The sequence below is a fragment of the Escherichia sp. HH41S genome (genome assembly GCF_009820115.1).
GTDB classification, from domain to species: Bacteria; Pseudomonadota; Gammaproteobacteria; order Enterobacterales; family Enterobacteriaceae; genus Escherichia; species Escherichia coli_F.
Window position 1 is genome coordinate 1 of sequence record NZ_VNXE01000041.1, and the last position, 56901, is coordinate 56901.

The following is a 56901-nucleotide window of genomic DNA, read 5'->3' on the forward strand; positions in this document are numbered from 1 at the left end:
TCCATCTGAGCAGCACCGGTGATCATGTTTTTAACATAGTCGGCGTGCCCCGGGCAGTCTACGTGTGCGTAGTGACGGGTCGGGGTGTCATATTCAACGTGAGAAGTGTTGATGGTGATACCACGAGCTTTTTCTTCCGGCGCGTTATCGATCTGGTCGAATGCACGAGCAGCACCGCCGTAGGTTTTAGCCAGTACGGTGGTGATTGCAGCGGTCAGAGTAGTTTTACCGTGGTCAACGTGGCCGATAGTACCAACGTTAACGTGCGGTTTTGTACGTTCAAATTTTTCTTTAGACACGGCTATATTCCTTACTATAGTGCTCTCCCCTTCAGGAGAGAGCACGGGACTTTGGTATTAACCCTTAGGCTTATTTACCACGGGCTTCAATTACGGCCTGAGCAACGTTACTCGGCGCTTCATCATACTTCAGGAATTCCATGGTGTATGATGCACGACCTTTGGTCAGAGAACGCAGCTGAGTTGCATATCCGAACATTTCAGACAGCGGTACTTCAGCGTGGATCTTAACGCCAGTAACTTCAGATTCCTGACCTTTGAGCATACCACGACGACGGCTCAAGTCACCGATAACGTCACCGGTGTTCTCTTCCGGAGTTTCTACTTCAACCTTCATGATCGGCTCAAGCAGAACTGGTTTCGCTTTCTTAAAGCCTTCTTTAAAGGCGATAGAAGCAGCCAGTTTAAACGCCAGTTCAGAGGAGTCAACGTCATGGTAAGAACCGAAGTGCAGACGAATACCCATGTCTACTACCGGGTAGCCTGCCAGCGGACCTGCTTTCAGCTGTTCCTGGATACCTTTATCAACGGCCGGGATGTATTCGCCAGGGATTACACCACCTTTAATGTCGTTGATGAACTCGTAGCCTTTCGGGTTTGAACCCGGCTCCAGCGGGTACATGTCGATAACAACATGACCATACTGACCACGACCACCAGACTGTTTCGCGTGTTTACCTTCAACATCGGTAACTTTCTGGCGGATAGTTTCACGGTAAGCAACCTGCGGTTTACCTACGTTCGCTTCAACGTTGAATTCACGCTTCATACGGTCAACGATGATGTCGAGGTGCAGTTCGCCCATACCCGCGATGATGGTCTGGTTAGATTCTTCGTCAGTCCATACACGGAAAGACGGGTCTTCTTTAGCCAGACGGCCCAGAGCCAGACCCATTTTTTCCTGGTCAGCTTTGGTTTTCGGTTCAACTGCGATGGAGATTACCGGCTCAGGGAATTCCATACGTTCCAGAATGATCGGCGCATCCGGGTCACACAGGGTGTCACCAGTGGTTACGTCTTTCAGACCGATAGCAGCAGCGATGTCGCCCGCGCGAACTTCTTTGATCTCTTCACGTTTGTTAGCGTGCATCTGAACGATACGACCGAAACGCTCACGTGCAGCTTTCACGGAGTTCAGTACGGTATCACCAGAGTTAACCACACCGGAGTAAACACGGAAGAAGGTCAGGTTACCAACAAACGGGTCGGTAGCGATTTTGAACGCCAGAGCAGAGAACGGCTCGTCATCACTTGCGTGACGTTCAGCCGGAGTATCTTTACCGTCGTCCAGGATACCGTTGATCGCAGGTACGTCAACCGGGGATGGCAGGTAATCAATTACCGCATCCAGCATCGCCTGAACACCTTTGTTCTTGAACGCAGAACCACAGGTTACCAGGATGATTTCGTTGTTCAGAACGCGCTGACGCAGAGCACCTTTAATCTCTTCTTCAGTCAGTTCTTCACCACCCAGGTATTTTTCCATCAGCTCTTCAGAAGCTTCAGCTGCGGATTCGATCAGGTTCTGGTGCCATTCGTTAGCCAGTTCAACCATGTCTGCCGGGATATCTTCGTATTCGAAGGTTACGCCCTGGTCAGCATCGTTCCAGTTGATAGCTTTCATTTTCACCAGGTCAACAACACCGGTGAAATGTTCTTCAGCACCAATCGCCAGCTGCAGCGGAACCGGGTTCGCGCCCAGACGGGTTTTGATCTGGTTAACAACTTTCAGGAAGTTCGCACCCATGCGGTCCATTTTGTTAACGAACGCAATGCGCGGAACTTTATATTTGTTTGCCTGACGCCATACGGTTTCAGACTGCGGCTGAACACCACCAACTGCGCAGTAAACCATTACCGCACCATCGAGAACACGCATGGAACGTTCTACTTCGATTGTGAAGTCAACGTGCCCCGGGGTGTCGATGATGTTGATGCGATGCGGCTCATACTGCTTAGCCATACCAGACCAGAATGCAGTAGTCGCAGCGGAAGTGATGGTAATACCACGTTCCTGCTCCTGCTCCATCCAGTCCATGGTTGCAGCGCCGTCATGAACTTCACCGATTTTATGGTTTACACCGGTGTAGAACAGAATACGTTCGGTAGTAGTGGTTTTACCGGCGTCGATGTGCGCACTGATACCGATGTTACGGTAGCGTGCGATGGGTGTTGTACGAGCCATTTGTTTCCTCGTTTATCTTTTAGGCGTTCAATTTAAGTAGCCCAAAGCGGGCTGCTTACTGGAAGCGCCCGCCTGGTGACTAAAACTCCGAAGGGATTACCAACGGTAGTGTGCGAACGCCTTGTTGGCTTCGGCCATACGGTGAACGTCTTCACGTTTCTTAACTGCAGTACCTTTGTTTTCTGCAGCATCAGAAAGTTCGTTCGCCAGGCGCAGAGCCATGGATTTATCACCGCGTTTACGAGCAGCTTCAACGATCCAACGCATTGCCAGAGCATTACGACGAACCGGACGGACTTCAACTGGTACCTGATAAGTAGAACCACCAACGCGGCGAGACTTAACTTCTACAGTCGGGCGCACGTTTTCGAGAGCTACTTCGAATGCTTCCAGTTCAGATTTACCAGAACGCTGAGCCAGGGTCTCCAGCGCGCTGTATACGATAGATTCGGCAGTAGATTTTTTACCATCTACCATCAGGATATTTACAAATTTAGCCAGCAGTTCTGATCCGAACTTCGGATCCGGCAGAATTTTACGCTGACCAATGACGCGACGACGTGGCATGGAAATACTCCGTTGTTAATTCAGGATTGTCCAAAACTCTACGAGTTTAGTTTGACATTTAAGTTAAAACGTTTGGCCTTACTTAACGGAGAACCATTAAGCCTTAGGACGCTTCACGCCATACTTGGAACGAGCCTGCTTACGGTCTTTAACGCCGGAGCAGTCAAGCGCACCACGTACGGTGTGGTAACGAACACCCGGGAGGTCTTTAACACGACCGCCACGGATCAGGATCACGGAGTGCTCCTGCAGGTTGTGACCTTCACCACCGATGTAGGAAGTCACTTCGAAACCGTTAGTCAGACGAACACGGCATACTTTACGCAGCGCGGAGTTCGGTTTTTTAGGAGTGGTAGTATATACACGAGTACATACGCCACGTTTTTGCGGGCATGCTTCCAGCGCAGGCACGTTGCTTTTCGCAACTTTGCGAGCACGTGGTTTGCGTACCAGCTGGTTAACTGTTGCCATTAAATAGCTCCTGGTTTTAGCTTTTGCTTCGTAAACACGTAATAAAACGTCCTCACACAATATGAGGACGCCGAATTTTAGGGCGATGCCGAAAAGGTGTCAAGAAATATACAACGATCCCGCCATCACCAGGCCATCTGGCTGGAGTGCTTAACCGTAAGTCTGACGAAATCAGTATAGTCAATGGGAATGATGTCGTTCGAAATTTGACCAGTCAAACCGCGGGCAATAAGGTCTTCGTTCAGGGCATAGACCTTAATGGGGGCATTACGCAGACTTTCAAGGTAGCGGTTACCGTCAACTGCGGCAGTTACACCATCTTGCAATAATAGCAGTTCGTCGCCTTCACTGAGTAGACGCAACAGCGCAGCAAAATCCGTCAGCCAGGGTGAACGATGTAATGTGTGCAGCATAAACGCCTCAAAACCTCAAAATAACATCGTAGTTGGCGAGTTCGCGGCGTAAGGCATCTGCTTCGAGCGGCGTGGCTTCGACAACAAAGGGGGTCTGCGGATCTAACCCGCGTTCGCGCAGTGAAGCCGCACAAACCCAGCACTGTTCAATGTCGTACAGACCCAACAATTTAAAAGTGGCAATGTAATCACGCGCCAGCACTGCATCGGGCTTTTGTCCTGGCAACAGCTGAAAAACGCCATCAGCAATAAAGAAGACAGCCAGATCGTCAGTTAATGCGGAAGTTGCCAGTAAAGCATCTAAACCTTCCCGGCCTGCAGCGGTACCATGAGGCGCAGTAGAAAAAACAAACGCAATTCGTTTCATCAGAACTGTACCACCCTGTCACAGGTCAGCGAGGCTTCCGCCAGCGCGCCAAGTCCACTTAAGGTAAATCCCGGCTGAAGGTTTGACGAGGCCAATCGCAGCCTTCCTGCTTCAGTTTCATCGACGATACCGCGGCGTAACGCTGCCGCTACGCAGATATTCAGCGCCACACCATGTTGCGCATTCAGTTGTTGCCAGCCGCGCACAAGGTCAAATTCGTCGCTTGCCGGTGAGGTCAATTGGTTAGCGTTATAGACCCCTTCCCGATAGAAAAAGACGCTGCTTAACTCATGGCCTTCAGCTATCAGCGCCTGCGCAAACTGAAAAGCACTACTCGCCTGTTGCGTACCGTATGCTGGTCCGGTCACCACGATGGCAAAACGCATTACTTATCTTGCCCCTGGAAATCACCGCTCTTGAACTGGCGGATGTAGAGATAGACAGTATGTTTGGAGATGTTCAGACGGTCAGCAACCTGGTTGATCGCATCTTTAATATCGAAGATCCCTTTCTCGTAGAGATTCAGCACGATCTGACGATTTTTGGCGTTATTAGAAACATTGCGATCGGCATTCACTTCTTCGATGGTGAACTCCAGCGTTTGGGTAACCAGATCTTCAACAGAAGAGGCAAAGTTGACGCTTGAACCGACATCCGGGGTTTCTGGCGGCACAAAAGTGCTCATAATCTGCGAGAAGGGAACATCAAGATTCATATTGATGCACAGCAGACCAATTACACGCTGTTCGCGGTTACGAATCGCGATAGTCAGGGACTTCATTAATACGCCGCTTTTGGCGCGAGTAAAGTAGCATTTAGAAACGCTGCTATCCGCTCCCGTCATATCGTGCAGCATACGTAGCGCCAGGTCGGTAATTGGCGAACCAATCTTCCGGCCTGTATGTTCACCGTTAGCAATGCGTATGGCTGAACATTTTAGATCCTGCAAAGAGTGCAAAACGATTTCACAGTGGGAGCCAATAAGCATCGCTAACCCGTCCACCACCGCTTCGTAGGATTTCAGAATATCAAAATCGGTCTGGTCGAAAGGACGTTGATCCAGTAAATCCAACTCACTGGTTTCGTTGGTTAAAAGCGACCTGGACATGAAAAAAAACACTCCTTTTCAGGAGCCTGTCGTTAACTTTTCAGGGCAGGCTCATTAATGATGCGGGTAACTAAATTAATACAGCGGAGGTTCCGCTTTCCAGCACTAATTATATCCGGCCTGTAATAAAAAAACCGCCGCCTGGTCAGGCGGCGGTTCTTAATGCTTATTTTTTAGCAGAATCTGCGGCTTTCGCATCAGCTTCCGGCTTTGCATCAGCCTTCGGCGCTGGTTTCACATCCAGCAGCTCTACGTCAAACACCAGGGTAGAATTCGGTGGGATCCCCGGAACACCCGCTTTGCCGTAAGCCAGTTCTGGTGGAATAACCAGTTTGATCTTACCGCCTTTCTTGATGTTCTTCAGACCTTCTGTCCAACCCGGAATAACACCGTCCAGACGGAAAGAGAGCGGTTCACCACGGGTGTAAGAGTTGTCGAACTCTTTACCGTCGATCAGCGTACCCTTGTAGTTCACGACAACAGTATCGCTGTCTTTCGGTGCTTCGCCTTTACCGGCTTCTACTACCTGATAAACCAGACCAGTTGAAGAGGTTTTCACACCTTTCTCTTTGGCAAATTTCTCGCGGTACTCTTTACCTTTCGCTTCGTTATCTGCCGCGTCTTTTTCCATCTTCGCCTGAGCAGAAGACTTCACGCGAGCTTCGAATGCTTGCAGTGTCTGTTCGATCTCTTGGTCGGAGAGTTTGCTCTTATCAGCAAATGCATCCTGAACACCCGCGATCAGCTGATCTTTATCCAGTTTGATGCCCAGTTTTTCTTGTTCTTTAAGAGAGTTTTCCATGTAACGACCCAGCGAAGCACCCAGTGCATAAGCTGATTTCTGATCGTCATTTTTGAACGCTGCTTTGCTGTCAGCAGTTGTAGCAGGTTTTGCAGCTTCAGCAGCAAAAGTGATCGGTGCATGCAGGGCAACGGCCATTGTGGTCGCCAGCAGCGTTACTTTAAACAGTGATTTCATCCATATCTCCAGGATCGGGGCATCTCACCCCAGGGTTAACTATTATCAGAAGGGTACTATAAAGCGTTGTCGAACAAATCTACATACAGACACGCCCTATTATCATCTATTTTCAGACTCTTTTTGTTTAAATTAGTTTCGATGACCGCGAAATGAGTGCTGTCTCGGGCAGCAAAGTTAAGTAGAATCCGCGGCGACCATTCGACAAAAGAGGTGAATCATGCAGGATTTATCATTGGAAGCACGCCTGGCAGAGCTGGAGAGCCGACTGGCTTTTCAGGAAATCACCATTGAAGAACTGAACGTCACGGTGACCGCTCATGAAATGGAGATGGCGAAACTGCGCGATCATCTGCGTCTGCTGACCGAGAAGCTAAAAGCCAGCCAGCCGTCGAACATCGCGTCGCAGGCTGAAGAAACGCCACCGCCACATTATTGAGGCGTAAAAAAAGCGGGGATTCCCCGCTTTTTTGTCACTTTTTCGGTATTAGTGGCAACCGCAGCCGCCGTTACCTTTACCGCCACAGCAGCCTTCACCACCGTGCTCATGACCGTGATCGTGGCCATGACCACCGCAGCAACCGTCGTGGTCGTGATCGTGGTGATGATCGTGCGCGCCGTGAACGTGACCATGGGCCAGCTCTTCTTCAGTTGCTTCGCGAATCGCCACAACTTCAACGTTGAATTTCAGGTTCTGACCAGCCAGCATGTGGTTACCGTCAACCACAACGTGATCGTCTTCAACCGCAGTGATTTCAACCGGTACCGGACCCTGGTCGGTTTCAGCCAGGAAGCGCATACCTACCTGCAGTTCATCAACGCCCATAAATACATCTTTAGGAACGCGCTGCACCAGGTTTTCGTCGTATTGACCATAAGCGTCGTTCGCACCAACAGCGACATCAAATTTGTCGCCAACTTCATGACCTTCCAGCGCCGTTTCCAGGCCAGAGATCAGGGAACCGTGACCATGCAGGTAGTCCAGCGGCGCACTCACCGGAGACTCATCAACCAACACACCGTCTTCTGTACGTACCTGATAGGCCAGGCTGACCACCAGGTCTTTTGCTACTTTCATGATATCTCCTGAGCATGGGAAGAATAGTGGCGCAGATTGTAGCGGAATTCTGCAGCCGTGTACTCACTAGCTTAAAAAATCTCGGCGCATATCGCTAGTCCGGATGAAAAATCCCGATCACTTGCTCATCTTTGCGAACATGATCGCGGGCTTCTTTGTCTGCTTCTCGCATCTGATGTCCGCACTTAACGCATTCAACAATATCAATATTATTTTCGCGCCACATCGCCATTGAATCCTGCGCCTGACAGGCCGGGCATTTTGCTCCCGCAATAAAACGTTTTCGGATTGCCATCGTTATCCTCTACTCAAATTCATCCCAGCCATCCAGCTGGCGTCGTTCTTGTTGCATTTCACGCTGGAAAATCTCTTCCAGTTCGCGTCGGGCTTCCCTGGCGCGAGAAATTTGTACGGTATCGGCATGCATCGGTATGAGCTCCCGCAACATTCGCATATCCAGGCGACGAAAATGCAGTTGTGCCCGCTGTGCCTGATGCGGATGCATGCCAAGCGTGACCAGCGTTTTGCGCCCCAGCTCTAACGCACTGGAGAATGTCTCACGAGAAAACTGCGTCACCCCTGCCTGTAATAACTCATGCGCTTCCACACGTCCGCGCGCTCGCGCAAGAATATGCAAATGCGGGAAGTGTTGCTGGCAAATCTCCACCAGCTTCATGGTGTCTTCCGGTTCGTTACAGGTAATGACGATAGACTCAGCGGCCTCTGCACCCGCAGAACGTAAAAGATCTACCTGCGTGGCGTCGCCGTAATAAACTTTGTAGCCATATTTGCGCATCAGGTTAACGGCGCTGATATCCCGCTCCAGCACGGTAATGCGCATTTTATTTGCCATCAACAAACGACCAATCACCTGACCAAAACGTCCGAAGCCCACGACTATGACCTGGGGTTTATCATCGTTGACCCACGGTTTTTCGTCTTCTTCTTCCGGTCCGTTAAACTGGCGGGATAGCCATTTATCCACCAGCTTCATCAGCAGCGGCGTGGTCATCATGGAAAGCGTCACCGTCACCAGCAATAGCGCCATCTGGTCGCCCTGGAATAAGCGTTGTGAAGAAGCGGTAGAAAAGAGGACAAAGGCAAACTCGCCGCCCTGACTCAACACGCCAGCAAACTGCATCCGCTCTGAGCTACGCACGCCATACAGCCGCGCCAGTAAATACAGCACGAGAATTTTCACCGCCACCAGCACAACCACGCTTATCACTACCCACAACAGATGGGTATAAAGCACTCCGAGGTTGAGCGACATGCCGACAGAGATAAAAAACAGTCCGAGCAGCAAGCCTTTGAACGGATCGATAGCCGTTTCCAGCTCATGGCGATATTCACTTTCCGCCAGCAGCACGCCCGCAATAAACGTACCGAGCGCCATCGACAACCCCAGCGCATCCATAAACAATGCGGAACCCAACACCAGCAGCAGTGTCGCAGCGGTGAACACTTCCCGCACACCAGAAGCTGCAATAAAACGGAATACCGGACGCAGTAAATAGCGCCCACCAATCAGCATGCCAACAAACGCCAGCACCTTCATGCCGATCTTCATCCAGTCAAAATGTTCATCTGCCGATCCCGCCAGCAGCGGTACTAACGCTAGCGCCGGGATCACCGCCAGATCCTGAAACAGCAAAACCGAAAAACCTAGCTGTCCAGATTCGCTGCGATTCATCCCTTTCTCACGCATCAATTGCAACGCCATTGCAGTTGAAGACATCGCAAGGCCAATGCCACCGACCACCGCCGCCTGCCAGGCGAAATCCGTCAGCATCAATAATCCCGCCAGCAACGCCGCGCTTAACAGCACCTGTGCCGCGCCTACGCCAAAAATCGAGCGGCGCAGTTGCCAAAGCTTGGAAGGATTCAACTCCAGCCCGATGATAAACATCAGGAATACCACGCCGAGTTCCGAAAAGTGGAGGATCTCATCGACGTCGCTAATAAACCCCAGCCCCCACGGGCCAATTGCAATCCCTGCCAGCAAATATCCCAACACTGCACCAATACCCAGCCGCGATGCCAGCGGCACCGCAGCCACCGCCGCGAAGAGAAACAGCACTCCCGCGAGTAAAAAATCGGAACCTTCCATCAGCGGCCTCCCGGAGACAGCGGATTTGCCAGCCAGTCACCGTAGGCTCTGGCGTGACTTGCCAGCTCCTGTGCGCTTTGCCGTCTCGCCCAGTAAATAATGATGGGACTTAACCAATGCATCCGGCACATGCCCGCCGCCAGCTCAAAGGGGCGCAGAACATCGCTCATCGGGTAGCGATTCAATGCGTCATAACGGTAAGCACTTTCCGGCTCGCCGGTGGTAATCACGCTACGCCAGTACTTTCCCGCCAGTTGGTTTCCTCCCGGCCCGCTGGCAAAACCACGGCTTAATACCCGGTCCAGCCACTCTTTCAGTAGCGCCGGGCAGCTATAGGTATAAAGAGGGTGCTGAAAGACAATCACCTCGTGCTCGCGCAGTAATGCCTGCTCACGGGGGATATCAATAAAAAAATCGGGATAGTGCGCATAAAGGTCGTGCACGGTAACATTGCTGAGCTGCGTGGCCGGTTTAAGCAGCACCCGGTTTGCCACCGAGTCCTGAGATTCCGGATGGGCATACAGCAGCAAAACTTTCGCTGGCTGAGACATCATCCCCCTCCCGGTATGGTTTTTGTGTATAGTCGCTGTTTTGGGCTACCATTGCGCCCGGTGCGGCAGCTCGCCCATACATTACATTATCATAATGATAAGTTAACATAGTCTGAACATACGGCGCCTTATGATTGTTTTCTCCTCGTTACAAATTCGTCGCGGCGTGCGCGTCCTGCTGGATAATGCCACCGCCACCATCAACCCCGGGCAGAAAGTCGGCCTGGTGGGTAAAAACGGCTGTGGTAAATCTACCCTGCTGGCATTGCTGAAAAATGAAATCAGCGCCGACGGCGGCAGCTACACCTTTCCAGGAAGCTGGCAACTGGCGTGGGTGAATCAGGAAACACCAGCGCTACCGCAAGCGGCGCTGGAATATGTCATTGACGGCGACCGTGAATATCGTCAACTGGAAGCGCAGCTACACGACGCCAACGAACGTAACGACGGGCACGCCATTGCGACCATTCATGGCAAGCTGGATGCTATTGACGCATGGAGCATTCGCTCCCGCGCCGCCAGCCTGCTGCACGGCCTCGGTTTCAGCAATGAACAACTGGAGCGCCCGGTAAGTGATTTCTCCGGTGGCTGGCGTATGCGTCTTAACCTCGCCCAGGCGCTGATTTGCCGTTCAGACTTGCTGCTGCTCGACGAACCAACTAACCACCTCGATCTCGATGCTGTTATCTGGCTGGAAAAATGGCTGAAGAGCTATCAGGGCACGCTGATCCTGATCTCCCACGACCGAGACTTCCTCGATCCGATCGTTGATAAAATTATTCATATCGAACAACAAAACATGTTCGAGTACACCGGCAACTACAGCTCGTTTGAAGTACAGCGCGCCACCCGTCTGGCGCAGCAACAGGCGATGTATGAAAGCCAGCAAGAGCGCGTGGCACATCTGCAAAGTTATATCGACCGTTTCCGTGCCAAAGCCACCAAAGCGAAGCAGGCCCAGAGCCGTATTAAGATGCTCGAGCGTATGGAGCTGATTGCCCCCGCGCACGTCGACAACCCGTTCCGCTTTAGCTTCCGCGCGCCGGAAAGCCTGCCTAATCCGTTGTTGAAAATGGAAAAGGTCAGCGCAGGTTATGGCGATCGCATTATTCTCGACTCGATTAAACTGAATCTGGTGCCGGGTTCGCGCATTGGTCTGTTAGGCCGCAATGGCGCGGGTAAATCGACATTAATCAAACTGTTAGCCGGAGAACTTGCGCCTGTCAGCGGTGAAATTGGCCTGGCGAAAGGGATCAAACTCGGTTACTTCGCCCAGCATCAACTTGAATACCTGCGCGCCGACGAATCGCCTATTCAACATCTGGCACGTTTAGCACCGCAGGAACTAGAACAAAAACTGCGTGATTACCTCGGCGGCTTTGGTTTCCAGGGCGATAAAGTGACGGAAGAAACGCGCCGTTTCTCCGGTGGGGAAAAAGCCCGCCTGGTGCTGGCATTAATCGTCTGGCAGCGTCCGAATCTACTGCTGCTCGACGAACCGACTAACCACCTTGACCTCGACATGCGCCAGGCACTGACTGAAGCGTTAATCGAGTTTGAAGGCGCATTGGTTGTCGTTTCGCACGACCGCCATTTGTTGCGTTCCACCACTGACGATCTCTATCTGGTTCACGATCGTAAAGTCGAACCGTTCGACGGCGATCTGGAAGATTATCAACAGTGGTTGAGCGACGTTCAAAAGCAGGAAAACCAGACCGACGACGCGCCAAAAGAGAACGCGAACAGCGCCCAGGCACGTAAAGACCAGAAGCGTCGGGAAGCGGAGCTGCGTGCGCAAACCCAGCCACTGCGTAAAGAAATCGCCCGTCTGGAAAAAGAGATGGAGAAGCTGAACGCGCAACTGGCGCAGGCGGAAGAGAAACTCGGCGACAGCGAACTGTACGATCAAAGCCGTAAAGCGGAGTTGACCGCCTGCCTGCAACAGCAAGCCAGCGCCAAATCCGGCCTGGAAGAGTGCGAAATGGCGTGGCTGGAAGCCCAGGAGCAGCTTGAGCAGATGCTGCTGGAAGGCCAAAGCAACTGATGGCGCAGATAACGACGACCGATGCCAATGAATTCAGCAGCAGTGCTGAATTCACCCCTATGCGCGGCTTTAGCAATTGTCATCTGCAAACCATGCTGCCGCGTCTGTTTCGTCGCAAGGTGAAATTCACCCCGCACTGGCAGCGACTGGAGTTGCCCGACGGCGATTTTGTCGATCTCGCATGGAGTGAAGACCCTGCCCAGTCGAAACAGAAACCGCGTTTAGTGGTGTTTCACGGGCTGGAGGGCAGCCTCAATAGCCCTTACGCCCACGGTCTGGTCGAGGCGGCGCAAAAACGCGGCTGGCTGGGCGTGGTGATGCATTTTCGCGGATGCAGCGGTGAACCAAACCGTATGCACCGCATTTACCATTCGGGCGAAACCGAAGACGCCAGCTGGTTTTTACGCTGGCTGCAGCGCGAATTTGGACATGCGCCAACGGCTGCCGTCGGCTATTCGCTCGGCGGTAATATGCTCGCCTGTTTGCTGGCAAAAGAAGGTAATAACCTCCCGATTGATGCAGCGGTAATTGTCTCCGCGCCATTTATGCTGGAAGCCTGTAGTTATCATATGGAAAAGGGCTTTTCCCGCGTTTATCAGCGTTACTTGCTGAACCTGTTAAAAGCCAATGCTGCGCGCAAACTGGCAGCCTATCCCGGTACGCTGCCGATTAATCTCGCACAGTTAAAATCGGTACGTCGCATCCGTGAATTTGACGATCTGATCACCGCCAGAATTCACGGCTACGCTGACGCTATCGACTATTATCGTCAGTGTAGCGCCATGCCGATGCTGAACCAGATCGCCAAACCGACACTGATTATTCACGCCAAAGACGATCCGTTTATGGATCATCAGGTGATCCCGAAACCGGAAAATCTCCCCCCGCAGGTGGAGTATCAACTGACTGAACATGGTGGTCATGTTGGCTTTCTTGGCGGTACATTATTTCATCCGCAAATGTGGCTGGAGTCACGCATTCCTGACTGGTTAACAACGTATCTGGAGGCGAAATCATGTTGATTCCGTGGCAAGAACTCTCCCCCGAAACGCTGGAAAATTTAATTGAAAGTTTTGTGTTACGCGAAGGCACCGATTATGGTGAACATGAGCGTACACTTGAACAGAAAGTCGCCGACGTCAAACGCCAGCTACAGTGCGGAGAAGCGGTGCTGGTATGGTCGGAGCTGCACGAAACGGTCAATATCATGCCGCGCAGTCAGTTTCGCGAATAACCTGCAGCCGTCGGCGGACGAGATAATAATGATAGCTAAGTCATGGAGTTACTATGTCTGCCAAACATCCGGTCATTGCGGTAACAGGATCCAGCGGCGCGGGGACCACCACCACCAGTCTCGCGTTTCGTAAAATATTCGCGCAGTTAAATCTGCATGCAGCTGAGGTGGAAGGCGACAGTTTTCACCGTTACACGCGCCCGGAAATGGACATGGCGATCCGCAAGGCGCGTGATGCCGGGCGGCATATCAGCTACTTTGGCCCCGAAGCTAACGACTTCGGCCTGCTGGAACAAACCTTCATTGAATACGGTCAGAGCGGCAAAGGAAAATCACGCAAATATCTGCATACGTACGACGAAGCCGTACCGTGGAATCAGGTGCCGGGAACATTCACCCCATGGCAACCTTTACCGGAACCCACTGATGTACTGTTTTATGAAGGGCTACACGGTGGCGTCGTCACGCCACATCATAACGTTGCGCAGCATGTGGATTTACTGGTTGGCGTGGTGCCTATCGTTAACCTTGAGTGGATTCAAAAACTGATCCGCGACACCAGCGAGCGCGGGCACTCACGAGAAGCAGTGATGGACTCAGTAGTGCGCTCAATGGAAGACTATATCAACTACATCACACCGCAGTTTTCCCGCACCCATCTTAACTTCCAGCGCGTCCCCACCGTTGACACCTCAAACCCGTTCGCGGCAAAAGCTATCCCGTCGCTGGATGAAAGCTTTGTGGTGATCCATTTTCGTAATCTGGAAGGGATCGATTTCCCCTGGCTGCTGGCGATGTTGCAGGGCTCATTCATTTCCCACATCAATACATTAGTGGTGCCGGGCGGTAAAATGGGTCTGGCAATGGAGTTAATTATGCTGCCACTGGTGCAACGATTGATGGAAGGAAAGAAAATCGAGTAACTCTGCTAATATGCCGGATAAACAATTATCCGGCATCGTACTCCTGACATCAAATCACGCGGCAACCACTTCATACGAGTGAGTAATATTCACCGCTTTTTCCAGCATCAACGCCACTGAACAATATTTCTCGGCAGAGAGATCTACCGCACGCGAAACCGCTGCGTCTTTCAGGTCGCGACCGGTGACGATAAAATGCAGATTAATGTGCGTAAACAGGCGTGGTGCCTCTTCGCGGCGTTCAGAGGTCAATTTTACTTCACAATCGACCACATCCTGACGCCCCTTTTGCAGGATAGAAACCACATCGATGGCGCTACAGCCCCCCGCCGCCATCAACACCATTTCCATCGGACTTGGCGCTTTATCGCCTGAGTTGCCGTCCATTAAAATCTGGTGACCAGAGGCGGATTCGCCCAGAAAAGTTAACCCTTCGACCCACTTCACTCGCGCTTGCATTTTTGCTACTCCACTGCGTCAATTTTCCTGACAGAGTACGCGTACTAACCAAATCGCGCAACGGAAGGCGACCTGGGTCATGCTGAAGCGAGACACCAGGAGACACAAAGCGAAAGCTATGCTAAAACAGTCAGGATGCTACAGTAATACATTGATGTACTGCATGTATGCAAAGGACGTCACATTACCGTGCAGTACAGTTGATAGCCCCTTCCCAGGTAGCGGGAAGCATATTTCGGCAATCCAGAGACAGCGGCGTTATCTGGCTCTGGAGAAAGCTTATAACAGAGGATAACCGCGCATGGTGCTTGGCAAACCGCAAACAGACCCGACTCTCGAATGGTTCTTGTCTCATTGCCACATTCATAAGTACCCATCCAAGAGCACGCTTATTCACCAGGGTGAAAAAGCGGAAACGCTGTACTACATCGTTAAAGGCTCTGTGGCAGTGCTGATCAAAGACGAAGAGGGTAAAGAAATGATCCTCTCCTATCTGAATCAGGGTGATTTTATTGGCGAACTGGGCCTGTTTGAAGAGGGCCAGGAACGTAGCGCATGGGTACGTGCGAAAACCGCCTGTGAAGTGGCTGAAATTTCGTACAAAAAATTTCGCCAATTGATTCAGGTAAACCCGGACATTCTGATGCGTCTGTCTGCACAGATGGCGCGTCGTCTGCAAGTCACTTCAGAGAAAGTGGGCAACCTGGCGTTCCTCGACGTGACGGGCCGCATTGCACAGACTCTGCTGAACCTGGCAAAACAACCGGATGCCATGACTCACCCGGACGGTATGCAAATCAAAATTACCCGTCAGGAAATCGGTCAGATTGTCGGCTGTTCTCGTGAAACCGTGGGACGCATTCTGAAGATGCTGGAAGATCAGAACCTGATCTCCGCACACGGTAAAACCATCGTCGTTTACGGCACTCGTTAATCCCGTCGGAGTGGCGCGTTACTGAGTAGCGCGCCATTTTGTTTCCCCCGATGTGGCGCAGACTGATTTATCACCCCGATATCAACTATGCACTACGACAAACGCTAGTGCTATGTTTGCCCGTGGCCGTTGGGTTAATGCTTGGCGAATTACGATTCGGTCTGCTCTTCTCCCTCGTTCCTGCTTGTTGCAATATTGCGGGCCTTGATACGCCTCATAAACGTTTTTTCAAACGCTTAATCATTGGTGCGTCGCTGTTTGCCACCTGTAGCTTGCTGACACAGCTGTTACTGGCAAAAGATGTTCCCTTGCCCTTTTTGCTGACTGGACTAACGCTGGTACTTGGCGTCACTGCTGAGCTGGGGCCATTGCACGCAAAATTGCTTCCCGCATCGCTGCTCGCCGCCATTTTTACCCTCAGTCTGGCGGGATACATGCCAGTCTGGGAACCGTTGCTCATCTATGCGTTGGGCACTCTCTGGTACGGATTGTTTAACTGGTTTTGGTTCTGGATCTGGCGCGAACAACCGCTGCGCGAGTCACTAAGTCTGCTGTACCGTGAACTGGCAGATTATTGCGAAGCTAAATACAGCCTGCTTACCCAGCACACCGACCCTGAAAAAGCGCTGCCGCCGCTGCTGGTGCGCCAGCAAAAAGCGGTCGATTTAATTACCCAGTGCTATCAGCAAATGCATATGCTTTCCGCGCAAAATAATACCGATTACAAGCGGATGCTGCGTATTTTCCAGGAGGCGCTGGATTTGCAGGAACATATTTCGGTCAGTTTGCATCAGCCGGAAGAGGTGCAAAAGCTGGTCGAGCGTAGCCATGCAGAAGAAGTTATCCGCTGGAATGCGCAAACTGTCGCCACTCGCCTGCGCGTGCTGGCTGATGACATTCTTTACCATCGCCTGCCGACGCGCTTTACGATGGAAAAACAAATTGGCGCACTGGAAAAAATCGCCCGCCAGCATCCGGATAATCCTGTTGGGCAATTCTGCTATTGGCACTTCAGCCGCATCGCTCGTGTACTACGCACCCAAAAACCGCTCTATGCCCGTGATTTACTGGCCGATAAACAGCGGCGAATGCCGTTACTGCCGGCGCTAAAAAGTTATCTGTCACTGAAATCTCCAGCGCTACGCAATGCTGGACGACTCAGTGTGATGTTAAGCGTTGCCAGCCTGATGGGCACCGCGCTGCATCTGCCGAAGTCGTACTGGATCCTGATGACAGTATTGCTGGTGACGCAAAATGGCTATGGCGCAACCCGTCTGAGGATTGTGAATCGCTCCGTGGGAACCGTGGTCGGGTTAATCATTGCGGGCGTGGCGCTGCACTTTAAAATTCCCGAAGGTTACACCCTGACCTTGATGCTGATTACCACCCTCGCCAGCTACCTGATATTGCGCAAAAACTACGGCTGGGCGACGGTCGGTTTTACCATTACCGCAGTATATACCCTGCAACTGTTGTGGCTGAACGGTGAGCAGTACATCCTTCCGCGTCTTATCGACACCATTATTGGTTGTTTGATTGCTTTCGGCGGAACAGTCTGGCTGTGGCCGCAGTGGCAGAGCGGGTTATTGCGTAAAAACGCCCATGACGCTTTAGAAGCCTATCAGGAAGCGATTCGTTTGATTCTGAGTGAAGATCCGCAACCAACGCCACTGGCCTGGCAGCGAATGCGGGTGAATCAGGCGCATAACACTCTGTATAACTCATTGAATCAGGCGATGCAGGAACCGGCATTCAACAGCCATTATCTGGCAGATATGAAACTGTGGGTAACGCACAGTCAGTTTATTGTTGAGCATATCAATGCCATGACCACGCTGGCACGGGAACACCGGGCATTACCACCTGAACTGGCGCAAGAATATTTGCAGTCTTGTGAAATCGCCATTCAGCGTTGTCAGCAGCGACTGGAATATGACGAACCGGGGAGTTCTGGCGATGCCAATATCATGGATGCGCCGGAGATGCAGCCGCACGAAGGCGCGGCAGGTACGCTGGAGCAGCATTTACAGCGGGTTATTGGTCATCTGAACACCATGCACACCATTTCGTCGATGGCATGGCGTCAGCGACCACATCATGGGATTTGGCTGAGTCGCAAGTTGCGGGATTCGAAGGCGTAATACAGGCTACCTTCGGATACAGCGTTCACGCCGCATCCGACATCTTTTGCCTGATGCGACGCTGACGTGTCTTATTTACGCCCCAACCACCTTCGCCACTGCGTGGGCGAAACGTTGCATCCCTTCATCGATATCCGCATCGTCCACCACCAGCGATGGCGCAAAACGCATCACATCAGGCCCGGCATTCAGCACCATTACGCCTTCCTCGGCACCCGCATACAGGAAATCACGCGCCCGACCTTTGTACTGTGGTTTCAGCTCTGCGCCAATCAACAGCCCCATACCGCGAATATCGCTAAACACATCGTACTGCTGATCGATCTTCTGCAAATGGTCCACAAAACGCTGGCGTTTCGCGTGAATGCCTTCCAGCACTTCAGGGGTATTGATGATATCAAACGCCGCGCCAGCTACTGCACAGGCCAGTGGATTGCCGCCGTAGGTGGAACCGTGAGAACCAGGATGAAACGCAGAAGCAATCTCCGCCGTAGTCAGCATGGCGCTAATCGGGAAGCCGCCGCCTAACGCTTTGGCGGAGGTCAGAATATCCGGCGTCACGCCGTAATGCATGTAAGCAAACAGATCGCCGGTCCGCCCCATCCCGCACTGCACTTCATCAAACACCAATAATGCCTGATGCTCATCACAGAGTTCGCGCAAGCCCTGCAAAAACTCTGGCATCGCAGCCGTCACGCCGCCCTCGCCCTGAATCGGTTCAACCACCACCGCACAGGTATGATCATCCATCACCGCTTTCACTGCGTGGAGATCATTAAAGGGAACGTGGATGATGTCTGCCGGTTTTGGCCCAAAGCCGTCGGAATATTTTGGCTGCCCGCCCACCGAGACGGTAAACAGCGAACGACCATGAAAAGCGTTATGGAAGGCGATAATTTTGGTTTTGAACGGGCTATGACGCACACAGGCGTAATGGCGTGCCAGTTTAAAGGCTGTTTCGTTAGCTTCCGTGCCGGAGTTCATAAACACCACGCGTTCGGCAAACGTTGCCTCAATCAGTTTACGACCAAGACGCAGCGCCGGTTCATTGGTAAAAACGTTACTGATATGCCACAGAGTTTCGCCCTGGGTTTTTAACGCGTTCACCAGCGCAGGATGGCAATGGCCCAACGCCGTAACTGCAATGCCACCCGCGAAATCGACATACTCCTTGCCTTGCTGATCCCAGATTCTGCTGCCCAGACCTTTTACCGGAATAAACTCTGCCGGAGCATAAATCGGCAGGATCACTTCATCGAAAGTCGCGCGTGTAATTGCTGTTTGTTCAATTGCCATCTCATGATCACCCTGTTACGCATAACTCAATGTGAAATTATAATCACAAAATATGCATAAAAAATCACTGAATGGCAATCAGAAATCAGCGTTCCAGGAAATTAGCCAGCAGTTGATGCCCTTGTTCGCTGAGAATACTTTCTGGATGGAACTGCACACCTTCCAGATCCCACTGGCGATGACGAATCCCCATAATCTCGCGGGTTTCGCTCCAGGCCGTCACTTCAAAGCACTCCGGTAATGAGTCAGGCTCCACCACCAGCGAATGGTAGCGTGTCACGGTGAGTGGATTTGCCAGCCCCTTAAAAACGCCCTCACCGTTATGTGTGATCGGCGAGGTTTTGCCGTGCATGACCTTTGCTGCGCGCACAACTTTGCCACCAAAAGCCTGCGCCATTGCCTGATGACCGAGGCAGACGCCAAGAATCGGCAAACTCCCGGCGTAGTGGCGAATAACGTCCAGGGAGATCCCTGCGTCGTCCGGCGTACAGGGTCCAGGTGAGATAACAATTTTCTGCGGTTTGAGTGTGTCGATATCCGCCAGCGTTAACGCATCGTTGCGCTTAACCAACACGTCGGCCCCCAGTTCACAAAAATACTGGTAGAGGTTCCAGGTGAAAGAATCGTAGTTATCAATAAGCAGGATCATGGCGGCTCCGGTACGAAAGAACCGCGCTATTTTACTCAGATTCCCCGGCTTCGCTTACCACTTTGCTAAATATCGTCTGCAGCGCAGTGAGATCACCCATTGCCCCACTCTGATTTGCCTGATTCCAGGCCTCTTTTTCGATACCCTGCCAGCTCAGTTGATAACCAGCATGAATCGCCAGTTGCTCGAAGAAGATCCGCTGTGCCAGACCACTTCCCGCCCGGAAGGGATGCAGGACGTTGATTTCACAATAGTAGTGTGCCAGCCGCTCGACGAACTTCGTTTTCTCCAGGCCAACCAGATACCCTTCTTCCTCCAGATCCTGCATCAGGGCATTGCCCTCTTTTTCGATATAAGCAAAGTGGCAGAAAGGCGTATCGCCCTGATAAATATCAACTTCACGCAGTTGCCCCGCCCAGTCGAAAATATCCTGATACAGCTGGCGATGGATAGTGCGCAAATGCGGTAAACCGCGCACCAGCGGACCAAGCTCAATGGTCGCAGCACGCAGCGCCGTCATTTCGTAAGCGGCCTGTTCCAGCCGCTGTTGCTGGCGGATGTTCAGCCGGTTACGCATGATATCAAGGCCAGGATAAAGATACGGATCGCGCCCTTCGCCGAATTTATCGCTCATAGTGCCTCCTCAGCTCTTCAAGGCGCGCTAAAGCCTCTGCGGCAGTAAGAGTAACTAAAGGCATCTCGACGCCTTCAAGACGGCGACTGGCCTGGAAATTACGATTACGCTGAAGCTCCCAGAGACGGGACTTTTGCTTATCGGTGAGTTTCTTCACTTGATGCCTCCCTGAACGTGTCCATTTGCCACAAGTATAAGCGGCAAATCCGGGTTACGCCGGGAGAGCAGAAGCGCGGGCAAGATTGCCCGCGCGAGAAATCATTACGGCAGGACTTTAGCGGAGAGGATAACTACCGGTTTTGACGGCACATTCTGGTACGGACCAACGTCATGAGTCGGCACCTGGGAAATCTTATCGGCAACGTCCATGCCTTTCACCACTTTACCAAATACCGCGTAACCGAAATCACGCTGACCATGGTCGAGGAAGGCGTTATCGGCAACGTTGATAAAGAACTGGCTGGTGGCGCTGTCTTTGTCAGCGGTACGCGCCATCGCGATGGTGCCACGCGTGTTGCGCAGGCCGTTATCGGCTTCATTTTTGATTGGCGGGTTTGGTTTTTTCTGCTGCATCTGCTCGGTGAAACCGCCGCCCTGAATCATAAAGCCAGGAATGACGCGGTGAAAGGTTGTGTTGTTATAAAAACCGCTGTTCACATAATCGACAAAGTTTTGCACAGATACTGGCGCTTTTTGTTTATCCAGCTCCAGTTCGATGTTACCAGCTGAGGTTGTCAACAATACGTGCGGGTCCCCTTTCGCTGCCATTGCTGCGGGAGAAAGAGCAGAAAGAGCGAAAACAGCAGCCATCGCCGCCAGGGTCGATTTGAACATGAGATTTCCTTAACAAACAGAGCAGAAAAAAAGCAAGTGAAGAGATTCTAAATAGCCTTCAAGAACAAGGCCATCCCTTTACCTAATTTTACGTATCTGAAATATATGTAACCTGACGATCACTTTTTATTCCGTGATCAAAATCACCCTCAAAATGCAATTTAGCAACCGATTGCAATAAAACATTTAAACAGATCACAAAATCACCTAAAATCGCCCGCTCGCGGCATATCCCGCTATGCCATTTTATTTTTGAACGCAGGCCAATCATGACTAACAGCAATCGCATCAAGCTCACATGGATTAGCTTTCTCTCCTACGCACTGACGGGTGCGTTGGTTATTGTCACCGGGATGGTGATGGGAAATATCGCCGATTATTTCAATCTGCCTGTTTCCAGTATGAGTAACACCTTCACCTTCCTCAATGCTGGCATTTTAATCTCTATCTTCCTCAATGCCTGGCTGATGGAAATCGTCCCGTTGAAAACGCAGTTACGTTTTGGCTTTCTCCTGATGGTGCTGGCGGTTGCCGGTTTGATGTTCAGCCATAGCCTGGCGCTTTTCTCGGCAGCGATGTTCATTCTCGGGGTGGTCAGCGGCATCACCATGTCGATTGGTACATTCCTGATAACACAAATGTATGAAGGGCGTCAGCGCGGTTCTCGCCTGTTATTTACCGACTCCTTCTTCAGTATGGCAGGGATGATTTTCCCAATGATCGCCGCGTTTCTGCTGGCGCGCAGCATTGAGTGGTACTGGGTTTATGCCTGCATCGGGCTGGTTTACGTCGCTATTTTTATTCTGACCTTCGGCTGTGAGTTTCCGGCACTGGGCAAACATGCGCCAAAAACGGATGCTCCAGTAGCGAAAGAAAAATGGGGCATCGGCGTACTGTTTCTCTCAATTGCAGCGCTGTGCTACATCCTCGGTCAGTTAGGTTTTATCTCCTGGGTACCAGAGTATGCCAAAGGCCTGGGCATGAGCCTGAACGACGCAGGTACGCTGGTGAGTAACTTCTGGATGTCATATATGGTCGGCATGTGGGCGTTCAGCTTTATTCTTCGCTTCTTTGATTTGCAACGTATTCTGACCGTACTGGCCGGTCTGGCTGCGATTCTGATGTACGTCTTTAACACCGGAACACCGGCACATATGGCGTGGTCAATTCTCGCCCTGGGCTTCTTCTCCAGCGCGATCTATACCACCATCATCACCCTGGGTTCACAGCAAACCAAAGTACCGTCACCAAAACTGGTTAACTTTGTCCTGACCTGCGGGACCATCGGTACCATGCTGACCTTTGTCGTTACCGGCCCGATTGTTGAACATAGCGGTCCAAAGGCGGCGCTGCTGACGGCAAACGGTCTGTACGCTGTCGTCTTTGTAATGTGCTTCCTGTTAGGTTTCGTCAGCCGTCACCGTCAGCATAACACCCTGACCTCTCATTAATTGCTCATGCCGGGCGGCGCTATCGTCGTCCGGCCTTTTCCTCACTTACCCCGCTACGTACGTCTATTTCTATAAACCCTTTCATTTTGTCTATTTTTTGCACACGAATGAAATGTCAGACAATTCCGTGACTTAAGAAAATTTATACAAATCAGCAATATACCTCTTAAGGAGTATATAAAGGTGAATTTGATTTACATCAATAAGCGGGGTTGCTGAATCGTTAAGGTAGGCGGTAATAGAAAAGAAATCGAGGCAAAAATGAGCAAAGTCAGACTCGCAATTATCGGTAACGGTATGGTCGGCCATCGCTTTATCGAAGATCTTCTTGATAAATCTGATGCGGCCAACTTTGATATTACCGTTTTCTGTGAAGAACCGCGCATCGCTTATGACCGCGTACACCTCTCGTCTTACTTCTCTCACCACACCGCCGAAGAGCTGTCGCTGGTGCGCGAAGGCTTTTACGAAAAACACGGTATTAAAGTTCTGGTCGGCGAACGCGCTATCACCATCAACCGTCAGGAGAAGGTGATTCACTCCAGCGCCGGGCGCACCGTTTTTTATGACAAGCTGATCATGGCGACCGGTTCCTACCCGTGGATCCCGCCAATTAAAGGTTCTGATACTCAGGACTGCTTTGTCTATCGCACCATTGAAGACCTCAACGCCATTGAATCCTGCGCCCGTCGCAGCAAACGCGGTGCCGTTGTTGGTGGCGGCCTGTTAGGTCTGGAAGCCGCTGGCGCGCTGAAAAACTTAGGCATTGAAACCCACGTTATCGAATTTGCCCCTATGCTGATGGCGGAACAGCTTGATCAGATGGGCGGCGAGCAATTGCGTCGCAAAATCGAAAGCATGGGTGTACGCGTTCACACCAGCAAAAACACTCTTGAGATTGTGCAGGAAGGTGTCGAAGCGCGTAAAACCATGCGTTTTGCCGACGGCAGCGAACTGGAAGTCGACTTTATCGTCTTCTCTACCGGTATCCGTCCGCGCGATAAGCTGGCAACCCAGTGTGGTCTGGACGTTGCTCCGCGTGGGGGTATCGTCATAAATGATTCCTGCCAGACTTCCGATCCAGATATCTACGCCATCGGTGAATGCGCAAGCTGGAACAACCGTGTATTTGGTCTGGTAGCACCTGGCTACAAAATGGCGCAGGTCGCCGTTGACCATATTCTCGGTAGCGAAAACGCCTTTGAAGGTGCTGACCTTAGCGCCAAGCTGAAACTGCTGGGCGTAGACGTAGGCGGTATTGGTGATGCTCACGGTCGCACGCCTGGCGCACGTAGCTACGTTTACCTCGACGAAAGTAAAGAGATCTACAAACGCCTGATTGTCAGCGAAGACAACAAAACCCTGCTCGGTGCAGTACTGGTGGGTGATACCAGCGACTACGGTAACCTGCTGCAACTGGTGCTGAACGCAATCGAGCTGCCGGAAAACCCGGATTCTCTGATTCTGCCGGTGCACTCAGGTAGCGGCAAGCCGTCTATTGGTGTTGATAAACTGCCGGACAGCGCGCAAATCTGCTCCTGCTTTGACGTCACCAAAGGCGATCTGATTGCTGCCATCAACAAAGGCTGCCACACCGTTGCGGCGCTGAAAGCCGAAACCAAAGCGGGTACTGGCTGCGGTGGCTGTATCCCGCTGGTCACTCAGGTACTGAACGCGGAACTGGCAAAACAGGGTATCGAAGTTAACAATAACCTGTGCGAACACTTTGCTTATTCACGTCAGGAACTGTTCCATTTGATCCGCGTTGAAGGCATTAAAACCTTCGAAGAACTGCTGGCGAAACACGGTAAAGGCTACGGTTGTGAGGTTTGTAAACCGACCGTCGGTTCACTGCTGGCCTCCTGCTGGAACGAATACATTCTGAAGCCGGAACATACTCCGCTACAGGATTCTAACGACAACTTCCTCGCGAACATCCAGAAAGACGGCACCTACTCGGTGATCCCGCGTTCTCCAGGTGGTGAAATCACCCCAGAAGGGCTGATGGCAGTGGGTCGTATCGCGCGTGAATTTAATCTCTACACCAAAATCACCGGCTCCCAGCGTCTGGCGATGTTTGGCGCACAGAAAGACGATCTGCCGGAGATCTGGCGTCAGCTGATTGAAGCAGGTTTCGAAACCGGTCATGCCTATGCGAAAGCACTGCGTATGGCGAAAACCTGCGTGGGTAGCACCTGGTGCCGCTACGGCGTTGGCGACAGCGTCGGCCTCGGCGTGGAACTGGAAAACCGCTACAAAGGCATCCGTACGCCGCACAAAATGAAGTTCGGTGTCTCCGGCTGTACCCGTGAATGTTCAGAAGCTCAGGGTAAAGATGTGGGTATTATCGCCACTGAAAAAGGCTGGAACCTGTATGTGTGCGGTAACGGCGGCATGAAACCGCGTCATGCGGATCTGCTGGCAGCGGATATCGATCGCGAAACGCTGATCAAATATCTTGACCGCTTCATGATGTTCTACATCCGTACTGCCGACAAACTGACGCGTACCGCACCGTGGTTAGAAAACCTCGAAGGCGGCATTGATTACCTGAAAGCGGTGATCATTGACGACAAGCTGGGGCTGAACGCACATCTGGAAGAAGAGATGGCGCGCCTGCGTGAAGCGGTAGTGTGTGAGTGGACTGAAACGGTCAATACGCCGTCTGCGCAGACTCGCTTCAAACACTTCATCAACAGCGATAAGCGTGACCCGAACGTGCAGATGGTGCCAGAGCGCGAACAGCACCGTCCGGCAACGCCGTATGAACGTATCCCGGTAACTCTGGTGGAGGACAACGCATGAGCCAGTGGAAAGACATCTGCAAAATTGATGACATCCTGCCTGAAACCGGCGTCTGCGCGCTGTTAGGTGACGAGCAGGTAGCGATTTTCCGCCCGTATCACAGCGACCAGGTGTTTGCGATCAGCAACATCGATCCGTTCTTCGAATCCAGCGTGCTGTCACGCGGGCTGATTGCGGAACACCAGGGCGAGCTGTGGGTCGCCAGTCCGCTGAAAAAACAGCGTTTTCGCTTAAGCGACGGTTTATGCATGGAAGATGAACAGTTTTCCGTCAAGCATTACGAGGCACGAGTGAAAGACGGCGTGGTACAGCTACGCGGTTAATTGTTTTAACGGGAGGCGCAATGCCTCCCCTTTTTGCATTGTCCTGTAATGACCTTAAGTATATTGCAGGACATTTTTTAAACTTTTTGTTTTATTTTTTGTTTTTATTTTTTAAAGGATAATCAAATGTTTACAGACACTATTAATAAGTGTGCGGCTAACGCTGCGCGCATTGCACGCCTGTCGGCAAATAACCCGCTCGGCTTCTGGGTAAGCTCCGCGATGGCGGGCGCGTATGTGGGGCTGGGAATCATCCTGATTTTCACGCTCGGTAATTTGCTCGATCCGTCCGTACGTCCGCTGGTGATGGGCGCGACCTTTGGTATCGCTTTAACGCTGGTCATTATCGCCGGTTCTGAACTGTTCACCGGACACACCATGTTCCTCACCTTTGGGGTGAAAGCGGGCACCATTAGCCACGGGCAAATGTGGGCAATCCTGCCGCAAACCTGGCTGGGTAACCTGGTCGGTTCCGTCTTTGTTGCCATGCTTTATAGCTGGGGCGGTGGTAGCCTTTTGCCAGTAGATACCAGTATTGTTCACTCCGTCGCGCTGGCTAAAACCACCGCACCGGCAATGGTACTGTTCTTCAAAGGCGCATTGTGTAACTGGCTGGTTTGTCTGGCAATCTGGATGGCACTGCGTACTGAAGGCGCGGCGAAATTTATCGCAATCTGGTGGTGTCTGCTGGCGTTTATTGCGTCCGGTTACGAGCACTCCATCGCTAACATGACGCTGTTCGCGCTCTCATGGTTCGGCAACCACAGCGAAGCCTACACGCTGGCGGGTATTGGTCATAACCTGCTGTGGGTGACGCTGGGTAATACTTTATCGGGTGCCGTATTCATGGGATTGGGTTATTGGTATGCTACGCCGAAAGCTAATCGTCCGGTTGCGGACAAATTTAATCAAACTGAAACGGCTGCCGGTTAATTATTAAGGGGTTTTTACGTGGATCATTTGCCTATATTTTGCCAATTACGCGACCGCGACTGTTTGATCGTCGGCGGTGGTGATGTCGCGGAACGCAAAGCAAGGTTGCTGTTAGACGCAGGTGCTCGCTTAACGGTGAATGCATTAGCGTTTATTCCACAGTTCACCGCATGGGCAGATGCAGGCATGTTAACCCTCGTCGAAGGGCCATTTGATGAAAGCCTTCTCGACACCTGCTGGCTGGCAATTGCGGCGACGGATGATGACGCGCTTAACCAGCGTGTCAGCGAAGCCGCCGAATCTCGTCGTATCTTCTGTAACGTGGTCGATGCGCCGAAAGCCGCCAGCTTTATTATGCCGTCGATTATTGACCGCTCCCCGCTCATGGTAGCGGTCTCCTCTGGCGGTACCTCTCCGGTCCTGGCGCGACTGTTACGCGAAAAACTTGAATCACTGCTGCCGCTGCATCTCGGCCAGGTGGCAAAATATGCAGGGCAGTTACGCGGTCGGGTCAAACAACAGTTCGCCACGATGAGTGAACGTCGCCGTTTCTGGGAAAAACTGTTCGTTAATGATCGCCTGGCGCAGTCGCTGGCGAACAACGATCAGAAAGCCATTACCGAAACGACCGAACAGTTAATCAATGAACCGCTCGATCATCGCGGTGAAGTGGTGCTGGTTGGCGCAGGTCCTGGCGATGCCGGTCTGCTGACGCTGAAAGGTCTGCAACAAATTCAGCAGGCTGATGTGGTGGTCTACGACCGTCTGGTTTCAGACGATATTATGAATCTGGTACGCCGCGATGCGGATCGTGTCTTCGTCGGTAAACGCGCGGGATATCACTGCGTACCGCAGGAAGAGATTAACCAGATCCTGCTGCGGGAAGCGCAAAAAGGTAAACGCGTGGTGCGTCTGAAAGGCGGCGATCCGTTTATTTTTGGCCGTGGTGGCGAAGAGCTTGAAACACTGTGCAATGCGGGTATTCCGTTCTCAGTAGTTCCGGGTATTACCGCAGCGTCTGGTTGCTCTGCCTATTCGGGCATTCCGCTCACGCATCGCGATTATGCTCAGAGCGTACGCTTAATTACCGGACACTTAAAAACCGGTGGCGAGCTGGACTGGGAAAACCTGGCAGCCGAAAAACAGACGCTGGTGTTCTATATGGGGCTTAATCAGGCCGCGACCATTCAGCAAAAACTGATTGAACACGGAATGCCTTGCGAAATGCCGGTGGCGATTGTCGAAAACGGTACGGCGGTAACGCAACGCGTGATTGACGGTACACTCTCGCAGCTGGGCGAGCTGGCGCAGCAAATGAACAGTCCCTCATTAATTATTATTGGTCGGGTCGTTGGCCTGCGCGATAAATTGAACTGGTTCTCTAACCATTAATTTTACCCGGGCCAGATAATTCTGGCCCTCTTTATCACTCTTTTTATATAGTCAGCAAATAAATCATAACCTCTTAGTAAATATCATTTGCTAATGGGTTATCTTCACCGTTACAGCGACTTACAAAATTAAGTCATTCACTCACTGACGCCGATTAAATATTCCTGTATCGTTCTTAATGAGCAGTCTGCTTATATTCATATAATCAATGAATATTAATTAATATATAATACATAGGGAATGTAAATGAACAAATTTATTAAAGTTGCACTGGTTGGTGCGGTACTGGCTACGTTAACTGCATGTACTGGTCATATTGAAAACCGTGATAAGAACTGCTCTTACGACTACCTGCTGCACCCGGCAATTTCTATTTCTAAAATCATTGGCGGTTGCGGTCCTACTGCACAGTAAGTCTCTGACAGAAATCGGCTAACACCGATTTAATGAGCTAACGCCCTCTGAATTTTCCGAGGGCGTATTTTTCTCCATCCTCTGCGAAAACATCGTTCCCAGAATTAAACGCTGGCAATACTCTCGCGCAAAATCCGCAATACCGTCTCATCACCGCTGCGATTCGGGTTAATGCGAATTGCACAATGTTCTAATTGCGGATTCGCCTGACGAAACGTTCCGGAAAGGCGATAAAAGAGCGGCGGGATTTCATATTTTGACTCTGCGCCGACCGGGTAAGGCAACGCGCCGCGCTTTTGCGCCTCTTCAAGCACTCTGGCGGCAATCGGTTGATGAAACTCCACAATCAACACCTTCGACTGCGCATTGGCAATAACGGCGCTTTTAACTTCCGCCACCGCGCCACCGTTAAGTAAAGCCAGCAACCGCTCAGATACCCCCGCCTGCACCGCGTGCATCACTGGCGCAAACACCAAACCACGCAAGACTTCCAGCGCCTGTGCGCCCTGGATCTGACTGCCGCCGGAATAGAGCGTGGCGCGGATCCGGTTAATAACATCGGCATCACCTACCACTGCGCCAACACCCTCTGGTCCAAACAGCTTGAAACAGGAGAATGTCGAAACATTCGCGCCGCATTCGCAGCCAATTCGAGCCACCTTCATCACCGCATAATTGTCATCGGTTAACGCAGGAACGCCAGCCGAACGCAATGTTGCCAGCACATCTGCCAGCACATAGCTGTCCTGCGGCTGTTGGCGCGTATGCTGCACCAGCGCGGCATCAGGTTGTTGCTCTTTAATGGCCTGTTTAAGCGCCGACAGGTCGTTGAAATCAGCAGTAATAAGCGTCAGCCCCATCTGCTCAATAATGACCTGAGTCGTCGGGTAAACAGGCGCGTCATGCACCAGAAGACGCTGCCCCGATTTGAGCAAAGCTGCCAGCCCGACGCGAATTGCTCCAGTACCCGCGCCCTGCACCAGCGCCGCCGCTGGCGCATGAAACGCATCAGCCAGCACCTGCTCCACACGCTGAGTAATGCGCGGTTGATTCAGGCCCGGCGTTAAGCCTAAATCCCCGCATGTAAGAAACTCGCTGCCGGGAAAATGGCGGCAAATCGTATCCACCAACGCAAACTGCTTTTGCTGCGCTTCAATAAGCGTCAGGCTTTGCAAAGGAAACATCTTCATAGGTGCCTTCCTTAAGCCGGAACGAACAGACCAAGCCAGTAAAGAACATTCAGCAGGATGCCGGTGATCATTACTGCTACGACCGGTGCCGCCATTTTCTGTACCGGACGGCCCAGGGATTCGTTGAGGAAGTAAATGGCAACCGCGATGGAGAATCCGGTATAGCCCGCCATTTTAATTGCTGCGAAAATCGAACCGACCAACAGAGCCACTTCCATCAGCATATTCATGGCGTTACGGATGTTATCCGACGCATTACGTACCGATGGGTAGCGTCCCAGCCATTTGCCGATCGAACGAAGTAACAGGACTTCTGCCGAAATAACCACTGCGCCTAATACCGCCGCAACCATCGGATTCGGCGAGAGATAGCCCATCGCATAAACAAAGGTAAAGCCCGCAACTGCATATACGCCGGTGGCTAAGGCCGTGGTGGCAATCAACGGCACAAAGCCAAGCCCGCGCATAAATTCCGCCAGCGCCGCCTGGTTGATCAGCGTTTGCGATTGCTCCGGTGTAACGCCTGCGGAATATGCTTTCTCCAGGGTGAAGATCGACACTTCACTACCAGCAAAAATCTTCATGCTGGCAACGGCGGCAATCAGCGCCCCTACGATGGCGATATACGGTAAGTTTTTGATAATCCGCGACGTGCGTTCTTCAAACACCGAAAGCCCGCTGGCATCAATATCATTTTCATCACGATGACGCAGGTCGTGAGTTATCGCGATCCCCAGCAGCATCACCATGCCAATAAAGATTTCGATGGATTCCGGATTGAGATGCGGGAAATAGCGCACTACCACCACACGGGTCATCAACACTACCACGGCGGCGATCAGACTTTGCTTCCAGCCAAACTGGTAGAAAATCGCCACCAACGGGAACAGTGCAAAAGCTGAAACCACTGGCGAGCTTAATTCCCCCAGACTACCTAATACATCCACCGGTAGCGCGGTCAGCAGCTGGTTTACCGGCAGCAGGCAGGTGAGGATCAGTACGCCCCAGAGTGCACCAAGGCCAAACGCCATCAGGCTGTTTATCGCCAGGACACCGAGGATATCGGTAGGAAGAAAGAGTAACCATGCGTTGAGCAACCCGGTTTTCAGGGTAAAAGAGATCCCCACCGAGGCCACAAAACCAATGCTCAGACCAAAAGCGATACTCCCCGCCTCACGACGGTTCATATAGCCTTCAATCAGTTGCGGCAGGATCGGGCGGATACCGTCATGAAAAACGGCTGCCGAGCGATGCGCCAGAAGCGATGTCATACCCGTCAGGCACGCCACCACGATAATCTGAATATACAGATCCATAGTCGTGCCTTTTATTTCAGATGGTTAATCAGCATCGGAATCGCGTGTTCGACATGCTCAACGGAAAGCCCAAACGCCACTTTCCCTTCGGCGATCATTTTGGCGATATGTTCGTCTTTCGCTTTAATGCCTGGTTTGGCAATGGTGCAACTTTTGTTATAGCCAATCACCGCGATGGCAATCGACAATGCCGCGCCCGCACCGGTATTACACGCGCCGATGTAGTAATCCAGTTGCCCGGATTTCACCTTCATCGCCGCTTCCATGTCGTTATGAATGAAAACTTCAAAACAGCCAGGAGCCGTCGCTTCAATGGTTTTTTTAATCTGCTCACGCTGTAAGCCTGCAACACCAATCTTTTTCATGAGTCTGTCCTTATTGGAAAAATTGAGAGGGAGTTTCACGTAACATCACATCCACATCGGCCTGACTGAATCCTGACTGGCGCAATTGCGGAATAAAGGTGGTTAATAAATAGTCATAGCCATAACCACCGTTGGCTTTTAAATGGGAGCGGCGCGTAATATCCATCGACAGCATGACGCGATTCAGCAAACCACGGTCACGTAGCGCGTGGAGCATCGCAATGCGCTTTTCGTCCGGGTAGTAACTGTTCTTGCCGATGGTGTCGAACTGCACATACGCGCCGAGATCGATCATCTTCAAAATGTTGTCGAGGTTGTCTTTCAGATCGCAGTGACCAACGGTGACGCGCGAAAGATCAACTCCGTGGGCTTGCAACAGAGCCAATTGCTCCAGCCCCATCGTGCTGAACGACGTATGCGTGGAGATCGGGCGTCCGGTCTGGTTATGTGCCAGCGCGGCGGCAATAAAAACTTTCTCTTCCAGCGGCGTAATCTTTCCTTTGCTGGAGCCGATCTCCGCGATGATCCCGGCTTTCAGCTCCGTGCCATCGATACCCTGTTCAATTTCATCGACCATCTCCTGCGCCAGTTCCTGCACGCTGCGGGTCGCCACATGTTGCGGGAAAAACGCGTCCTGGTAATAACCGGTGCAGGCCACCACGTTGATCCCCGTCTCGTGCATTACATCGAGCATAAATTGTGCATTGCGCCCCATGTAACGGTTGGTCATCTCAATCACATTACGCACACCCAGTGCCATCAGGTCGTTCATCTCCTGGCAAATGAACGCATACTGATCAAGGCGGCAGTCCACGTTGTTTTTAAAGCCGGAGAGATCAATATGCAGATGCTCATGGGCGAGGGTTAAGCCCGTCGGATCAAAACTCATAGGGTGTCTCCTGCAAACCGGAGGGAGGAAAGAAAAGAGCGACCATTTTGTGGCGGTGGCGCACGGAAAAATTCACACACGGTAGCCCCCACATCAGAAAGCGTGGTGCGCACACCGAGTTGCGTGTGGACCAGCCCTTGCTGATAAACCAGCACTGGCACTACTTCACGGGTATGGTGGCTGTGACCAATGGTCGGATCGTTACCGTGATCCGCCATCACGACCAGGCAATCATCTGGCTGCATCGCCTCAACAAGCCGGACAAGGTTACGGTCAACGACCTGCAAACGTTCAGCATAACGTGCGACGTCTTCTGCGTGACCAGCGAGGTCGGTTTCCTGGATATTGGTGCAAATAAACGCCGTCGGATGCGTGTTAAATTCGTCGAGGGTGATATCCATAATCCGCTGGCTATCCACCAGGTTTTGCCAGCTCACGCCATAAGGATTGCTGACGATATCTGCCACCTTACCCACCAGCACCGTGGGCACGCCCACTTGATGCAGTTGGTGCGGCACCTGCACTTTTTCATCGACGCCGTAGCCCATATGTACGACCTGGAAGCCATTGTCATAAGCGCCAGAACGCGGCGCATTGATGCCAATAAAGCGCCCTTCTTTACTTTCAGCCGCATCGAGAATGCGCTGACTGTCAGTTAACAGGCCGCCAAATGTAATGACCCGACCGACCTGGACCTGCTCACGCACGATACGACCAATTTTGATTGCGTCGTCAAAAGAGATCACAGAGAGATTGGCGGTGATGTTATAGACCTGGCCTAAATCCGCCTCGAGATTATCGCCAATCGCAACCGCCTGATTGACCCACAGAAATTGCAACTCTTCGCCACGGCGCTCAACCCGCCAGCCAGCGGTGACTAATGCCTGTTCAACACGGTCAATCACATCGCGAAAGGGCATCCGCAGCGGCGGTAACGGGCGCGTGCCTAAAATTTCCTGATGCCCCATAAAGGTGTCGCCACCTTCATGTTGCAACTCTGCCACGCCCCAGGTTGCGGAGTCTGACGGCTGCATATCGTCTGGCGCATAACCTAATGCGTTGATTAGCCCCATTTTCTCCAGCGTTGGTAGCTGCAAATGCGGCAACTGGCTCAGGATGTGACCACAGGTATTCGCCCCGGCATCCTGCGGACGCACCAACGTGACATCTTTCATTGCCCCTACGCCAAAGCTATCAATCACTAACACCACAAATCGCGCCATTACGCCTCCAGAGAGCTTCCAAGACTGTCATAACGACCAACGATTTCCGGTTCGCCACGGTGAATACCGGACACCAGCACCACATCGCTACGGGTGACAAAAATCTGCGTGCGAAAACAGAGCACCACTGCACTGCTCACCGGATACTCGCCTGCCAGCGGCAGGGTGTAGTCGATACTGCTGTCATCTACGGCTTTGAGATATGTTTCAGTAATGCTTTGATTTTCTGGCGTAAATACCAGTGCGTTATGCGCATGCCCACGACGGTAATAGCCACCGCCATAGCAATAACTGTCGCCACGGAAGTGATGGGAAATTTCGCTCAGCCAAAGCATGGCGATACGTTCAGGTTGGTCGCCCTGCTGGTTTGCCGGAATCGTCCCCGTCAGCGCATGGCCGGGTTCGGCATGAGTCACACCGTATTCCGCCAGTAATGGCAGCGAAGTGCAGCTGGTCGCTGAAGGCGCGTTTAATTGCTCAAGTACAACTCCAGACTTCAGAAGTTGGTTACGAGCATTGACCAGCGTCTGGAGGTTCGGTGTTGGCAAAACTTTCCCGGCAGCCTCATCCCATAGCAGGCAAGGGAAATGGGTTAATCCGGCTAAATGTAACCCCGGCAGTTTCTTAATTTCAGCAACCACCTCGTGCAGCGAATGCTGTACAAAACCGCTCTCCTGCCCCGGATAAAGAAAATCATCGTCGCTATAAACTTTGAGCAGCACAGGCTGGACCCGCCCGGCCGTCACCGCTGCCGCAGAAACTTCCCGCGCTTTGTCGAGTGTAAACACGGTGATGACGTCGGTGCCCTGTTCAACGGCGTCAGCAACCTGATGACAAGGGATTTGTACCAGATGCCCCTGATGCGCCACCGGTAAACCTGCGCGGCGCATGATTCGTGCCTCTTTGTAATCCACCGCCACAATGCCGCTGTAGCCCAGCGCCAGCAGTTTTTCTGCCAGCCACGGATTACGACCGAACTGTTTGGTCATCAGATACAGTTCAATACCGTAAAGCCGCGCCGTCTCAATCAGCCGCTTACCGTTTTCCAGTATCTGATCCACGTCGATTACCCAACTGTCCGGGGCGATCTTGCCCTGTTGCCACAATCTTAGTGCGGCGGAAATCAGTGCCGGGTTCTGGCGTTTCAATGCTTCTACAAACATCTTGTTGCCTCGTTTCTGTTCCTTGAATTAAATATTCATTTTTTTGAATATTTAGGTTGTGCGACGTGGATTTGTCGGGAGCCTCAAACCTCTTCGTTAGCAGCCATCCATAATCCATAAAGGTTGGCCAGCAAATAGCCTTCTTCACACGGGTTAACTTCCAGTGCGAATTCCTTCAACAACATCTGATGCAATTGTAAAATGGCTGACCAGTGGCTGGATTGCGCCAGCTCTGCCAGCAATTCGTTATCCAGCGGCTCTATTTCTTCACCACGGCGACTGCGCATCAGTGCGCTCGCCATATGTGTCATCGCCATCATTCCTTGCTCGCTGCGCACCGGTAGATGGCACTCTGTTTCCAGTACGTTGACGACCTGCATCATGCCTTTGCAGATGTCCTTATCAATAACGCCTGCCTCACAAAGCAGGTTGAGTCTGGTTTCCATTTCAGATGCCTTTCATTTAATAACTGGGTTCCTGTTCCCCACTCACCACTCGTTGTTGATGGGCAAGCAGGGCCTGTTTATCAACCACTGCACGCAGCAGTTGTTGCATTGGGTAATCATCGGCACGCGTCAAAACCACGGCTTCGGTGGCCTGTAAAAATCGCGGATCGTCTGTGAGCGGCGTCGCTTCTAATCCCAGCATGGTCAGTTCGCTCTCCGCTACCACGTTCCAGATCACCGCATCGACATCGCCTTTAACAATGCGTTGTAAACTCTCGTGATAAGAGAGATCGACACGTTCTACATCGCTACTGCCAAAAAAGACATCGGTCATAATTTTCTGATCCGCCGAACGGTTATCCAACCCCACGCGTTTCACCTTTGCAGCCTCTCCTTTACGGCAAATCAACTGATGCTCACCAACGTAGGTATGCGGCCCCAACTCCAGCGCGAGGCATAAGCCTTTTTGCGTGAGATAACTTTCCGCCGCCAGTCGGGAAACCACCGCCATGTCATACACGCCGTTAAGTAAACACTCCACGCGAATATCCGCGCCGCGCATATGCGCATAGTAAAAAGGAATGCCATCAAATTGGGCTTTCAATCCGCTCGCCAGGCCTTCGTACAAACGGGTATAGGGCAAGGGCATCGCACATACCACGTTGTTGATATCCACATGAGTCAGCAATGCTTTGTTATCCATCTCGACCAGATAACTGCCATTGCGCCCACGGCGTTCAATCCGTATCGCTCCGCTTGATTCCAGCGTTTTCAACGCGGCCTGCGTCAGGCCAACCGATGAACGGCATTCAGTTGCCAGCTCATCTATGGTTTTCAGTCGATTACCGCACTTTTCACCCAACAAATAACGGGCCAGTGTCGAGATAACGACGCCTTCTTTTTTGATAAACGTTCGACGCATAATATATTTTCAATAAAATGAATGTTTATATCTTCATTAAAATGAAGATAAGTGGCAACTGTGAGATGTGGAAACGGCGAGGCGCTTCACATTTTTTCGGATTATTGCAAATGAGGATAAAAAAACCGGGTTTCCCCGGTTTTTGGCATTAATGTTAAATTACGGCTTCGCCACAAAACCAATCGCTTCGTACACCGCTTTCAGCGTACGAGAAGCGTGTGCACTGGCTTTTTCCGCGCCGTCTTTCATCACCTGTTGCAGGAAGGCTTCATCGTTGCGGAAACGGTGATAACGTTCCTGCAATTCAGTCAGCATACCAGAAACGGCATCAGCCACTTCGCCTTTCAGATGACCATACATCTTGCCTTCGAACTGTTTTTCCAGTTCCGGGATACTCTGGCCAGTTACCGCAGAAAGAATATCCAGCAGGTTGGAAACGCCCGCTTTATTCTGCACATCGTAGCGAACTACCGGCGGCTCGTCGGAGTCAGTGACCGCGCGTTTGATTTTCTTCACTACCGATTTCGGATCTTCCAGCAGGCCGATAACGTTATTGCGGTTATCGTCAGACTTGGACATCTTTTTGGTCGGCTCCAGCAGAGACATCACGCGCGCGCCAGATTTTGGAATAAACGGTTCCGGCACTTTAAAAATGTCGCCGTACAGCGCATTAAAACGCTGAGCGATATCGCGGCTCAGTTCCAGGTGCTGTTTCTGGTCTTCACCCACCGGCACCAGATTGGTTTGATACAGTAGGATATCCGCCGCCATCAGCACCGGATAATCAAACAGACCCGCGTTGATGTTCTCGGCATAACGCGCAGATTTATCTTTAAACTGCGTCATGCGGCTCAGTTCGCCGAAGTAGGTATAGCAGTTCAGCGCCCAGCCTAACTGCGCATGTTCCGGCACGTGGGACTGAACAAAAATGGTGCTTTTCTCAGGATCGATACCACAAGCCAGATACAAGGCCAGCGTATCCAGCGTCGCTTTACGCAGCTTCTGTGCATCCTGGCGCACGGTGATCGCGTGTTGGTCAACGATACAGTAAATGCAATGGTAGTCATCCTGCATGTTTACCCACTGACGCAGCGCACCCATGTAGTTACCAATGGTCAATTCACCTGAGGGCTGTGCGCCACTAAAAACGATGGGCTTAGTCATTTTTCGATTCCTGATTTTCGCTATGCGGAAGCCCTAATGCGGGCAGAAGGTCATTTATAGACTGATAAATTACATCAGGCTGGCTGAGATCGATAGCCTCGCCGTAGTTATATCCGTAGGTTAAGCCAACGGATGGGCAACCTGCCGCTTTTGCCGCCTGAATATCATTGCGTGAGTCGCCAACAAACAGCATCTGTTGTGGGGTAATTCCCATCCGCTCAGCCACCAGTAACAGCGGGTCCGGATGCGGTTTTTTGTTTTGCACATCATCGCCGCCAATGACCACGCTAAAGTATTTTGCGATATCTAAGGCTTCGAGCAGTGGCGCGACGAACGGCGTCGGTTTGTTGGTGACCAGACCTAGCGGCAGGCCTTTTGCCTGCAATGCGCCAAGCGTATCGGCAACGTGCGGGAACAAAAACGTCCCCTCTTCGGCAACCTCGCCATAGTAGCGATCGAACAGTTTACGCAGAATACGTACCTGTTCTTCTGCCGGAATGTCGTCATCAACGGGCGGTTTACCCATTGTTTTACGCAGAGTCGCACGTTCCTGACGCGCCCAGGTCAATGCACGCTCCATCAGAACATCTGCGCCGTTACCAATCCAGGTTATAACGCGTTCTTCACCTGCGACGGGCAACTCCAGCGCATACAGCGCCATATCTACCGCAGCAGCAAGACCAGGAGCACTGTCCACCAACGTACCATCGAGATCAAAAGCGACGCCGCGAATATCTTCAAACTTATTCATGACTTACCTTTGCCAGTTCACTGCGCATTTCATCAATGACCTTTTTGTAGTCTGGCTGATCGAAAATGGCCGAACCAGCGACGAACATATCGGCACCTGCCGCAGCGATTTCGCCAATGTTGTTCACCTTCACGCCGCCGTCCACTTCCAGACGAATGTCAAAGCCAGACTCGTCGATACGACGACGTACTTCGCGCAGTTTATCCAGTGTTTGAGGAATGAAAGACTGACCGCCGAAACCAGGGTTGACGGACATCAGCAGGATCACATCCAGCTTATCCATCACGTAATCCAGATAGCTCAGCGGTGTCGCCGGGTTAAATACCAGCCCCGCTTTACAGCCATTTTCTTTAATCAGTTGCAGCGTGCGGTCAACATGCTCGGAGGCTTCTGGATGAAAGGTAATGATGCTGGCACCAGCGGCAGCGAAATCAGGCACAATGCGATCGACCGGTTTCACCATCAGGTGTACGTCGATAGGGGCGGTAATGCCGTAGTTACGCAAGGATTTCAGCACCATTGGCCCAATCGTCAGATTGGGAACATAGTGGTTATCCATGACGTCAAAATGCACGACATCAGCGCCAGCTGCCAGGGCTTTTGCGGTATCTTCACCCAGGCGGGCAAAATCAGCCGACAGAATTGAGGGGGCAATCAAATACTGTTTCATCCGCTTCTCCTTGAGAATTATTTTTTCGCGGGTGAAACGACTCCTGGTTTGTACAAAGCCAGCAGTTCGTCCACCTTTTTACGTGTGCCGCCGTTGCTGCTTATACTGCGTCGAACTTTGACGACATGCAATTTTGCGCGCTGATACCACTCACGCGTTAACATCGTATCGTGATTGGAGATCAGCACTGGAATATGGCGCTCAACCAGACCTTCGGCGATCTCCGCCAGATGCGCTTGTTGTTCAAGCGTAAAACTGTTTGTGTGATACGCCGTAAAGTTGGCGGTCGCAGACAGCGGCGCATAAGGCGGATCGCAATAGACGACGGATGCATCATCTGCGCGCGCCATGCTATCGGCGTAAGACTCACAATAGAAAAAGGCATTCTGCGCTTTTTCAGCGAAGTGATACAACTCTGCTTCCGGGAAATAGGGTTTTTTGTAGCGGCCAAACGGCACGTTAAACTCACCGCGCAGATTGTAACGACACAGGCCGTTGTAACCGTAGCGGTTCAAATATAAAAACAGTACCGCCCGACGGAACGGATCCTGGCTTTTGTTGAACTCTTCGCGGAACTGATAGTAAACCTCGGCGCAATTTGTTTCGGGAACAAACAGCTCGCGTGCGGCCTGTACGTACTCATCAGTACGCATCTTCACAATGTTATAGAGACTGATCAGGTCGCTATTGATATCGGCAAGGATATAACGAGAAAAGTCGGTGTTGAGAAACACCGACCCGGCACCTACAAAAGGCTCAACCAGACATTCGCCCTTGGGCAAATGCCGTTTAATATCATCAAGCAGGGGATACTTGCCCCCTGCCCACTTCAAAAAAGCGCGATTTTTCTTCATGCTGACTAACTAATTACACCTTCTCCGGCTGTGGAGAAAGCTCCGACAGCATCCAGCGCTTCAGGCAACTCCCGCGATGATAAACCATTGCGGGAGATAACCTTGATTACTTCAGATCGGCCTGTACCTGACGCAGCGGTTTCGCCCACGGGTTTTTGGCCTGGACATCTGCTGGCAATGTAGATACCGCTTTTTTCGCCTCTTCTTTCGAAGCGTACACGCCAGAAACCAGGACATACCACGGCTGACCATTACGCGTCGTTTCATAGACAACGTAGTTTTTCAGATTCTCTTTCTTCGCCCAACCGTTCAGGTTGTCGTAGTTAGAGGAACTGCTCAGCTGCAGAGTGTAATGGCTGGACGGTGCCGATTTCAACGAACCAACATTACCTGCGGTCTTCCCTCCAGCGGCTGGTGTTGCCGTGGTTTGCGCCGGGGATGCCGTCTGTACTGGAGCCGTAGTTGCGGTCTCTTTTGGTGCTGGCGTAGAGGTCGCAGCCGGTGCCTTCGTGCTCGCCACAGGAGCAGCTGGTTCAGTACGCTTCGGCGTCTGTGCTACCGGCTTCGGTTCCGTTTTCACGGTTGCTTGCGGTTTTTTCGGTTCAATCACCGCCTGCTGGCGAGCTGGACGCGTAGTGGCCGGACGTTCAGCGGTTTGCGTTTTCGCCGTGTCACGCGATGCATTGCCATTGCGAACAGGCGCGACCGTCGCGGGTTCAGTCGGCAACGTGGAATTGACCGCCACATTATTCAACTGTTGCTGATTTTGTGGCTGGGTCAGCGCATTGTTCAGGTCACCCTGCACTTCAACACGTTGTTGACCATCCGTTGCCGCCGGGGTTTGCCCTTGAGTCGGCGTAGAAGAGATCGGCGGCAGAGAAACATCCTGCTGAGTATTTTCCGCAGACGTGGTTCCCGGCGCTGGCTGCACGCCATTCGCCTGATCGGTCGCATTGCCAGCAAGATCAATACTCTTCTCGCCAGACGCGGTTTGATCGCTGGAAGGGGTCGAGGGGGCTTTTAGCGCAGAACCGATACCGATGATCAACAGCAGGAGAACCAGAATGCCGACGCCCATCATCATATACTGGCGAGAAGCGGGTTTACTGGCTGCTTTTTTGCGCTTACGCGGACGACGCTCTACGCGCTCTTCATCCACGGTTTCATCTTCGGATTCGTCAATTTCTTCTTCGATTTCCGGTTCCTCATTGCGCTCTTTTTGCGCACGAGTCGGACGGCGATCGTCAGTGTCATCAAGTTCAATATCATCAAAATTGATCTGCGGTTCGCCACGTTCAGTACGCTCAGAACGTTCAGAAGATTGACGAGAACGACCAGTACGACGATCGCTGGGATCGGGTTTCAGCTCGTCTTCTGGTTTGAATTCATCCATTTAACACCCCACTAAAAGGTTAATGCTTACCACGTTGCAATTAACCTGAAGCTAATAGACCGCTTGATAAGCGGCCTGACCTTTCTTGTTGTTACGCTGATTGACAATCGGCAATGGCGTTAAGAACAAGCTCGTGCGAAACGCCGCTGCGAACTTCACTCTTACCAATTGCCAACGGAAGAATTAAGCGCATCTCTCCCGCAAGGACTTTCTTGTCACGCAGCATATGCGGTAAATACGCCTGCGCGGACATTTCGCGCGGCCCATTGACCGGTAACCCAGCCCGCGTGAGCAGGGTTATAATACGCTGCGTTTCGGCAGAACTGAACTGCCCGAGACGTTCCGACGTCCGCGCCGCCATCACCATACCCGCAGCAACCGCTTCACCATGTAACCAATTGCCATACCCCATTTCAGCTTCAATGGCATGACCAAAGGTGTGTCCCAGATTCAGTAAAGCACGTAACCCGGTTTCGCGCTCGTCGGCGGCGACAACTTCTGCCTTCAGTTCACAACAACGGCGAATACAGTACGCCATTGCCGGACCGTCCAGACGCAACAACGCATCCAGATTCTCTTCCAGCCAGTTAAAAAACGCACCGTCAAGAATAATGCCGTATTTGATGACTTCTGCCAGCCCCGACGCTAACTCACGCGGGGGAAGCGTTTTCAGACAGTCGAGATCCACCACCACTGAAGCCGGCTGGTAGAACGCGCCAATCATGTTTTTACCGAGGGGATGGTTGACCGCGGTTTTGCCGCCAACGGAGGAATCGACCTGCGACAGTAACGTCGTCGGGACTTGAATGAAACGTACACCACGCTGATAACTCGCCGCCGCGAAGCCGGTCAGATCGCCCACTACGCCGCCGCCAAGCGCCACCAGCGTAGTATCGCGACCATGCGGCTTTTGTAACAACGCCGTAAAAACGGTATCGAGTACAGCCAGGCTTTTATACTGCTCGCCGTCAGGGAGGATAACGCTATCGACGTTAACACCCGCCTGTTCAAGTACGCCGCGGACCTTATCGAGATACAGAGGAGCCAGGGTTTCGTTGGTGACCAACATAACCTGCTCGCCCGATTTCAGCGGTAAGAATGAAGCTGGTTCATTAAACAAACCAGATGCGATGGTAATTGGGTAACTACGTTCCCCGAGAGTAACGACAATCCTCTCCATAACGCGACATCCACCTTAATTACTGTACCCGCAGACGAGTGTATATAAAGCCAGAATTAGTTGCTTTCCAGCATGTGAATAATCTGGTTTGCGACCACTTTAGCGCTTTGATCATCAGTACGAATGGTCACGTCGGCAATCTCTTCATACAGCGGATTGCGTTCATTGGCCAACGCTTCCAGAACTTCACGCGGCGGTGTTTCAACGTGCAGCAACGGGCGTTTTTTATCACGCTGCGTGCGTGCAAGTTGCTTTTCGATGGTCGTTTCAAGATAAACGACAACGCCACGAGCGGAAAGACGGTTACGCGTTTCGCGGGATTTCACAGAGCCGCCGCCAGTAGCCAGCACAATACCCTGTTTCTCGGTCAACTCATTGATGACCTTTTCTTCGCGATCGCGGAAGCCTTCTTCGCCTTCTAAATCGAAAACCCAGCCCACATCAGCTCCGGTTCGTTTCTCAATCTCTTGATCGGAATCGTAAAATTCCATATTGAGTTGTTGAGCTAACTGGCGCCCAATAGTGCTTTTTCCGGCACCCATAGGCCCAACCAGAAAGATATTGCGTTTCTCTGCCATTTTTTCGGTACTACTAAGACTATTCGTTAATGATAAACCCGCTTCGCTCAGAGAGCGCCGCAGGACATGAACTGAAACCTCATAAGATATTGCGAGAGTCAGACTGAAAATTATCTCAATACTCCAGCGGGTTTGGCAACTGAATAAATCACCCATCCCTCTGCATATCTGGTCGCTGCAAGCGCGCTGCCTTGCTACCACCGCTCTGGCGATAAATCACCGGGTAAGATTAGCGTAAAAAAGACAGCAAAATGCCGCCTGAATGATAAATCATCATCATGGAACGCAGGCAGCGAAGAGCACCAACTCTCAAATCGGTACTCCTTGTATGCTAAATACCTGCGCGCGTCAAATAGATGAAACACGTTCAGCGTAAAAACATTACCGCTTTTACGGCTGTTTACTCACTGGAAACCAGTCGTGGCGTGATAAACACCACTAACTCGCGTCGTTCATCTTCTTTTCCGTCATGACGAAATAATTGCCCGAACCAGGGAATGTCGCCAAGCAACGGTACGCTATCCTGACCCGATTTATTTTTACGGGTAAAAATGCCACCCAGCGCCAACGTTTCTCCGCTTTTGACCTCGACCTGCGTTTCGATCTCCTGCTTATCAATCGCCAGCACTTCGCCATCGGCCTGCTGTAGCACCTGCCCCGGAACGTTCTGGCTGATGTGTAATTTCAGCCGGATGCGACCTTTTTGTAACACCGTGGGCGTAACTTCCATCCCCAGGACGGCCTCTTTAAATTCCACCGACGTCGCGCCACTTTCCCCGCTGGAAACCTGATATGGAATTTCGCTCCCCTGTTTAATGCTGGCAGGCTGAAGATGTGAGGCCAGCAGACGCGGACTGGCGATAATATCCAGCTGCTGTTTTTGTTCGAGCGCGGAAAGCTCAAGATCCAGTAAACGTCCGTTGATGCGTCCAATGTTAAAACCGACATGCGTTGTCGCCGTCGCTACGGAGAGGTCGCTGCCAAGCGTGGTGACTTGCCCAACGCCACCAGCTTGTTGCGCATCAGCCAACGTCCATTTCACGCCTAACTCACGCAAACTTTTTTCATTAATGGTGACAATATGCGCCGACAGCTCAACCTGCCCGACCGGCAGATCCATTTGCGCTACCCACTGTTCAAGCGCGCTTAACGCCGCTTTGTTATCTCGCAGCAAAAGGCGATTGGTGCGTTTATCGACGGTCATACTCCCTTTGGCACTCAGTAGCTTCTCCCCCGCTTTCGCCAGTTCTCCCGCGTCGGCGTATTGCAGGGTTATACTGCGATTTTCCAGCGGCAGATTTGCCTGCGCCCGCGCCTGCTCCGCCTCCTGACGGGCGATATTGTCATTCTGCCAGGCAACGGAATGCACCGAGAGAATGTTGCCCTCCTGACGCGTTATCAGTCCGGCGCTTTTCACTACAGTTTGTAGTGCTTGCTTCCAGGGAACATCTGTTAGATGTAACGACACCGTACCGCTGACGTCTGGCGACACCACCAGGTTCAACTTCTCCTGTTCAGCCAGCGCCTGCAACACCTGAGCTACCGGAACGTCATCCACCATCAGCGTCACTTTTTGCGGCTTTGCCGCCTGTACGCCGGGTATCAGCATCAACAGTAGTGCGGCTATCCATTGCTTCATTTGTATCTCCTTGCCGTTGCCACAACCATTGTGGCGGTTCGCAGTTTGTCCCGGTTCCCAGCGTTAGTGCGTCTGGCGTTAGCTGTAAGATCGTCCAGCCGTTTTCCAGCACATCGTTTTGCTGCACCCGTCGCCATTTTTTTTGCCCATCTTTTATTACACCGATGATGCGCTCGCCTCGCCCTACCATCCCCTGATAGCGCCACTGGCTAAGTTCGCTAATCCGGCATAGATCTTCCGGCGGTTTAAAAGGGTCACGCATACCGGTTAAAAGGCACAATGCAATACCTGCCAACAACCAGCGTTTAACCCTCATGCGGCGTCTCCAGTTGTAGCGTGAACAAAAGGTCATCACCTTCCACGCTTAACGAAAAACGGCTCACGCTGACGTTGCGCTCTGCCAGCCGTGTAAATGCCGACGGCACTGCTTCCCACAGCGTTTTCAACGCCAACTCACCTCCCTGCGCGGATGGATGCCAGTAAACCAGTTGCGCGCCGGATAACTGAAAATCCAGTGGCGAAAAGGGCTGCGTTTTTTCCTCACTGAAGGGAGTGGTGTTTACCAGGCGATACAGTGCGGCCCACTGCTGGTAATGACTTGCCCGTAGTCGAATTAATGCGTCGCTCTCTTCCTGGTGTGTCGATGACAGAAAAATGAGCGTAACTAACATCATCAACCAGAATGCCCAGCAAAGCTGGCGGAGGCGGGGTGATGTGGCGAACCACCAGTCAAAGAGCATGTCCATCGCTAACCTTCCTTGTTAACAGATACTCAAATTGCCAGCATCCCTGCGCATCCTGCTGCGTGGCCCCCCGCTGATTGAGATGAAAAGAAGCATCCTGGCGGAGTGACGTTTCCAGCGCGTTTAACGCGGTAATGCTTGTTGTTAGCCCCTTGATCTCCAGCGTTCCCTGCTGCCAGCTTATCGTTGTCAGCCAGGCGTGTTCGGGTAAAAGCGCCGCCAGTGCTTCCAGCGCAGATTGCCAGTCACGGGTAAATTGTCGCTGGCGCTGCCTTTGCAAACGCTGCTCACGAATTTGTTGGAGCTCCAGCAAACGTGGTTTCGTTATTTGTAAGCTGTGGGCGAGTTGTTGTTCCGCCTGAAGCAAAACGGCATCTACGCGAGCTTCGGCGTTGCTTGTCAGACGCAATATTAGCGTTATCCCGACGGTCAGCAGCAGAGGCGCAACGAACATCAGCAACCAGAAACGAAGAAAAGCGGTCCGGCGTTGCTGTCGCCAGGGCAAAAAATTAATTGGCGGGTTCATCAGTACGCCTTCCCTAGCGCCAGCCCCAGCGCGATGGCAAAGTCTCCACCTGGCGGCGGTAGCGGCGGCTGACGAACAGAAACCGCCTCCCACGGGTCAAATCCGCCTTCGCCACATAGCGCGACGCTTTCGGGATCAACGCATAACGCTGCCGCCAGCTCCTTCGCGCTAGTCATCCCCACCGCCAGTTTGCGCCCCCAGCTATAGCGCGTCGCCCACAGCCACTGTTCGTTATCACGCCAGGCCAGACATTGCTGATGAGAAGGTAAAAAAGGCAGGAATCGCTGTAATGCACTGGCATCCGGGGTGATCGCGCTAACATGAACACGCAACCTTTCTGCCAGAGTAAGCAGCGTTGCCAGCTCTTTGCTTTGCGCGGCAGTCACGTTATAGGCGGGACTGAGTGAGTCTTCGCTGTAATCGAAGCGCAGGGAGTCCGGATCCATATCCAGCTCGCGGGCCATCGTCCCGGACAGCCAGGCCGTTTGCTCCCGCTCACCAAGGGACATCGACGGGCGCGGAAATGACCGCTGTAATGTGCGACTGGCGGGAAACGCCAACATAATGTGATGACGCTGCGGCAGTTCGCGACTCCACGGTAACAACGTTTTAGCCAGCCGCTGTGCATCGACAATCCGCCCATCTTTGATTATGTCGTTCTCCAGTGGCAACCGCCACCAGCGTTGCAAAAAGCATTCTTTTGCGCCCCGCACAATCGCAACCGCTACCGCTTCTTGCTGTTGTAAATGCAAACCAATTTGCCAGATCTTAAATGCCATTGTGATGATCTCCTTATCACCCGTCACTCTGACGGGTATATCAATGCGTCTGGCTTGCCTTTATACTACCGCGCGTTTGTTTATAAACTGCCCAAATGAAACTAAATGGGAAATTTCCAGTGAAGTTCGTAAAGTATTTTTTGATCCTTGCAGTCTGTTGCATTCTGCTGGGAGCAGGCTCGATTTATGGCCTATACCGCTACATCGAGCCACAACTGCCGGATGTGGCGACATTAAAAGATGTTCGCCTGCAAATTCCGATGCAGATTTACAGCGCCGATGGCGAGCTGATTGCTCAATACGGTGAGAAACGTCGTATCCCGGTTACGTTGGATCAAATCCCGCCGGAGATGGTGAAAGCCTTTATCGCGACGGAAGACAGCCGCTTCTACGAGCATCACGGCGTTGACCCGGTGGGGATCTTCCGTGCGGCAAGTGTGGCGCTGTTCTCCGGCCACGCGTCACAAGGGGCGAGTACCATTACCCAGCAGCTGGCGAGAAACTTCTTCCTCAGTCCAGAACGCACGCTGATGCGTAAGATTAAGGAAGTCTTCCTCGCGATTCGCATTGAACAGTTGCTGACGAAAGACGAGATCCTCGAGCTTTATCTGAACAAGATTTACCTCGGTTACCGCGCCTATGGTGTCGGTGCTGCGGCACAAGTCTATTTCGGTAAAACGGTCGACCAACTGACGCTGAACGAAATGGCGGTGATAGCCGGGCTGCCGAAAGCGCCTTCCACCTTTAATCCGCTCTACTCAATGGATCGTGCCGTCGCGCGGCGTAACGTCGTACTGTCGCGGATGCTGGATGAAGGGTATATCACCCAACAACAGTTCGATCAGACACGCACTGAGGCGATTAACGCTAACTATCACGCGCCGGAGATTGCTTTCTCTGCGCCGTACCTGAGCGAAATGGTGCGCCAGGAGATGTATAACCGTTATGGCGAAAGTGCCTATGAAGACGGTTATCGCATTTACACCACCATCACCCGCAAAGTACAGCAGGCCGCACAGCAGGCAGTACGTAATAACGTGCTGGACTACGACATGCGCCACGGCTATCGCGGCCCGGCAAATGTGCTGTGGAAAGTGGGCGAATCGGCGTGGGATAACAACAAGATTACCGATACGCTGAAGGCGCTGCCGACCTATGGTCCGCTGCTGCCTGCCGCAGTCACCAGCGCCAATCCTCAGGAAGCGACGGCGATGCTGGCGGACGGGTCGACCGTCGCATTGAGTATGGAAGGCGTTCGCTGGGCGCGTCCTTACCGTTCGGATACTCAGCAGGGACCGACGCCGCGTAAAGTGACCGATGTTCTGCAAACGGGTCAGCAAATCTGGGTTCGTCAGGTTGGCGATGCATGGTGGCTGGCACAAGTGCCGGAAGTGAACTCGGCGCTGGTGTCGATCAATCCGCAAAACGGTGCCGTTATGGCGCTGGTCGGTGGCTTTGATTTCAATCAGAGCAAGTTTAACCGCGCCACCCAGGCACTGCGTCAGGTAGGTTCCAACATCAAACCGTTCCTCTACACCGCGGCGATGGATAAAGGTCTGACGCTGGCAAGTATGTTGAACGATGTGCCAATTTCCCGCTGGGATGCAGGTGCCGGTTCTGACTGGCAGCCGAAGAACTCACCACCGCAGTATGCCGGTCCAATTCGCTTACGTCAGGGACTGGGCCAGTCGAAAAACGTGGTGATGGTACGCGCAATGCGGGCGATGGGCGTCGACTACGCCGCAGAATATCTGCAACGTTTCGGCTTCCCGGCGCAAAACATCGTCCACACCGAATCGCTGGCGCTGGGTTCAGCGTCCTTCACCCCAATGCAGGTGGCGCGCGGCTACGCGGTCATGGCGAACGGCGGCTTCCTGGTGGACCCGTGGTTTATCAGCAAAATTGAAAACGATCAGGGCGGCGTGATTTTCGAAGCGAAACCGAAAGTAGCCTGCCCAGAATGCGATATTCCGGTGATTTACGGTGATACGCAGAAATCGAACGTGCTGGAAAATAACGATGTTGAAGATGTCGCTATCTCCCGCGAGCAGCAGAATGTTTCTGTACCAATGCCGCAGCTGGAGCAGGCGAATCAGGCGTTAGTCGCGAAGACTGGCGCGCAGGAGTACGCACCGCACGTCATCAACACTCCGCTGGCATTCCTGATTAAGAGCGCCCTGAACACCAATATTTTTGGTGAGCCAGGCTGGCAGGGTACCGGCTGGCGAGCAGGTCGTGATTTACAACGGCATGATATCGGCGGAAAAACGGGTACCACTAACAGTTCGAAAGATGCGTGGTTCTCGGGTTACGGTCCGGGCGTTGTGACCTCGGTTTGGATTGGCTTTGATGATCACCGCCGTAATCTCGGTCATACAACGGCTTCCGGAGCGATTAAAGATCAGATCTCAGGTTACGAAGGCGGTGCCAAGAGTGCCCAGCCTGCATGGGACGCTTATATGAAAGCCGTTCTTGAAGGCGTGCCGGAACAGCCGCTGACGCCGCCGCCGGGTATTGTGACGGTGAATATCGATCGCAGCACCGGACAGTTAGCTAATGGTGGCAACAGCCGCGAAGAGTATTTCATCGAAGGTACACAGCCGACACAACAGGCGGTGCACGAGGTGGGAACGACCATTATCGATAATGGCGAGGCACAGGAATTGTTCTGATTAAAAAGGCGCTTCGGCGCCTTTTTCTGTTTGCTGACAAAGTGTCACTTTATTTATACCGGATACGGCGTGAACACGTTATCCGTCTGGCAACATCGAGAAAAATCAATATATTGCAGGAGCCGCGCGGGCCTGATAAGCATTGTGCATCAGGCAAAGTTCACGCATTTACACTCGCCCCTGCTCCTTCAACCACTCGCGCACGAGGAACAGTGCGCTGACATTACGCGCTTCGTTGAAGTCAGGGTCTTCCAGCAAATCCATCATATGCGCTAGCGGCCATCGCACCTGTGGTAGCGGCTCTGGCTCATCGCCTTCCAGCGATTCCGGGTAGAGATCTTGCGCTACCACGATATTCATTTTGCTGGAAAAGTAAGACGGCGCCATGCTGAGCTTCTTCAAAAAAGTCAGATCGTTCGCACCAAATCCCACTTCTTCTTTTAGCTCGCGGTTAGCGGCTTCGTAGACGCTTTCACCCGGATCAATTAATCCTTTCGAAAAACCTAATTCGTAGGATTCCGTTCCCACTGCGTATTCGCGGATCAGGATCAGGTGATCGTCCACAATCGGCACAATCATCACCGCTTCCCGGTTGGTTGGACGCATTCGTTCATAAACACGCCGCACGCCATTGCTGAACTCCAGATCCACGCTTTCGACGGTAAACAGTCGTGAACGGGCTACAGTTTCAACATTCAGAATGGTGGGTTTTTGTAATGATTTGCTCATCGTGGGATCTATGCTGTGAAATCAGCGGTTATTGTGCGATATCGGACACGCTTTCGGCAATGTGAATTGCATGTTATTTACATTTATGTAACTTATTAAATAATCATCCTCAAATCAAATTAAAAGTCAATAGGTTGAAATAACTCCAGGAATTTGCTGATATTCCGCCTTCAGAGGGTTTGCTATGATCAGCGGTTACTGTGATGTGCTTAATGATGCTCAAGTTAAACTCCACGATTGCCGATAGCCAACCGCAGAATCATGTATTGTGTCCGGTGCGACTGACCACGCCTGACAGACTAAGTAAGATGGGGAAAGCATGAGCACCATTGTGATTTTTTTAGCTGCTTTGCTGGCCTGCTCACTACTTGCGGGATGGCTGATAAAAGTGCGATCCAGGCGGCGTCAGCTGCCCTGGACCAACGCTTTCGCAGACGCGCAAACGCGCAAACTCACACCTGAAGAACGTAGCGCCGTTGAAAATTATCTTGAGAGCCTGACGCAGGTATTACAGGTGCCGGGCCCAACGGGAGCCAGCGCGGCACCGATCTCTCTGGCGCTGAATGCCGAAAGCAACAACGTCATGATGCTGACACACGCTATCACGCGTTACGGCATCTCTACCGACGATCCGAATAAATGGCGTTACTACCTCGATTCGGTAGAAGTCCACCTGCCCCCTTTCTGGGAGCAGTACATCAACGATGAGAATACCGTTGAACTGATTCATACCGATTCGCTGCCGCTGGTTATTTCACTCAACGGTCATACGCTGCAGGAGTACATGCAGGAAACTCGCGGCTATGCCTTGCAACCTGTTCCGTCAACACAGGCGTCTATTCGCGGGGAAGAGAGTGAGCAAATCGAGCTACTCAATATTCGCAAAGAAACGCACGAAGAGTATGCGCTAAGTCGTCCGCGCGGGCTGCGCGAAGCGTTGCTGATTGTCGCCTCCTTCCTGATGTTCTTTTTCTGCCTGATTACCCCGGATGTATTTGTTCCGTGGCTGGCAGGCGGCGCGTTACTGCTGCTGGGCGCAGGACTGTGGGGGCTATTCGCGCCCCCGGCAAAATCCTCCCTGCGGGAAATTCATTGTCTGCGCGGTACACCCCGTCGTTGGGGATTGTTTGGCGAAAACGATCAGGAACAGATCAACAATATTTCACTCGGTATTATCGACCTGGTCTATCCCGCACACTGGCAGCCCTACATTGCTCAGGATCTCGGCCAACAAACCGATATCGATATCTATCTCGACCGCCACGTAGTGCGTCAGGGGCGATATCTTTCGCTGCATGATGAAGTAAAAAACTTTCCGTTACAGCACTGGCTGCGCAGTACGATTATCGCTGCGGGCTCGCTACTGGTGCTGTTTATGCTGTTATTCTGGATCCCGCTGGATATGCCGCTGAAATTCACCCTCTCGTGGATGAAAGGCGCGCAAACCATTGAAGCCACCAGCGTGAAACAACTGGCTGACGCTGGCGTGCGGGTTGGCGATACATTGCGTATTAGCGGTACGGGGATGTGTAATATTCGCACTTCCGGTACCTGGAGCGCGAAAACCAATTCACCTTTTTTACCGTTTGACTGCTCGCAGATCATCTGGAATGACGCCCGTTCATTACCATTACCGGAATCTGAACTGGTCAACAAAGCGACGGCATTGACCGAAGCAGTTAACCGCCAGTTACATCCAAAGCCGGAAGATGAATCTCGCGTCAGCGCCTCATTACGCTCAGCGATTCAAAAGTCCGGCATGGTATTGCTTGATGATTTTGGCGATATCGTACTGAAGACAGCGGATCTTTGTTCTGCCAAAGATGACTGTGTGCGACTGAAAAATGCGCTGGTCAATCTCGGCAACAGTAAAGACTGGGACGCGCTGGTTAAACGCGCTAACGCCGGGAAACTCGATGGCGTGAATGTGTTATTACGCCCAGTGAGTGCGGAATCGCTGGATAACCTGGTGGCGACCTCCACCGCACCGTTCATCACGCATGAAACAGCGCGAGCGGCACAGTCACTTAACAGTCCGGCCCCCGGCGGATTCCTGATTGTCAGCGACGAAGGCAGCGATTTTGTTGATCAACCCTGGCCTTCAACATCACTTTACGACTACCCGCCGCAAGAACAGTGGAACGCTTTCCAGAAACTGGCGCAAATGTTAATGCATACGCCGTTTAACGCCGAAGGCATCGTCACAAAAATCTTCACCGACGCCAATGGTACGCAGCATATAGGCCTTCATCCGATCCCGGATCGTTCCGGCCTGTGGCGCTATCTCAGCACCACACTGCTGCTACTGACGATGCTGGGCAGCACTATCTATAATGGCGTACAGGCATGGCGTCGTTACCAGCGTCATCGCACTCGCATGATGGAGATTCAGGCCTATTATGAAAGCTGCCTGAATCCGCAACTGATCACGCCTTCAGAAAGCCTTATTGAATAACACGTTTGCGCGGCAGGTTATGCTACCCTGTCGCGCAAATTGCTTCACTCTGGAGATTTCCCTCATGCATATCAACATTGCCTGGCAGGACGTAGATACCGTTCTGCTGGATATGGACGGCACGTTGCTCGACCTCGCCTTCGATAACTATTTCTGGCAAAAGCTGGTGCCTGAAACATGGGGGGCGAAAAACGGGGTCACACCACAGGAAGCGATGGACTATATGCGCCAGCAATATCACGACGTGCAGCATACGCTAAACTGGTACTGTCTTGATTACTGGAGTGAGCAACTGGGTCTGGATATCTGTGCGATGACCACCGAGATGGGACCGCGTGCCGTACTGCGTGAAGATACCATTCCGTTTCTTGAGGCACTGAAAGCCAGTGGTAAGCAACGAATTTTGCTCACCAATGCTCATCCGCATAACCTGGCGGTAAAACTTGAGCATACCGGTCTGGACGCACACCTTGATTTATTACTTTCCACCCACACATTTGGTTATCCGAAAGAGGATCAGCGGTTATGGCATGCGGTGGCCGAAGCTACGGGTCTGAAAGCTGAAAGAACGCTGTTTATTGATGACAGCGAAGCGATTCTCGATGCTGCCGCACAATTTGGTATTCGTTACTGCCTCGGTGTGACTAATCCTGACTCCGGGATTGCCGAGAAACAGTATCAGCACCATCCGTCACTGAATGACTACCGCCGCCTGATCCCCTCGCTAATGTGAAGGAGACGCCATGAAAGAAAAACCTGCTGTTGAGGTTCGACTGGATAAATGGCTATGGGCCGCCCGTTTTTATAAAACCCGCGCGCTGGCCCGCGAAATGATCGAAGGCGGTAAGGTGCACTACAACGGGCAGCGCAGCAAGCCAAGCAAAATCGTCGAGCTGAATGCCACGCTCACTCTGCGCCAGGGAAATGACGAACGAACGGTGATTGTAAAGGCGATTACTGAACAGCGTCGCCCCGCCAGCGAGGCAGTCTTGCTGTATGAAGAGACTGCAGAAAGTGTAGAGAAACGCGAAAAAATGGCGCTGGCACGTAAACTTAATGCCTTAACCATGCCGCACCCGGACCGACGCCCAGACAAAAAAGAGCGCCGCGACCTGTTACGATTTAAACACGGCGACAGTGAATAACTGTCACCTGCAAGAGAGATGATTATGCCGCAACATGACCAATTACATCGCTATCTGTTTGAAAACTTTGCCGTACGCGGCGAACTGGTAACCGTTTCGGAAACCCTGCAACAGATCCTTGAGAATCACGATTATCCGCAGCCCGTTAAAAACGTGCTGGCAGAACTGCTGGTTGCGACCAGCCTGTTAACCGCTACGCTGAAGTTTGATGGTGATATCACCGTACAGCTGCAAGGCGACGGCCCGATGAGTCTGGCGGTCATCAACGGAAACAACAAACAGCAGATGCGTGGCGTCGCGCGCGTACAGGGCGAAATTCCGGAAAATGCCGACCTGAAAACGCTGGTCGGCAATGGTTACGTGGTGATCACCATCACCCCGAGCGAAGGTGAACGCTATCAGGGCGTGGTTGGTCTGGAAGGTGATACCCTGGCGGCCTGCCTGGAAGATTACTTTATGCGTTCTGAACAGCTGCCGACGCGCCTGTTTATTCGCACCGGCGACGTAGACGGCAAACCGGCTGCAGGCGGTATGTTGTTGCAGGTAATGCCTGCGCAAAATGCCCAGCAGGACGACTTTGACCACCTGGCAACGCTAACCGAAACCATCAAAACCGAAGAACTGCTGACCTTACCGGCAAACGAAGTGTTGTGGCGTTTGTATCACGAAGAAGAGGTGACGGTTTACGATCCGCAGGATGTGGAGTTCAAATGCACCTGTTCGCGTGAACGTTGCGCCGACGCGCTAAAAACGCTGCCGGATGAAGAAGTCGATAGCATTCTGGCGGAAGAAGGCGAAATTGACATGCATTGTGATTACTGCGGTAACCACTATCTGTTCAATGCGATGGATATTGCTGAAATCCGCAACAACGCGTCTCCGGCAGATCCGCAAGTTCATTAATGAGTATGTCCGGCAGAGAGTGCTCTGCCGGATTTTACGACGTAATGGCCTGATGCGCTGCGCTTACCAGGCCTACGCAATAATTCACAAGTTATTGTTGGTAAGATACAGCATCGTATCCGATAAAAGCATTGTCATTTGCTTAAGTTTATTTCCAGCGTTTCACCATCTACCGTCAGATCGCGCCACGCTTTCGGCCTCGTCCCCAGCTTTCCATCCTTCGCAGCTGTGAGTAATTTTTCTTTCGTTATTTCGTTCGGAAGTAAACTCATATCAAGCGCGTCCCATTCTTTTCTGGCCGGGTCAAAGCCATAGACAATGACTCTGTCATCATTAAAAGCAAACAGGATCCGCTCCGCCTGACCATCACTATTCAGATCTTGCTCGACCAGTACGCAGGCGTCTTTTTCAATACAGGTCATCACGTTATAGCGATCCTGGATTAAGGCCGACCAGAATGCCGTATCCGGTTTGCCAGAGCCTGGGGCAATTAACACATTTTCGGCTAATACTTTTTCCGATACCTGTTCCTGAAGATGTTGCTCTCCATCTAACGTCATCAGCAGATCCCGTGCGCGTTTCGGGTCTTTCATATACTCGGCATCGCTTTTCAGCGACTCAAGCGCCGCACGTCCATAGCGACCGTTCTGTTCGAGCATGTAGAGACTTACCTGATCTGGCGTGTTCTTGCCGCTCTGATAACGTGCCATATGACTGTTCACACTAATGCGCATACTATCCAGCACCGGCGAATTAAGAAGCACCAGTATTACCAACACCAATAACGAAACCGCAAGGTTCACTTTGCCCTGAAGAACAAGAAGGGTTTGCCCTTTACGCCAGACGATACTGACAAAATACCCCAGCGACCATACCAGTAACACCAGCACCGCCAGCGTGCCCTGCAAGCGGTCGACAGTCCAGCCGTACTGAGCGACCCGCAGCCATAACGCCCAGGCGGCGACGAACACATACAGCGGAGCAGCCAGCAGAGCGGTTTTAATCAGGCAACGCAACGGCCCCGTCCAGGGAAGTGACGCTTTTTGCGGATCGCGGACAATAGCCATTAAAATCAATTGCAAAAAGGCCAGCGTCAACAGCAACCCGGCGGCGGAGATGTGGCGAGAAATCGCGCTCAGGCCCGTAAACGGCAGGGTGATGATAAACATCAGGGTTAGCAATGATACTAACGGCAGCAACCCCGTGGCGATTAACGTGAACAACTTTTGAATAGAGTCGATTAAACGTGACTGTGTACGCGCGAGGATCACCGCCAGTGCGGTAACCAGACCTAACGTGAGATAAATAAACCAGTCGGTTGCAAAAAAGAGCGTTTTGAAAAACGTGATGCCAACAAGTTTAAACAACTCGCCCCACAGTAAAAGTACCAGCCACGTCAGGCCATTGGCGAGAAAAATCACCATTAATATAAGTACGTTATGCCATACTGACTGGTAAAAATAGCGATAGCGGCTACTGTCATTGCGGATGCGAAGGCTTTGTTGTATCCACGGTAGCAACAACATTGCCATCAGCAGCAGATAGCAACCAAAATCCCAAAGCGCCTTTTCAGCTCTCCAGGGGTTCATGCCATCAGTTTGCCACTTCAGCCAGCCGCTCATTCCCAGCGTGGCAATAAACACCAGCGCCAGCCATCCCCAAAGGCGCTTCTGTTTAAAGGAGATCACGGAGAAGAGTAAAACGGATGAAAACGCGACGGTCGCAGGCACGCCATAAACAATCCAACTGAGATTTTTTCCGGCAAGCCAGGCGATCAGTAGGTAGCAAACCAGACCCTGAAGTAATCCGGTAGCAATCATCCCCCAGCGTGTTGCGGGTGAAAGTTCAACGTTATCCATGTTAGTTATCCAGAATCAAAAAGTGGGTTAATTATCGCATCCGGGCCGTAGTATTTTGCTTTTTTCAGAAAATAATCAAAAAAAGTTAGCGTGGTGAATCGATACTTTACTGATTGAATTTACATCAATTTCATTCAGGAATGCGATTCCACTCACAATATTCCCGCCATATAAACCAAGATTTAACCTTTTAAGAACATTTTCCACACCTAAAATGCTATTTCTGCGATAATAGCAACCGTTTCGTGACAGGAATCACGGAGTTTTTTGTCAAATATGAATTTCTCCAGATACGTAAATCTATGAGCCTTGTCGCGGTTAACACCCCCAAAAAGACTTTACTATTCAGGCAATACATATTGGCTAAGGAGCAGTGAAATGCGCGTTAACAATGGTTTGACCCCGCAAGAACTCGAGGCTTATGGTATCAGTGACGTACATGATATCGTTTACAACCCAAGCTACGACCTGCTGTATCAGGAAGAGCTCGATCCGAGCCTGACAGGTTATGAGCGCGGGGTGTTAACTAATCTGGGTGCCGTTGCCGTCGATACCGGTATATTCACCGGTCGCTCACCAAAAGATAAGTATATCGTCCGTGACGATACCACTCGCGATACCTTCTGGTGGGCTGATAAAGGCAAAGGTAAGAACGACAACAAACCTCTCTCTCCGGAAACCTGGCAGCATCTGAAGGGCCTGGTGACCAAACAGCTTTCCGGCAAACGTCTGTTCGTTGTCGACGCTTTCTGT

At 52.0% G+C, this 56901-nt stretch carries 60 protein-coding genes (1 of these 60 only partly in view); 19 read left to right on the forward strand and 41 right to left on the reverse strand.

The features are described from left to right. The 9 genes from FQZ95_RS07895 to fkpA all read right to left on the reverse strand — a co-directional run. Window positions 1-299: GTP-binding protein (locus FQZ95_RS07895; protein WP_000031686.1), on the reverse strand; the 299-nt coding region annotated here is incomplete at its 3' end. Between the two features lie 70 nt (window positions 300-369). Beyond that, on the reverse strand, window positions 370-2484 hold the full coding sequence (fusA, locus tag FQZ95_RS07900; protein ID WP_000124703.1) for an elongation factor G: 2115 nt from the start codon (window positions 2482-2484) through the stop codon (window positions 370-372). A gap of 96 nt (window positions 2485-2580) precedes the next feature. Further along, window positions 2581-3051 carry a 30S ribosomal protein S7 gene (rpsG, locus tag FQZ95_RS07905; protein WP_001138043.1) on the reverse strand — a complete coding sequence of 157 codons (471 nt, stop codon included), beginning with the start codon at window positions 3049-3051 and terminating at the stop codon, window positions 2581-2583. Between the two features lie 96 nt (window positions 3052-3147). Further along, window positions 3148-3522 carry a 30S ribosomal protein S12 gene (gene rpsL / locus FQZ95_RS07910; protein WP_000246815.1) on the reverse strand — a complete coding sequence of 125 codons (375 nt, stop codon included), beginning with the start codon at window positions 3520-3522 and terminating at the stop codon, window positions 3148-3150. A 125-nt stretch (window positions 3523-3647) separates the two neighbouring features. Further along, window positions 3648-3935 (reverse strand): sulfurtransferase complex subunit TusB, encoded by a 288-nt coding sequence (gene tusB, locus FQZ95_RS07915; RefSeq protein ID WP_000903377.1) that lies wholly within the window; start codon window positions 3933-3935, stop codon window positions 3648-3650. 7 nt (window positions 3936-3942) lie between these two features. Beyond that, window positions 3943-4302 carry a sulfurtransferase complex subunit TusC gene (gene tusC / locus FQZ95_RS07920; protein ID WP_000820714.1) on the reverse strand — a complete coding sequence of 120 codons (360 nt, stop codon included), beginning with the start codon at window positions 4300-4302 and terminating at the stop codon, window positions 3943-3945. Beyond that, window positions 4302-4688 (reverse strand): sulfurtransferase complex subunit TusD, encoded by a 387-nt coding sequence (tusD, locus tag FQZ95_RS07925; RefSeq protein ID WP_001209691.1) that lies wholly within the window; start codon window positions 4686-4688, stop codon window positions 4302-4304. Before tusD ends, tusC begins: the two co-directional genes overlap by 1 nt. Next, entirely contained in the window at window positions 4688-5410 is a 723-nt protein-coding gene (locus FQZ95_RS07930) for a helix-turn-helix transcriptional regulator (RefSeq protein ID WP_000091466.1), read from the reverse strand. Before FQZ95_RS07930 ends, tusD begins: the two co-directional genes overlap by 1 nt. A 166-nt stretch (window positions 5411-5576) precedes the next feature. Beyond that, window positions 5577-6389 carry an FKBP-type peptidyl-prolyl cis-trans isomerase gene (fkpA, locus tag FQZ95_RS07935; protein WP_000838261.1) on the reverse strand — a complete coding sequence of 271 codons (813 nt, stop codon included), beginning with the start codon at window positions 6387-6389 and terminating at the stop codon, window positions 5577-5579. A gap of 220 nt (window positions 6390-6609) precedes the next feature. Here fkpA and FQZ95_RS07940 point away from each other — a divergent pair, with 220 nt between their 5' ends. Continuing rightward, on the forward strand, window positions 6610-6828 hold the full coding sequence (locus FQZ95_RS07940; RefSeq protein ID WP_001153615.1) for a protein SlyX: 219 nt from the start codon (window positions 6610-6612) through the stop codon (window positions 6826-6828). 48 nt (window positions 6829-6876) lie between these two features. Here the strand turns inward: FQZ95_RS07940 and slyD are convergent, their stop codons facing one another. The 4 genes from slyD to kefG form a co-directional block, all read right to left on the reverse strand. Further along, a complete protein-coding gene (gene slyD, locus FQZ95_RS07945) occupies window positions 6877-7467 on the reverse strand; it encodes a peptidylprolyl isomerase (RefSeq protein ID WP_000861334.1) in 591 nt (196 codons plus the stop codon). Between the two features lie 94 nt (window positions 7468-7561). Continuing rightward, a complete protein-coding gene (locus tag FQZ95_RS07950) occupies window positions 7562-7762 on the reverse strand; it encodes a YheV family putative zinc ribbon protein (protein WP_001007730.1) in 201 nt (66 codons plus the stop codon). Window positions 7763-7771: 9 nt separating this feature from the next. After that, window positions 7772-9577 carry a glutathione-regulated potassium-efflux system protein KefB gene (kefB, locus tag FQZ95_RS07955; RefSeq protein WP_000399122.1) on the reverse strand — a complete coding sequence of 602 codons (1806 nt, stop codon included), beginning with the start codon at window positions 9575-9577 and terminating at the stop codon, window positions 7772-7774. Then, window positions 9577-10128: a glutathione-regulated potassium-efflux system ancillary protein KefG gene (gene kefG, locus FQZ95_RS07960; RefSeq protein ID WP_001297514.1), complete on the reverse strand. Its 552-nt coding sequence runs from the start codon at window positions 10126-10128 to the stop codon at window positions 9577-9579. Before kefG ends, kefB begins: the two co-directional genes overlap by 1 nt. Before the next feature lie 130 nt (window positions 10129-10258). Here kefG and FQZ95_RS07965 point away from each other — a divergent pair, with 130 nt between their 5' ends. Genes FQZ95_RS07965 through FQZ95_RS07980 form a run of 4 tightly spaced genes read left to right on the forward strand, consistent with a single transcriptional unit; the run spans window position 10259 to window position 14329 of the window. Further along, window positions 10259-12172 (forward strand): ABC transporter ATP-binding protein, encoded by a 1914-nt coding sequence (locus tag FQZ95_RS07965; RefSeq protein WP_000634783.1) that lies wholly within the window; start codon window positions 10259-10261, stop codon window positions 12170-12172. Next, the gene (locus FQZ95_RS07970; RefSeq protein WP_088542076.1) at window positions 12172-13194 is read left to right on the forward strand and encodes a hydrolase; all 1023 of its coding nucleotides are present in this window, start codon (window positions 12172-12174) and stop codon (window positions 13192-13194) included. The genes FQZ95_RS07965 and FQZ95_RS07970 overlap by 1 nt, the downstream gene beginning before the upstream one ends. Then, window positions 13188-13406: a YheU family protein gene (locus tag FQZ95_RS07975; protein WP_000907089.1), complete on the forward strand. Its 219-nt coding sequence runs from the start codon at window positions 13188-13190 to the stop codon at window positions 13404-13406. Before FQZ95_RS07970 ends, FQZ95_RS07975 begins: the two co-directional genes overlap by 7 nt. Window positions 13407-13459: 53 nt before the next feature. Further along, a complete protein-coding gene (locus tag FQZ95_RS07980; RefSeq protein WP_032185285.1) occupies window positions 13460-14329 on the forward strand; it encodes a phosphoribulokinase in 870 nt (289 codons plus the stop codon). Window positions 14330-14383: 54 nt separating this feature from the next. On the opposite strand, the gene FQZ95_RS07985 is transcribed toward FQZ95_RS07980, so the two are convergent. Further along, a complete protein-coding gene (locus FQZ95_RS07985; RefSeq protein WP_001148911.1) occupies window positions 14384-14788 on the reverse strand; it encodes an OsmC family protein in 405 nt (134 codons plus the stop codon). Between the two features lie 301 nt (window positions 14789-15089). On the opposite strand from FQZ95_RS07985, the gene crp reads away from it, so the two are divergent. Both crp and FQZ95_RS07995 read left to right on the forward strand, forming a co-directional pair. Next, window positions 15090-15722 (forward strand): cAMP-activated global transcriptional regulator CRP, encoded by a 633-nt coding sequence (gene crp, locus FQZ95_RS07990; RefSeq protein ID WP_000242755.1) that lies wholly within the window; start codon window positions 15090-15092, stop codon window positions 15720-15722. Between the two features lie 50 nt (window positions 15723-15772). Next, on the forward strand, window positions 15773-17863 hold the full coding sequence (locus FQZ95_RS07995) for a YccS/YhfK family putative transporter (RefSeq protein ID WP_024256541.1): 2091 nt from the start codon (window positions 15773-15775) through the stop codon (window positions 17861-17863). A 75-nt stretch (window positions 17864-17938) separates the two neighbouring features. Here the strand turns inward: FQZ95_RS07995 and argD are convergent, their stop codons facing one another. The 5 genes from argD to ppiA all read right to left on the reverse strand — a co-directional run bounded on the left by argD (window position 17939) and on the right by ppiA (window position 21276). Next, window positions 17939-19159: a bifunctional acetylornithine/succinyldiaminopimelate transaminase gene (gene argD / locus FQZ95_RS08000; protein ID WP_032185286.1), complete on the reverse strand. Its 1221-nt coding sequence runs from the start codon at window positions 19157-19159 to the stop codon at window positions 17939-17941. 85 nt (window positions 19160-19244) lie between these two features. Further along, window positions 19245-19808, reverse strand: coding sequence for an aminodeoxychorismate synthase component 2 (gene pabA / locus FQZ95_RS08005; protein ID WP_000601871.1), 564 nt, complete (start codon window positions 19806-19808; stop codon window positions 19245-19247). 31 nt (window positions 19809-19839) lie between these two features. Continuing rightward, entirely contained in the window at window positions 19840-20442 is a 603-nt protein-coding gene (locus FQZ95_RS08010) for a putative adenosine monophosphate-protein transferase Fic (protein ID WP_001280649.1), read from the reverse strand. After that, window positions 20432-20599 (reverse strand): YhfG family protein, encoded by a 168-nt coding sequence (locus tag FQZ95_RS08015; RefSeq protein WP_000736860.1) that lies wholly within the window; start codon window positions 20597-20599, stop codon window positions 20432-20434. Before FQZ95_RS08015 ends, FQZ95_RS08010 begins: the two co-directional genes overlap by 11 nt. Before the next feature lie 104 nt (window positions 20600-20703). Beyond that, the gene (gene ppiA / locus FQZ95_RS08020) at window positions 20704-21276 is read right to left on the reverse strand and encodes a peptidylprolyl isomerase A (RefSeq protein WP_000477225.1); all 573 of its coding nucleotides are present in this window, start codon (window positions 21274-21276) and stop codon (window positions 20704-20706) included. Between the two features lie 269 nt (window positions 21277-21545). Here ppiA and tsgA point away from each other — a divergent pair, with 269 nt between their 5' ends. From tsgA to FQZ95_RS08050, 6 genes are all read left to right on the forward strand, one after another. Then, on the forward strand, window positions 21546-22727 hold the full coding sequence (gene tsgA, locus FQZ95_RS08025) for an MFS transporter TsgA (RefSeq protein ID WP_000185225.1): 1182 nt from the start codon (window positions 21546-21548) through the stop codon (window positions 22725-22727). A gap of 261 nt (window positions 22728-22988) precedes the next feature. After that, window positions 22989-25532: an NADPH-nitrite reductase large subunit gene (gene nirB / locus FQZ95_RS08030; RefSeq protein ID WP_032185287.1), complete on the forward strand. Its 2544-nt coding sequence runs from the start codon at window positions 22989-22991 to the stop codon at window positions 25530-25532. Continuing rightward, a complete protein-coding gene (gene nirD, locus FQZ95_RS08035; RefSeq protein ID WP_000084764.1) occupies window positions 25529-25855 on the forward strand; it encodes a nitrite reductase small subunit NirD in 327 nt (108 codons plus the stop codon). The genes nirB and nirD overlap by 4 nt, the downstream gene beginning before the upstream one ends. A 126-nt stretch (window positions 25856-25981) precedes the next feature. Next, a complete protein-coding gene (nirC, locus tag FQZ95_RS08040; RefSeq protein WP_000493563.1) occupies window positions 25982-26788 on the forward strand; it encodes a nitrite transporter NirC in 807 nt (268 codons plus the stop codon). Between the two features lie 18 nt (window positions 26789-26806). Further along, the gene (gene cysG / locus FQZ95_RS08045; protein WP_032185289.1) at window positions 26807-28180 is read left to right on the forward strand and encodes a siroheme synthase CysG; all 1374 of its coding nucleotides are present in this window, start codon (window positions 26807-26809) and stop codon (window positions 28178-28180) included. Between the two features lie 246 nt (window positions 28181-28426). Beyond that, a complete protein-coding gene (locus FQZ95_RS08050) occupies window positions 28427-28594 on the forward strand; it encodes a YhfL family protein (protein ID WP_001031834.1) in 168 nt (55 codons plus the stop codon). 104 nt (window positions 28595-28698) lie between these two features. Here FQZ95_RS08050 and FQZ95_RS08055 read toward each other — a convergent pair whose 3' ends face one another. The 20 genes from FQZ95_RS08055 to hofM form a co-directional block, all read right to left on the reverse strand. After that, entirely contained in the window at window positions 28699-29784 is a 1086-nt protein-coding gene (locus tag FQZ95_RS08055) for an aminotransferase class I/II-fold pyridoxal phosphate-dependent enzyme (RefSeq protein WP_032185290.1), read from the reverse strand. Between the two features lie 11 nt (window positions 29785-29795). After that, a complete protein-coding gene (locus FQZ95_RS08060; protein ID WP_032185291.1) occupies window positions 29796-31100 on the reverse strand; it encodes a YhfT family protein in 1305 nt (434 codons plus the stop codon). An 11-nt stretch (window positions 31101-31111) separates the two neighbouring features. Next, window positions 31112-31465, reverse strand: a complete 354-nt coding sequence (locus FQZ95_RS08065; RefSeq protein WP_000719728.1) for a DUF2620 domain-containing protein — start codon at window positions 31463-31465, stop codon at window positions 31112-31114. A 10-nt stretch (window positions 31466-31475) separates the two neighbouring features. Then, window positions 31476-32354: a phosphotriesterase-related protein gene (locus FQZ95_RS08070; RefSeq protein WP_160530061.1), complete on the reverse strand. Its 879-nt coding sequence runs from the start codon at window positions 32352-32354 to the stop codon at window positions 31476-31478. Beyond that, window positions 32351-33577 (reverse strand): phosphopentomutase, encoded by a 1227-nt coding sequence (locus tag FQZ95_RS08075; protein WP_088542077.1) that lies wholly within the window; start codon window positions 33575-33577, stop codon window positions 32351-32353. The genes FQZ95_RS08070 and FQZ95_RS08075 overlap by 4 nt, the downstream gene beginning before the upstream one ends. Next, complete coding sequence (locus tag FQZ95_RS08080) at window positions 33577-34740, reverse strand: YhfX family PLP-dependent enzyme (RefSeq protein ID WP_160530062.1); 1164 nt, start codon at window positions 34738-34740, stop codon at window positions 33577-33579. Before FQZ95_RS08080 ends, FQZ95_RS08075 begins: the two co-directional genes overlap by 1 nt. 83 nt (window positions 34741-34823) lie before the next feature. Next, window positions 34824-35186, reverse strand: a complete 363-nt coding sequence (locus tag FQZ95_RS08085; protein WP_160530063.1) for a PRD domain-containing protein — start codon at window positions 35184-35186, stop codon at window positions 34824-34826. A 16-nt stretch (window positions 35187-35202) separates the two neighbouring features. After that, the gene (gene yhfZ / locus FQZ95_RS08090; protein WP_160530064.1) at window positions 35203-36108 is read right to left on the reverse strand and encodes a GntR family transcriptional regulator YhfZ; all 906 of its coding nucleotides are present in this window, start codon (window positions 36106-36108) and stop codon (window positions 35203-35205) included. A 159-nt stretch (window positions 36109-36267) separates the two neighbouring features. Beyond that, window positions 36268-37272, reverse strand: a complete 1005-nt coding sequence (trpS, locus tag FQZ95_RS08095) for a tryptophan--tRNA ligase (protein WP_000165543.1) — start codon at window positions 37270-37272, stop codon at window positions 36268-36270. Then, window positions 37265-38023, reverse strand: coding sequence for a phosphoglycolate phosphatase (gene gph / locus FQZ95_RS08100; protein ID WP_096978322.1), 759 nt, complete (start codon window positions 38021-38023; stop codon window positions 37265-37267). The genes trpS and gph overlap by 8 nt, the downstream gene beginning before the upstream one ends. After that, the gene (gene rpe / locus FQZ95_RS08105) at window positions 38016-38693 is read right to left on the reverse strand and encodes a ribulose-phosphate 3-epimerase (protein ID WP_000816280.1); all 678 of its coding nucleotides are present in this window, start codon (window positions 38691-38693) and stop codon (window positions 38016-38018) included. The genes gph and rpe overlap by 8 nt, the downstream gene beginning before the upstream one ends. A 17-nt stretch (window positions 38694-38710) precedes the next feature. Next, window positions 38711-39547, reverse strand: a complete 837-nt coding sequence (gene dam, locus FQZ95_RS08110) for an adenine-specific DNA-methyltransferase (protein WP_000742143.1) — start codon at window positions 39545-39547, stop codon at window positions 38711-38713. A gap of 106 nt (window positions 39548-39653) precedes the next feature. Then, window positions 39654-40940, reverse strand: a complete 1287-nt coding sequence (gene damX, locus FQZ95_RS08115; RefSeq protein WP_105271507.1) for a cell division protein DamX — start codon at window positions 40938-40940, stop codon at window positions 39654-39656. A 91-nt stretch (window positions 40941-41031) separates the two neighbouring features. Next, window positions 41032-42120 (reverse strand): 3-dehydroquinate synthase, encoded by a 1089-nt coding sequence (gene aroB / locus FQZ95_RS08120; protein ID WP_000439850.1) that lies wholly within the window; start codon window positions 42118-42120, stop codon window positions 41032-41034. 56 nt (window positions 42121-42176) lie between these two features. Continuing rightward, window positions 42177-42698, reverse strand: coding sequence for a shikimate kinase AroK (aroK, locus tag FQZ95_RS08125; RefSeq protein WP_000818618.1), 522 nt, complete (start codon window positions 42696-42698; stop codon window positions 42177-42179). 400 nt (window positions 42699-43098) lie between these two features. Continuing rightward, complete coding sequence (gene hofQ / locus FQZ95_RS08130) at window positions 43099-44337, reverse strand: DNA uptake porin HofQ (protein ID WP_000815999.1); 1239 nt, start codon at window positions 44335-44337, stop codon at window positions 43099-43101. Beyond that, window positions 44249-44653, reverse strand: a complete 405-nt coding sequence (gene hofP / locus FQZ95_RS08135; protein WP_001264139.1) for a DNA utilization protein HofP — start codon at window positions 44651-44653, stop codon at window positions 44249-44251. Before hofP ends, hofQ begins: the two co-directional genes overlap by 89 nt. After that, window positions 44643-45083 carry a DNA utilization protein HofO gene (gene hofO, locus FQZ95_RS08140; protein WP_000367369.1) on the reverse strand — a complete coding sequence of 147 codons (441 nt, stop codon included), beginning with the start codon at window positions 45081-45083 and terminating at the stop codon, window positions 44643-44645. Before hofO ends, hofP begins: the two co-directional genes overlap by 11 nt. After that, a complete protein-coding gene (locus FQZ95_RS08145) occupies window positions 45067-45606 on the reverse strand; it encodes a PilN domain-containing protein (RefSeq protein ID WP_160530065.1) in 540 nt (179 codons plus the stop codon). Before FQZ95_RS08145 ends, hofO begins: the two co-directional genes overlap by 17 nt. Then, the gene (gene hofM, locus FQZ95_RS08150) at window positions 45606-46385 is read right to left on the reverse strand and encodes a DNA utilization protein HofM (protein WP_160530066.1); all 780 of its coding nucleotides are present in this window, start codon (window positions 46383-46385) and stop codon (window positions 45606-45608) included. The genes FQZ95_RS08145 and hofM overlap by 1 nt, the downstream gene beginning before the upstream one ends. A 119-nt stretch (window positions 46386-46504) precedes the next feature. On the opposite strand from hofM, the gene mrcA reads away from it, so the two are divergent. Then, complete coding sequence (gene mrcA / locus FQZ95_RS08155; protein ID WP_001562196.1) at window positions 46505-49057, forward strand: peptidoglycan glycosyltransferase/peptidoglycan DD-transpeptidase MrcA; 2553 nt, start codon at window positions 46505-46507, stop codon at window positions 49055-49057. A gap of 168 nt (window positions 49058-49225) precedes the next feature. On the opposite strand, the gene nudE is transcribed toward mrcA, so the two are convergent. Continuing rightward, window positions 49226-49786, reverse strand: coding sequence for an ADP compounds hydrolase NudE (gene nudE, locus FQZ95_RS08160; protein WP_000045742.1), 561 nt, complete (start codon window positions 49784-49786; stop codon window positions 49226-49228). A gap of 319 nt (window positions 49787-50105) precedes the next feature. Between nudE and igaA the strand changes: the two genes are divergently transcribed. The 4 genes from igaA (at window position 50106) to hslO (ending at window position 54289) form a co-directional block, all read left to right on the forward strand. Continuing rightward, window positions 50106-52241: an intracellular growth attenuator protein IgaA gene (igaA, locus tag FQZ95_RS08165; RefSeq protein WP_160530067.1), complete on the forward strand. Its 2136-nt coding sequence runs from the start codon at window positions 50106-50108 to the stop codon at window positions 52239-52241. A 64-nt stretch (window positions 52242-52305) separates the two neighbouring features. Then, complete coding sequence (gene yrfG, locus FQZ95_RS08170) at window positions 52306-52974, forward strand: GMP/IMP nucleotidase (protein ID WP_001353628.1); 669 nt, start codon at window positions 52306-52308, stop codon at window positions 52972-52974. Window positions 52975-52984: 10 nt separating this feature from the next. Next, window positions 52985-53386 carry a ribosome-associated heat shock protein Hsp15 gene (hslR, locus tag FQZ95_RS08175; protein ID WP_000660487.1) on the forward strand — a complete coding sequence of 134 codons (402 nt, stop codon included), beginning with the start codon at window positions 52985-52987 and terminating at the stop codon, window positions 53384-53386. A gap of 24 nt (window positions 53387-53410) precedes the next feature. Next, window positions 53411-54289, forward strand: a complete 879-nt coding sequence (hslO, locus tag FQZ95_RS08180; protein WP_024218688.1) for an Hsp33 family molecular chaperone HslO — start codon at window positions 53411-53413, stop codon at window positions 54287-54289. A 134-nt stretch (window positions 54290-54423) separates the two neighbouring features. Here hslO and FQZ95_RS08185 read toward each other — a convergent pair whose 3' ends face one another. Continuing rightward, entirely contained in the window at window positions 54424-56148 is a 1725-nt protein-coding gene (locus FQZ95_RS08185) for a DUF4153 domain-containing protein (protein ID WP_160530068.1), read from the reverse strand. Window positions 56149-56526: 378 nt separating this feature from the next. Here FQZ95_RS08185 and pckA point away from each other — a divergent pair, with 378 nt between their 5' ends. Further along, on the forward strand, window positions 56527-56901 hold the 5' portion of the coding sequence (gene pckA, locus FQZ95_RS08190; RefSeq protein WP_001298201.1) for a phosphoenolpyruvate carboxykinase (ATP). The gene runs 1248 nt beyond the window's last position; only the first 375 of its 1623 coding nucleotides appear in the window; it begins with the start codon at window positions 56527-56529; the stop codon falls past the right edge of the window.

Excerpts from the sequence above, each read along its gene's own strand:
- fusA (WP_000124703.1), bottom strand. The coding sequence starts at position 2,484 with ATGGCTCGTACAACACCCATCGCACGCTACCGTAACATCGGTATCAGT.
- rpsG (WP_001138043.1), bottom strand. The coding sequence starts at position 3,051 with ATGCCACGTCGTCGCGTCATTGGTCAGCGTAAAATTCTGCCGGATCCG.
- rpsL (WP_000246815.1), bottom strand. The coding sequence starts at position 3,522 with ATGGCAACAGTTAACCAGCTGGTACGCAAACCACGTGCTCGCAAAGTT.
- tusB (WP_000903377.1), bottom strand. The coding sequence starts at position 3,935 with ATGCTGCACACATTACATCGTTCACCCTGGCTGACGGATTTTGCTGCG.
- tusC (WP_000820714.1), bottom strand. The coding sequence starts at position 4,302 with ATGAAACGAATTGCGTTTGTTTTTTCTACTGCGCCTCATGGTACCGCT.
- tusD (WP_001209691.1), bottom strand. The coding sequence starts at position 4,688 with ATGCGTTTTGCCATCGTGGTGACCGGACCAGCATACGGTACGCAACAG.
- FQZ95_RS07930 (WP_000091466.1), bottom strand. The coding sequence starts at position 5,410 with ATGTCCAGGTCGCTTTTAACCAACGAAACCAGTGAGTTGGATTTACTG.
- fkpA (WP_000838261.1), bottom strand. The coding sequence starts at position 6,389 with ATGAAATCACTGTTTAAAGTAACGCTGCTGGCGACCACAATGGCCGTT.
- FQZ95_RS07940 (WP_001153615.1), top strand. The coding sequence starts at position 6,610 with ATGCAGGATTTATCATTGGAAGCACGCCTGGCAGAGCTGGAGAGCCGA.
- slyD (WP_000861334.1), bottom strand. The coding sequence starts at position 7,467 with ATGAAAGTAGCAAAAGACCTGGTGGTCAGCCTGGCCTATCAGGTACGT.
- FQZ95_RS07950 (WP_001007730.1), bottom strand. The coding sequence starts at position 7,762 with ATGGCAATCCGAAAACGTTTTATTGCGGGAGCAAAATGCCCGGCCTGT.
- kefB (WP_000399122.1), bottom strand. The coding sequence starts at position 9,577 with ATGGAAGGTTCCGATTTTTTACTCGCGGGAGTGCTGTTTCTCTTCGCG.
- kefG (WP_001297514.1), bottom strand. The coding sequence starts at position 10,128 with ATGTCTCAGCCAGCGAAAGTTTTGCTGCTGTATGCCCATCCGGAATCT.
- FQZ95_RS07965 (WP_000634783.1), top strand. The coding sequence starts at position 10,259 with ATGATTGTTTTCTCCTCGTTACAAATTCGTCGCGGCGTGCGCGTCCTG.
- FQZ95_RS07970 (WP_088542076.1), top strand. The coding sequence starts at position 12,172 with ATGGCGCAGATAACGACGACCGATGCCAATGAATTCAGCAGCAGTGCT.
- FQZ95_RS07975 (WP_000907089.1), top strand. The coding sequence starts at position 13,188 with ATGTTGATTCCGTGGCAAGAACTCTCCCCCGAAACGCTGGAAAATTTA.
- FQZ95_RS07980 (WP_032185285.1), top strand. The coding sequence starts at position 13,460 with ATGTCTGCCAAACATCCGGTCATTGCGGTAACAGGATCCAGCGGCGCG.
- FQZ95_RS07985 (WP_001148911.1), bottom strand. The coding sequence starts at position 14,788 with ATGCAAGCGCGAGTGAAGTGGGTCGAAGGGTTAACTTTTCTGGGCGAA.
- crp (WP_000242755.1), top strand. The coding sequence starts at position 15,090 with ATGGTGCTTGGCAAACCGCAAACAGACCCGACTCTCGAATGGTTCTTG.
- FQZ95_RS07995 (WP_024256541.1), top strand. The coding sequence starts at position 15,773 with ATGTGGCGCAGACTGATTTATCACCCCGATATCAACTATGCACTACGA.
- argD (WP_032185286.1), bottom strand. The coding sequence starts at position 19,159 with ATGGCAATTGAACAAACAGCAATTACACGCGCGACTTTCGATGAAGTG.
- pabA (WP_000601871.1), bottom strand. The coding sequence starts at position 19,808 with ATGATCCTGCTTATTGATAACTACGATTCTTTCACCTGGAACCTCTAC.
- FQZ95_RS08010 (WP_001280649.1), bottom strand. The coding sequence starts at position 20,442 with ATGAGCGATAAATTCGGCGAAGGGCGCGATCCGTATCTTTATCCTGGC.
- ppiA (WP_000477225.1), bottom strand. The coding sequence starts at position 21,276 with ATGTTCAAATCGACCCTGGCGGCGATGGCTGCTGTTTTCGCTCTTTCT.
- tsgA (WP_000185225.1), top strand. The coding sequence starts at position 21,546 with ATGACTAACAGCAATCGCATCAAGCTCACATGGATTAGCTTTCTCTCC.
- nirB (WP_032185287.1), top strand. The coding sequence starts at position 22,989 with ATGAGCAAAGTCAGACTCGCAATTATCGGTAACGGTATGGTCGGCCAT.
- nirD (WP_000084764.1), top strand. The coding sequence starts at position 25,529 with ATGAGCCAGTGGAAAGACATCTGCAAAATTGATGACATCCTGCCTGAA.
- nirC (WP_000493563.1), top strand. The coding sequence starts at position 25,982 with ATGTTTACAGACACTATTAATAAGTGTGCGGCTAACGCTGCGCGCATT.
- FQZ95_RS08050 (WP_001031834.1), top strand. The coding sequence starts at position 28,427 with ATGAACAAATTTATTAAAGTTGCACTGGTTGGTGCGGTACTGGCTACG.
- FQZ95_RS08055 (WP_032185290.1), bottom strand. The coding sequence starts at position 29,784 with ATGAAGATGTTTCCTTTGCAAAGCCTGACGCTTATTGAAGCGCAGCAA.
- FQZ95_RS08060 (WP_032185291.1), bottom strand. The coding sequence starts at position 31,100 with ATGGATCTGTATATTCAGATTATCGTGGTGGCGTGCCTGACGGGTATG.
- FQZ95_RS08065 (WP_000719728.1), bottom strand. The coding sequence starts at position 31,465 with ATGAAAAAGATTGGTGTTGCAGGCTTACAGCGTGAGCAGATTAAAAAA.
- FQZ95_RS08070 (WP_160530061.1), bottom strand. The coding sequence starts at position 32,354 with ATGAGTTTTGATCCGACGGGCTTAACCCTCGCCCATGAGCATCTGCAT.
- FQZ95_RS08075 (WP_088542077.1), bottom strand. The coding sequence starts at position 33,577 with ATGGCGCGATTTGTGGTGTTAGTGATTGATAGCTTTGGCGTAGGGGCA.
- FQZ95_RS08080 (WP_160530062.1), bottom strand. The coding sequence starts at position 34,740 with ATGTTTGTAGAAGCATTGAAACGCCAGAACCCGGCACTGATTTCCGCC.
- FQZ95_RS08085 (WP_160530063.1), bottom strand. The coding sequence starts at position 35,186 with ATGGAAACCAGACTCAACCTGCTTTGTGAGGCAGGCGTTATTGATAAG.
- yhfZ (WP_160530064.1), bottom strand. The coding sequence starts at position 36,108 with ATGCGTCGAACGTTTATCAAAAAAGAAGGCGTCGTTATCTCGACACTG.
- trpS (WP_000165543.1), bottom strand. The coding sequence starts at position 37,272 with ATGACTAAGCCCATCGTTTTTAGTGGCGCACAGCCCTCAGGTGAATTG.
- gph (WP_096978322.1), bottom strand. The coding sequence starts at position 38,023 with ATGAATAAGTTTGAAGATATTCGCGGCGTCGCTTTTGATCTCGATGGT.
- rpe (WP_000816280.1), bottom strand. The coding sequence starts at position 38,693 with ATGAAACAGTATTTGATTGCCCCCTCAATTCTGTCGGCTGATTTTGCC.
- dam (WP_000742143.1), bottom strand. The coding sequence starts at position 39,547 with ATGAAGAAAAATCGCGCTTTTTTGAAGTGGGCAGGGGGCAAGTATCCC.
- damX (WP_105271507.1), bottom strand. The coding sequence starts at position 40,940 with ATGGATGAATTCAAACCAGAAGACGAGCTGAAACCCGATCCCAGCGAT.
- aroB (WP_000439850.1), bottom strand. The coding sequence starts at position 42,120 with ATGGAGAGGATTGTCGTTACTCTCGGGGAACGTAGTTACCCAATTACC.
- aroK (WP_000818618.1), bottom strand. The coding sequence starts at position 42,698 with ATGGCAGAGAAACGCAATATCTTTCTGGTTGGGCCTATGGGTGCCGGA.
- hofQ (WP_000815999.1), bottom strand. The coding sequence starts at position 44,337 with ATGAAGCAATGGATAGCCGCACTACTGTTGATGCTGATACCCGGCGTA.
- hofP (WP_001264139.1), bottom strand. The coding sequence starts at position 44,653 with ATGAGGGTTAAACGCTGGTTGTTGGCAGGTATTGCATTGTGCCTTTTA.
- hofO (WP_000367369.1), bottom strand. The coding sequence starts at position 45,083 with ATGGACATGCTCTTTGACTGGTGGTTCGCCACATCACCCCGCCTCCGC.
- FQZ95_RS08145 (WP_160530065.1), bottom strand. The coding sequence starts at position 45,606 with ATGAACCCGCCAATTAATTTTTTGCCCTGGCGACAGCAACGCCGGACC.
- hofM (WP_160530066.1), bottom strand. The coding sequence starts at position 46,385 with ATGGCATTTAAGATCTGGCAAATTGGTTTGCATTTACAACAGCAAGAA.
- nudE (WP_000045742.1), bottom strand. The coding sequence starts at position 49,786 with ATGAGCAAATCATTACAAAAACCCACCATTCTGAATGTTGAAACTGTA.
- igaA (WP_160530067.1), top strand. The coding sequence starts at position 50,106 with ATGAGCACCATTGTGATTTTTTTAGCTGCTTTGCTGGCCTGCTCACTA.
- yrfG (WP_001353628.1), top strand. The coding sequence starts at position 52,306 with ATGCATATCAACATTGCCTGGCAGGACGTAGATACCGTTCTGCTGGAT.
- hslR (WP_000660487.1), top strand. The coding sequence starts at position 52,985 with ATGAAAGAAAAACCTGCTGTTGAGGTTCGACTGGATAAATGGCTATGG.
- hslO (WP_024218688.1), top strand. The coding sequence starts at position 53,411 with ATGCCGCAACATGACCAATTACATCGCTATCTGTTTGAAAACTTTGCC.
- FQZ95_RS08185 (WP_160530068.1), bottom strand. The coding sequence starts at position 56,148 with ATGGATAACGTTGAACTTTCACCCGCAACACGCTGGGGGATGATTGCT.